This window comes from Paractinoplanes aksuensis, from assembly GCF_024137025.1.
Lineage (GTDB): Bacteria > Actinomycetota > Actinomycetes > Mycobacteriales > Micromonosporaceae > Actinoplanes > Actinoplanes aksuensis.
Genome location: NZ_JAMYJR010000013.1, coordinates 286,375 through 344,045, shown reverse-complemented (window position 1 = coordinate 344,045; position 57,671 = coordinate 286,375). Strand labels below are relative to the sequence as shown.

Sequence of the window (57,671 nt, the reverse complement as noted above, 5' to 3'; positions counted from 1 at the left end):
AGGCCGGGCTGCGGCAGGCATTCCGCGAGATCAGCGGCACCCGGCTCCGCCGCCCGCTGCTCGCCACCGGCCTGCTGGGCATGCTGACCGTCGGCGACGGCTTCCTCTATCTGGCCGTCCAGCAGCGGGACGATCTCACCGCCAGCTTCTTCCCGCTGCTCTACGTGGGCACCAACGTGGCGTATCTGATCTTCGCGCTGCCGCTGGGCCGGCTGGCCGACCGGATCGGCCGGGCCCGGGTCTTCGTGGGCGGGCACGTCGCGCTGCTGGCGGCCTACCTCGCGGCCGGCGGGCAACTCGGCGGCCTCGTGACCACGGTTCTCGTTCTGCTGCTGCTCGGCACCTATTACGCAGCGACCGACGGCGTCCTCCCGGCGCTGGTGAGCCGTTTGGTCAGCGACGAGGTGCGGGGCAGCGGCATCGCGGCCGCGCAGACCGTCGTCGCGCTCTCCCGGTTCGTCTCGGCGCTGGCCTTCGGCAGCCTGTGGGTGCTCTTCGGGCGGGGCCACGCGCTGCTGGTGGTCGGCCTGCTGCTCGCCGTCGCCCTGCCCTTCGCCTGGCGGCTCATGCGCACTTCGGAGGCTCCGGCGTGACCTTGCGGATCCGGCTGGCCGCCCTGGCCGGCGTTGTTGTGCTGGCCCTGGTCGCGGCCGGCTTCTACGTGCTGCGAGTGCAGCGCGACCAGGCCTCGGCAGCCGGCTCGGCGCCGGCCGTGCCGGTGACCGACCTCGCGGCCGCGCTGACCGCACCTCACATCGTCTTCCGCAGCACCGCCCTGGGCAGCGGCTACGGCAAGCTGGCGGTCGCTCCGCTCACTGCGCCGGACGGCCCGCGGGCGTTCACCGAGGCATCCTGCGAGCGGGCGTACGCGGTGGCCGGGCGCTCGGTTTGCCTCTCGGCCCGGCGGGGGCTGACCAACACATACAAGGCGCACGTTCTCGGCCCGGACTGGGCCGCGACCGGCGACCTGCCGCTGACCGGCCTGCCGAGCCGCGTGCGACTGTCGCGCGACGGCGCCCTGGCCGTCACCACCACCTTCGTCTACGGCGACTCCTACGCCTCGCTGGGCCAGTTCTCCACCCGTACGGTGGTGACCCGCATCGGCCACAAGGGCAGCAGCGACCTCGAGACGTTCCGGCTGTTAGTCGACGGCAAGCGGATCACCGCCGCCGACCGCAACTTTTGGGGCGTCACGTTCGCCGACGACGACCGCTTCTACGCCACGGCGGCCTCGGGCGGCAAGACCTGGCTGGTCCGCGGCAGCCTGGCCCAAAAACGGCTCGATTCGATCCGTACAGATGTCGAATGTCCGTCCCTGTCCCCCGACGGCACCCGGATCGCATTCAAGAAGCACGGTGGCATGGCCCCGGGCCACTGGCGACTGGCCGTCTACGACCTACGCACAGGAGTCGAGACCGAGCTGGCCGAGACCCGCAGTGTCGACGACCAGGCCGAGTGGCTGGACGACAAGACCGTGCTGTACGGGCTGCCCCGCGACGGTGCGACCGGCGCGGCGACCAGCGACATCTGGGCCACGCCGGCCGACGGCGCCGGACCCCCTCGCGTGCTCGTGCCGGACGCCTGGTCGCCGGCGGTGGTCAGGACTTCTTCACCGCGATGAGCGACTTGGTGAGTCCGGCCAAGCGCTCACCGAGGACCGCCGAATCCGGGAAGTAGTAGCGCATCTGGCTGCGGTCGAGCAGTTCCGTCCAGAGCACGCCGGTCAGCGCCTCGCGGAGGTCGGCCGAGCGGACGTGGGCCAGCGGCCAGCGGCGGGCGAACACGGCCCGGGCCCGCACCGGCAGGAATTGCATGCCGGGGGCGATCCAGTGCGGCTCGACCGGGAAGTATCGGTAGGGCGTCTGCACCCAGTGCGCGGGGGCCAGCCGGTGCACCGACTCGGCGAACCGCAGCCGGCGCTCGTGACCACCCACGTGCTCGATGACCGAGTTCGAAAAGACCAGGTCGTAGCGGCGGGAGTCGAACTCGGCCGGCAACGCGCAGGCGTCACCGGTGTCGGCCGTGATCCAGTCCGGCACCTCGGCCGGCGGCGTGTCGATATTGACCACGTGCACGTGTTTGGGGTGCAGGGGCGACTGCATCCAGGTGTTGGCGTCGCCGCCGAGGTCGATGACCGACATCTGGTCGATGTCAGGGAATTCGCGGACGAGCCAGTCCCACCGGCGGGCCCGGCGCTTGCCCCCGAAGGACTCGTTGCGGTCGACGACCCGCTCCCTGATGGACTGCGAACGCATCCACGGCTCCTTTCCTCGCCGGGTGCACCGTAACCTTCCGGACCGCGCCCGCCCAAGCGTCCACAATGGCGGTGCATCTCGTACGCCCGGCCGGTTGCGGCTGACCGAAGAGAGCGCGGACCAGCCCGGAAGGGCCTGCAGTGCACCGGTGACCATCGATAGAGTGCCGATGTCCCGGCCCTGAAGGGGGTTCTGTGCGCACGCCATTGCGGTCACCAGCCGTCCTCGTGGCCGTCGCCGGCGTTCTCGTCGTGGCGGTTCTGGTCGTCATCGCCCTCGTCACTCCCGGCGGCGACAGCCCCGGCGTCGCCACCGCGGCCGATCAGCCCTCCTCGACCGGCACTCCGGCCACCGCCGGGCCGCTACCAGCTCCCTCGGGCAGCGGAGTGCCTTCCGCGCCGCCCAGCGCGAGCGTGAGCGACCCGCCCGCGTCCAGCTCGGCCCCGCCTGACGCCTCGCCCAAGCCGGGCAGCACCACCAAGGCGGCGGCGCCCAAGCCCCGCAACGGTTTCCCCAGCGCGAGCAACACCGGCCTCCGGCCCGGCACGAAGCTCAAGGCGGCCAGCAGCAAGGTTCTGCGGATCCAGAAGGCCGGCACGGTCATCGACCGGGTCGACATGCGGGCCGACATCAGCGTCGAGGCCGACAATGTGACCATCAAGAACTCGCGGCTCATCACGGCCGGCGAGTGGGCCATCATCCAGCGCGAGGGCGCCTCGGGCCTGACCGTGCAGGACAGCGAGATCCGAGGCAACGGCAAGGACCGGCTGCAGCACGCCATCTTCAACCAGGGCGGCGACATCCGAATACTGCGCAACGACATGTCGATCATGTCGGACGCGATCTCGACCAACAACGGCCTGATCGAGGGCAACTACCTGCACGACCCGATCTACTTCGACGGCGACCACACCGACATGATCCAGTCGAACTCCGGTCCGCCGTCGGGCAAACGCCTGGTGATCCGGAACAACACCATCATCAACACGCTCGACCAGACCGCGGCCCTGGCCCTATTCCAGGACTTCGGCGTTCAGCACGACGCTCTGATCGAGAACAACCTGATGGCCGGGGGCGGATACGCGCTGTACGCCGGGGCGGGCAAGCTCGGCACCTCGTACAACATCCAGGTGATCAACAACGTGTTCAGCCGCGAGGTCTATCCCAAGAGCGGGCAGTACGGTCCGGTGTCGTACTGGGACGCGCAGGGCAAGGGCAACGTCTGGCGCGGCAACACCTGGGCCGACACCGGCCAGCCGGTCAATCCGTAGGTGAGGAGACACGTGGCGGTCCCCGCTCTTCAGGGCAACCTGGAGGATCTGGTCGTCTGGTTCGCGAACAGCACCTGGTACGGGCCCGCCGGCACCGACCGGCACATGGCCGAGGCGCTCAGCCGGCACACGCCGGTGCTCTACGTAGAGCCGCCGGTCTCGGTGCTGACCGCGCTGCGCAACCCGGCCTTCGCGGCCACCCTGGCCGAACGGCCCCGCCTCGAGGTGCTGGGGCCGCGGCTGGCCCGGGCCGTCACCCGGGTACAGCCCGGCATGCACCGGCCGGTGGTCCAGCGGCTCACCCGGCCGCTCGTCGAGCGGGGCACCCGTGCCGCCGTCCGAAAGCTGTACGGCCGCACGGGGACAGTCGCCGGCATCGTGTCGTGCCGGGTGACGCCGCTGTGGCGGGTCCTGCCGGCCCGGCGGCGTCTGTTCTTCGTGACCGACGACCTGCCGGCCGGGGCCGAGCTGCTGGGCGAGTCGCGCGAGCGGCTGCTGCGGGACGAAGCTCGCACGATGCGGGGCGCCGACGCGGTCGCCGTGGTCTCGCCGGGGCTGCGGGACCGCTACGGGGAGCAGGGCCACCAGGCCGAGTTGGTCCCGAACGGCTGCCTTCCCGAGGCGTACACGGAGGTCGAGCAGGCACCCACCCCGGCCGACGTGGACCTGCCGGGACCGGTAGCCGGTTTTGTCGGCCACCTCAACCACCGCATCGACCTCGAGCTGCTGGAAGCGGTGGCCGCCACCGGGGCGTCGCTGCTGCTGGTCGGCCCGGCCGTGCCGGGCTACCGCACCGAGCGGTTCGAGGCCCTGTGCGCGCGGCCTAACGTGCGCTGGGTCGGGGCCAAGCCGTTCGACGAGCTTCCGGGTTATCTGCGGCTGATGCGAACCGGGCTTCTACCGTACGCGGACACCGCCTTCAACCGGGCCAGTTTCCCGCTGAAAACGCTGGAATACCTGGCCGCCGGACGATCCGTCGTGGCGACTCCCCTGCCGGCCAACGAATGGCTCGGCACCAGCCTGATCACCGAGGCCTCGGGGCCGGCCGCCTTCGCCGCCGCGACGACGGCCGCGCTCGCGACGCCCCCCAGCGACGAGCTGGCGGTCCGGCGACGGAAGTTCGCGGCCGGGCACAGCTGGGAGCGGCGGGCCGCCATGCTGGCCGGCCTGCTCGGCGTCAGTGCCCGGGCGTCGACGTCCTGATGTGCCGGGCCGGGTGGGTGAACCGCCAGACGGCTCCGCACAACCCGATCGTCAGGGCGACCACCGTGGCGTACGTGTCGAACCACAGCGAATCGAACGTGGCCGAGACGAACATGGCGATCAGCTGGGTGCTGATCAGCGCCGCGCACACGTGCTTGTCCTCGGGTGTCGAGGCCCGTCGCAGGGCGATGTAGGCAAGAACCAGCGCGGTCAGGAAGAGCAGGGCGAGCGCGGCCACGCCGACGATGCCGTTGCAGAGCGCGGTGGCCAGCCACTGATTGTCCAGGTACTGGTATTGAGGCGGCACCCAGGTGCCCGTGCCCCGGCCGAACCACGGAGTCTGCGAGAAGTAGTAACCCACCAGCTCGTAGCGCTCGGTGCGGGAGGTGATGCTCGGGTCGTCGCTGTAGTTGGTGAACATGTCGAGCAGCGTGGCCGCGAACGAGGGTTTGACCGCGGCCAGCACCCCCAGCATGGCGAGGCAGGTGATGATGCCGTTGTAGCGCAGCCGCCAGGTCCAGAGCGGCATGAGGCACACGGCCATGATGAGCACGGCCACGATTCCCGTACGGGAAATGGTGGCGGGGATGCCCGCGCCGATGAGCAGCGCGGCGATCGCGAAGCGACGCCGTTGCCCCTTCGAGACCGCGAACCGAGCGAGGTGGATCGCGAACGGCAGGGCCGTGGCCAGGACGGCGCTGAGCTCGATGTAGTGCGTCGTGTTGCTGGCCACCCGCAGTCCGCCTCCGCGTGCCTGCAACTCAGGCGCCGGGCCCTTCTCGGCCAGACCGGGCAGCACCAGGAACTGGGTGACGTCGCGGGCCAGAGCCGTTTCGACCAGGCCGACCAGAGCCAGGAAGGCGGCGCACCAGACGAAGGCGCTCAGCACACTGCGGAACCTGTCCCAGTTGCTGATGCCGTCGGCCGCGGCCAGGATCACCCCGCTGAACGCGGCCACACTGATCAGCCAGCGGTCGGACGAGTTGGCCTCCATGCCGGTCAGACCGCGCAGGAAACCCGTGCCGTACGAAGCCAGGATCGACAGCCAGTAGATGAGCAGAACCCAGCGGATGGGCTGGTTGCCGGTGAGCACCAGGTGCGGGTTGAGCCGGCTCAGCACCCACCATACGAAGAGCCCGAGGCAGATGACGATGGCCGGGCGGCCGACGTCGGTCGTCCCCGGGATGATCAGCCGGGCCGGGATGAAGGTCAGCAGGACGAGCATCAGCCCGATCAGTGTGGCCGCGTCGAGCTTGAGAACCCGCCGCCGGGTGAGGTAGGTGTGGCCGTTGACCAGCGATGGCTCGAGGTCACCAGGGTGGACGGCAGGCGGTGCGGTCAACGCTTGCTGCCCGTCTCCTTGCTCGGCTTCGGGTAGACCGAGGACGGCAGCCGCACCGTGGAGTCACCGGGCAGCTTTCCCTCGGCGCTCCCGTTGGTCTTGGCCCCGTTGCTCACCGGCAGCCGCACGGTCTGCAGACCGGCCTCGGCGTCGGCCTCGCGAGGTTGGGGCGAGGTGGTGGCGGCCGCCGGCTTGGCCGGCGGGGGCGCCGAGGTGGTCTCGGGCGCGACACCCTCCTCGCGCAGTGCCTTGCGACGGGAGCGGCGGCGCATAAGGGCGTCGAACGCGACGGTGATACCGCCGGTGGCCAGGGCCCCGGCGCCGAGCACGGCGACCAGCGCCCGCTTCACCTTGCCGCCGGTCTCTTCTAGGTTGTTACCCGTGTCGAGCCGCCGGGTGAGAATACGTCCCGGTGTCTTCACCGCGTAGTCGTCCTGCAGCGAGCGGACGATGCTGGTGAATTTGGCGACCACCGCGTCGGCCGTGGTGGTGGCCATCTGCTGGCTGGTGCCGATGACCTCGATGGTCGCGATCGGCTCGGGATAGCCGGCCTCGATCACCACGTTGTCGCTCATGCCCTTGGTCTTCAGCTCGTTGAGGAACTTCTTGTCGACCGTGGCGTACGTCGAGGCGGTGGCCAGCGAGCCGAGGCCCAGGTCGAGCCAGGGATTGCGCAGCGCCTTGATGTTCTCGGTGATGGACGCCTCGGGCGGCGGGATGAGCTGCACGTAAGCCGTGGCCTTGTAGTCCGGCTGGACGGTCTTGGCCGTGTCGACCGCGAACAAGCCGGTGGCCACCAGCAGCGGCAACGCCACGTACCACCGTCGGAAAACCAGCTTGGTCAGGTCCCAGAAATCCACCTGCGGTCTCTCCTAGCCAGGTCGCCGTCGCTCCGTGCTTCGCCCCCATGACGAGCCGGCGCAGTCAACCGCGAGCCTATCGACGCTGATCGGCGTCCGGTCATCCGCCGGAAGGTCCGAACTCCACCGTGGATCAGACCGGACCGCCGACCGTTCGATGGTGCCGCAGCATCACGTCCACTTTCTACAATCTGCGCCAATCGATGAACGATAGGTGGATTCGCGATGATCCGCGACCGGTTGAATGTCCTGGTCTATCCGCATGACATGGCCATGGGTGGCAGTCAGCTGAACGCCATCGAGCTCGCCGCGGCCACCCGGGATCTAGGGCATCAGGTCACCGTGGTCGGCGACGACGGCCCGCTCGTGCGATTGGTGCGAGAGCTCGGTCTCCGGCACATCCCGGTATCCTCGGCCCGGCGCCGCCCCTCCCCCGCCGTGGCACGTCAGCTCCGCCGCCTGGTCCACGAGGAGGCGGTCGACGTCGTCCACGGCTACGAGTGGCCGCCGGGACTGGAGGCCGCGGCCGCCGCTTTCCCCCTCGGTCGAGCGGCGGCCGTGTGCACGGTCATGTCGATGTCGGTGGCTCCCTTCCTGCCGCGGTCGATGCCCCTGGTCGTCGGCACCCGGGCCATCCAGGAACGCGCGGCGGCCGGTCGGCCCGGCCCGGTGCATCTGATCGAGCCGCCGGTCGACGTGGTGGCCAACGCTCCCGGCCATCCGGTGACGGCCTTCCGCACCGCCCACGACCTCGCGCCGGGTCCGGTCGAGGTGGTCGTCGTGTGCCGGTTGGTGCCCGAGCTGAAGCTGGAAGGGGTCCTCACCGCCGTCGACGTGATCGGCGAGCTGGCCCGGGACCTGCCGCTGCGGCTGACCGTGGTCGGTGACGGCACGGCCCGGGCGACGGTCGAGGAGCACGCGGCCAAGGCGAACGCTCGGGCCGGCCGCCGGGCCGTGGTGCTGACCGGCGAGATCTTCGACCCCCGGCCCGCCTACGCCATGGCCGACATCATGCTGGGCATGGGTGGTTCGGCGTTGCGCTCGCTGGCCTTCGGTCGCCCCCTGGTCGTCCAGGGCGAGAAGGGCTTCTGGGAGCTGCTCACGACGGACAGCGTCGGCCTCTTCCTGCAGCAGGGCTGGTACGGGGTCGGCGACGGCTCGGGCGGGGCCGAGCAGCTGGCCCCGATCCTGCGCGCGCTGGCGGCCGATCAGACCCGGCGGAACGAACTGGGGGCGTACGGGCGTCGGCTGGCCGACGAGAGGTTCAGCCTGGCCCGGGCCGCCGTCGTGCAGGAAGAGATCTATGCCGAGGCGCTCGCCGCCGCCCGCTCCGGGCCGAGCCGGGCCCGGCAGAGCGCCGAGGCGCTGCGCTCGATGGCCGGGGTGACCGCACACAAGCTGCGCCGGCGTTACCGCGCACTGCGGGGCACCCGCGCCTCGGAGGACTTCAATCAGGTCACCCTGGCCCGTCAGGCAGCGACCGGCTCCCCCACCGAGCGCAACGACCGCACCGAGTCGCGCAGGCGATAGAGCAGCAAGGCGAGGGCGGCGCCCGCGGCGACACCGGCGATAAGCAACTTGAGCAGGTTGGAGCCGAGCATCGTCACGGCCGGCACCGTCACGGCCGCGATGCCTGCCGCGGCCAGCCCGGCGGGGAGGAGCCGGGCGCCCAATGCGGCCACGCTCACCCCCGTACGGTGCAGTTCGTAGAGGTAGATGGGGGCGACCACCACGGCCGCGACAGCGAAGGCGGCCGCACCGGCTCCGGCCGCGCCGCCCGCCTGTGCACCGAAATACAGCGCGGGCGCCAGGGCGGCGAACCAGACGACCTGCACGGTCAGCACGACCCGGGTGTGGGCCAGGACCACGAAGTAGTCGTAGACCAGCTCGAACAGGATGCGGAGCGCGGCCAGCAGTCCGAGCCAGGTCAGCACGGTTGCCGCCGGGGCCCAGACCGCGCCGTAGACCAGGGTGACCAGCGGCCCGGCGGCCGCGGCCAGCACCACGCAGGCCGGGAGGGTCAGCGCGGCCAGGAGCCCTCCGGTCGACAGGAAGGTGGCGCGCATGGCCGGCGGATCCGACTGCAGGCGGGCCAGCAGAGCGGGCGCCACGGCCCGCACGGGCTGGGAGAACATGGTCGCGGGCCAGTTCGCGAGGTTGGCCGCCAGCACATAGAAGCCGAGCGGCACCGGGCCCAGCACCGCCCCGACGACCACCTTGTCGACGTTGGTGGCCGCGAAGACCACGATGCTCGATCCGGCCAGTGGCAGCCCGAACTTCAGCAGCGCGCGGGCCCGGCCGGGGTCGAACCCGAAGCGCAGCGAACGTGGCGCGAACGCGATGTAGAGCACCGCGCCCACGATCGAGCCCGCCAGCTGGCCGACGGCCAGGCTCATCGCGCCCACCCCGCCGACGGCCAGGGCCACCGAGATGCCGGCCGTGGTCCACGTCGCCACCTGATCGGCGATCATCTTGCGGTCCTGGCGGAACGTGCGCTGGAGCATGGCCACGGGCGCCGCCACCAGGCCGCTGACCAGCACGCTGAGCCCGAGCACGCGAACGACCGGGGTGGCGTCGGGCGCCCCCATCAACGCCGAGAAGGCGGGCGCGAACAGATAGCAGAGCAGGCAGATCAGCGCGCTGGAGGCGACCGAGATGGTGGTGACGGTCGGGGCGATCTCGCGAGGGTCGCCCGGCCATCGCACGATGGCCAGGCTGACACCCAGTTCGTTGAAGCTCAGCACCGCGAGCAGGACCACGGTGGCGACCGCGAAGGTGCCGAACTCCTCGGGTCCGAGGAGCCGGGCCAGCACGATGCCGATCGCCAGGGTGCTCAGCTTGGCCAGCGCCGTGCTGGCGAAGCTCCACCCCAGCGCCCGGCCGGCGCGGGAGAAGAGCGAGCCTTCCTCCCCGACCGCGAGCTTCACTCGTTCCCCTCTCAGCTGACCGGCGTGAAGATCACGTCGACCCAGTAGTTGTGGTTGACGGCGCTGCCCGGGAAGCCACCGCCGTACTTGTAGGAACCGCCACCGGCCACCGTGCGCAGGGGCGCGTTGACCACCGGCGCCGACAGGCCGTTCACGTCGACCGCGTACCGCCCGTTGGGCGCCAGATAGGAGACGACGTACTGGGTATTCGGGGTGATCGTCACCGGCGAGGTGAACAACATCGTCTGCCAGCCGCTAGCGGTCTCGCCGACGAACGGGCCGGACGCCAGCAACGCGCCCGAGGCCGTCCACAGCGTGCCGCTGTGCGCCCCGCTGTTACCCGCGCCCTTGTAGAAGCGGACACCGTTCACCTGACCGGCCACATCCGAGGTGAACTTCAGGCCGACCTCGAGGTTCCCCGGGTCGTTCCAGCTGGCGTTGACCGGGGTCGCGGTGGCCGGGAACACCGTCGTCGCGCCGGCCGGGACCTCCGGCTGGGGCGGCGGGGGCGAGGCCACGAAGAGCGGGTCGACCCAGTAGTTCGTGCTCGACCACGAGGTCACCGGGAATGCGTCCGAGCCGTACACGTAGACGCCGTTCTGGCCGGCCGGCGCGCTCAGCGGCCCGTTGGTCCGGGCGGTCGAGAAGTAGCCACTGGTCGCGGCGTAGTTCCCGCGCGGGGCGTAGTACGACGCGACGTACTGGACGCCCCCGTTCACCTCGACCGGCTCGGCGAAGTAGACCGTCTGCCAGCCGCCGGCCGACTCGCTGACGAACGTCGCCGTGGCCAGCCGCGCACCGGCCGCCGTCCACAGGCTGCCTTTGTGCGTGCCACCGTTGCCCGCGCCCTTGTAGAAGCGGACACCGATCACCACGCCGTCCGCGCTCGGGGTGAACTTCATGCCGACGCTGATCGCCGCCGACTCCTTGACCGCGGTCGTGGCCGGATTGTCGGCCGCCGTGAACAGCGTATTCACCGTCGTGGCACCCGGGTCGGTGGTGAACGACCAGGTCTGCGGGGCGGGCAAGGGGTTGCCGTTGGTGTCGGACGCCGTGACCGTGGCTGTGTACTGCTGGCCGGCGGCCAGCGCGGACGGCGCGAAGGTGGCCGTCCTGGACGCGGCGTCGTAGTCCAGCGCTCCAGACACCGCGGCACCACCCGGGCCGGTGAGCGTGAACTGGATGGTGGCCGGGTTGATCGGCTTGCTGAACGTCGCGGTCGGATGGGCCGACACCGGCACGTAGATCGCGTTCGGCGTGGGCGTCACGGTGCTGACCGTGGGCGGGGTCAGGGCCGACGAGTCGAACAGCACGTCCACGTAGTAGTTGGCCGAGTTGTACGAGCGCACCGGGAACGAGCCCGGGTTGCCGTACACCCCGTTGCCGTACGTCTGGGTGCTGCGGGGCGAGCTCAGCGGGGGCGAATGGTGGGCCTGGTAGGCGAAGGTCCATGGATCGGCCGCGTAACGCCCGTTGGGCGCCGTGTACGAGGCGACGTATATGGTCCCGGCGACGACCGGCACCGCGGGCGAGAAGGTCAGGGTCTGCCAGCCGCTCGCCGTCTCGTTGACGAACGTGCCGCCCGCGAGCTGGTCGCCGTCGGCCGACCACAGGGTGCCGTTGTGCGTGCCCGTGTTGCCGGTGCCCTTGTAGAACCGGATGCCCTTGATGAAGCCGTCGGTCTGCGGAGTCACCCGGACGCCCAGTTCGGCGGCGTCGGCGTCGCTGGTGGCCGGGGTGTCGGGCACCCGGCTGCCGAACAGCGAGGCCGAGCCGGTCACGGTGACCGACCGGGTGGCGACCGGTCCGATGTTGGCGCTGTCGTCCGTGGCCCGCACCCGGATCGACGCCGTGCCGTCGCCGCCGACATGGCCGCTGTACGTCCAACTGGTGGTGCCGGTGGCCGGGTGCCACGTGTTGCCGTTGTCCAGGGAGACTTCGATGCCGGCCACCACGCCGCCGCTGTCGGCGGCCGAGCCGGTGATGGTCACGTTGGCCCCGTTGGCCACGGAGGCGCCCGAGGCCGGGGAGGTGATGGTGGTCGTCGGTCCGGTCGAGTCGGTGGAGGCACTGGCCGCGGCCAGTCCGCTCATTCTCGTGGCCGGCTGCACGTGCATGTCGGCGAAGAGGTTGACGATCGCCTGCTGCATCCGGGAGTCGGCCGGCGCGATCGGGTCGAACGCGCTGTCGTGGTTGGCGTCCAGGCCCCAGGCGTACTGGACGGTGCCTGCCCCGAAGACCAGGGCGCCGCTGGGCGCGCGGTAGAGCGTCATGTGGTGCGTCGTCTCGCCCGCCGAGACCGTGTTGCCGAAGTCGCGAAGGTACTCGGGCGTCTCGCCGACAGTGGTCGACAGCCGGATCAGGCCAGCCGGGCGGAACCCGTTGTCGAGGTCCTCGTCCGACTCGTAGCCGATCGTGTGCGGGGCCAGCAACATGGTGGAACCGGCGGACTGGGTGGCCACGGTGGTGCCGCGCCAGAACCTGTTCTTACCCTGGGCGGCCGGGACCGAGAGGTCGAGGTCATCGCTGTTGGCCATGAAAGCGGTGCCGGTCAGCGCGTTCTCGGGCCGGCCGGCGCCCTGGGCCGGCTCGGCGTAGCGCGGGTCACGCCACGTGCCGGTCCACTCGTTGGTGGGGTCGCTCTTCTGGTTGGCCCACGTCTCCTTGTAACAGACGATGGTGCGGTGGGCCGTGTTGTTGCCGTCCTTGCTCGGCTCCCACCGGGTGCGCCAGTAAACTTCGTTACCACTCAGAAAGGCGAGGTTGGTGCCGGTGTCCCGGGCCGCCTCGACGGCCGCGCGTTGCGGGCCCGACCAGTACTCGTCGTGCCCGACCGACAGGAAGATCTCGTGGTTGGAGACCAGGGCGGCGTTGCGATCGCCGTCGACGTCGGTGGTGTACGTGACGTCGTACCCGTTGCGCTCCAGGAAGCGAATGGCCGGGTACTCGTTGCTGAACAGGAAGTCGCGCCCGGCGAGCACGCCCCGGGTGGCGAAGGGCCGGTTGTAGCTCAGCTTCGTGGCCCGGCCATTCGGGCCGCCGTAGAAGTCCGCACCGCCGTACTTGTTGTAGGCCTGCCAGGTCGCGTCGGACGTCTTGAAGAAGACCTCGGAGTTGCGGGCGTCCTCGCGCACCACGAACGTGATGTGGCTGGTGCCGCCGTCATCAGGGCGGGTCAGCAAGGCGAAGTAGACGCCGGAGACGGCCGTGGCCGGTGCGGTCCAGGTGGCCGCCGTGTTCCACGTGCCGCAGTCGTAGATCTGAGTGTTGGGGTCGGTTACGCACTCGGTCGTCTGGTTCTGCGCCGGGTAGGTGCCGGGCAGTGACGTGATCTTGCGAGCACCGTTGCCGCCGTAGTAGCCGAGGCGGTAAATATCGATCTTGAAGGCGGCTTCGGCCCGCACCTTGAAACCGACCGTCTGGCCGGCGTTCACGCTCATGTCGGTGGCGAAGCCCTGGATTGTCTCGTCACCGACGCCGTCGATCTGCCACACCGACGGCGAGGTGCCGGCCAACTGGTTCTCGCACACCACCGGGTTGGGGGAACAGGTCGCGGCGACGGCCGCGGCCTGAGGAAAAGCCACGGTGACCACTGCGGTGATCAGCACACCGACGGCGCCCACCGCCAGGGTCGCGCGGATTCTGTTCATATGTACGGCCGCCTCTACGCCGAGGGAGCAAGGAAAAGGGAGTTCAGCGTGACCGTAGTGATCGGCGCGGAGCACTCACCATCAGCTGTCGAAATGGATTCCACGACCGAGCGGGGGTCGCGGTCCGGCCGTTCAGGCGATCCGCGATCTACAACAGACATAGCGTTCTCACCTTTGTAGAGCGGCGGCAAGCGCTTCGGTCACCCGGGCCTGCTGGTCCGGCGTGATCTGCGGGTAGATGGGGAGCGAGAGGATCTCGGGGGCGGCCGCCTCGGCGTTCGGGAAGGAGCCGCCGAGGTGGGCGAAGGCGCCCGTCTTGTGGACCGGGAACGGGTAGTGGATGCCGGCGCCGATGCCCTGGGCGTTGAGTTCGGCCAGCACGGCGTCGCGGTGGCCGTCGGGGATGCGTACGCAATAGATGTGCCAGACGTGTTCGTTGCCGTCGTCGGTGGCCGGGCGCACCACGTCGACGTCCGTCAGGAGCTCGTGGTAGCGGGCGGCGGCGGCCCGGCGGCGGGCGTTGCCGTCGGCCAGGCGGGCCAGCTTGGCCCGCAGCACCACCGCCTGCAGGCCGTCGAGGCGGCTGTTGACGCCGATCAGGTCGTGCTGGTACTTCTTCCGGCCGCCGTGGCTGCCGAGCGTGCGGACGGTATCGGCCCATTCCTCGGAGGAAGTGACGACCGCGCCGGCGTCGCCGTAGGCGCCCAGGTTCTTGCCGGGGTAGAAGCTGGTCGCCGCGATGCCCCCGGCGCCCGCCGTCCGTCCGTTGCGGGTGGCGCCCTGGCTCTGGGCGGCGTCCTCGACGATCGGGACGCCGCTCGCGCGCAGCCGCTCCACGTCGGCCATCTGGCCGTACAGGTGGACGGGCGCGATCGCCTGGGTGGCCGGGGTGACCGCGGCCAGCGCGGCCTCGGTGTCGATGAGGTACGTACGAGGGTCGCAGTCGACCAGCACCGGCCGGGCGCCCGTGCGGGCGACCGCCTCGGCCGTGGCGATGAACGTGTTGGCGGGCAGGATCACCTCGCCCCCCGGGCCGACCCCGACAGCACGGAAGGCCAGTTCGAGGGCGTCGGTGCCGTTGGCCACGCCGACGCAGTGCCGCACGCCGCTGAACGCCGCGTACTCCTGCTCGAACGCCGCCACCTCGGCCCCGCCGACGAAGGCGGTGGCCGCGATGACGCGTTTGAATCCGACCTCGACCTCCTCGGCCACCTCCGCGTGGGCGGCAGCCAGGTCGACGAGCGGGATCCGGGACATGTTCTAGCTCCTTGTAAGTTGCCGGGCCGGGTTGCCGGCCCAGACCTCGCTCGCGGGCACGTCGTGCAGCACGACCGCGCCCATGCCGATCAGTGACCAGGCCCCGACCTTCACGCCCTCGCGGACGAGCGCGCCGGCGCCGACGTACGCGCCCTCGTCGAGAAGCACGCCGCCGCCGAGGCGCACCCCGGAGGCGATGGTGCAGTAGTCGGCCACCCGGTCGTCGTGGGTGAGCACGGCCTGCGGCATGACGGCCACGTGCGCCCCGACGCTCACATCGGCCGTGAGGACCGTGCCGGCCAGCAGGACGCTGCCGGGGCCGACCTCGCTGCCCGCGCCGACCGACGCGAGCGGGTGCACCACGGTGGCGTACCGCTCGGTGGGCAGGCCGAGCCGTTCGACGATGCTGCGCCGGGCCGTGAAATTGCGGGGATTGCCCACGCACACCACGACCGCGGCGGCCATGTCCGCGGCCGTAGCGACGCGGCCGAGAATCGGAAGCCCCGAGCGGGTGGTGCCGTGCAGCGACTCGTCGTCGTCGAGGAAGCCGAGCACGTTCCAGTCGGGCCGAGCGGCGGCCGCGGTCTCCCGCGCGAAGCCGCCCGCTCCGACGATGACGAGGTCGTTCACCGGGACAGCCCGCGCAGGACGGAGACGATGTGCTCCTGGTCGTCGGCGGTGAGCTTGTGGTGCAGGGGCAGGATCAGCGAGTTGCGGGTCAGCCGCTCGGTGACCGGCAGCGGGGGCGGGGTGATATCGGCGTACGCGGGCTCGAGGTGCGCGGCCATGATGCCGCGCCGGGCCGAGACGCCCCGGGTGGCCAGTTCGGCCAGCACCTCGTCGCGGGTGGTCTTGAAGCCGTCGAGCAGCACCCAGAACGACTGGTAGTTGGTCTGGCCGTACGCGGGGTCGCGCACCGGCACCAGACCTTCGATGTCGGCCAGTAGTTCGTGATACCGGGTGGCGAGCGAACGGCGCTGCGCGACCAGGCCGGGCAGGCGGCCGAGCTGCACCAAGCCGATCGCGGCCTGGATGTCGGTCATCCGGTAGTTGAACGCCGTCTCCAGGTAGGCCTCGAGCACCGGCTGGGAGCTGGCGTGGCGGTCGGCAGCGGAGACGTTCATCCCGTGTTCGCGCAGCCGCCGCAGACGCCCGGCGAAAAGAGCGTCGTCGACCGTGACCATGCCGCCCTCGCCCGTGGTGAGCAGCTTGCGCGGGTGGAACGACCAGGCGGCGACGGCCGCTCCGGTCCCCGCGGGCTGCCCGTACGCCGTGGACCCGGCCGCGCACGCCGCGTCCTCGACCAGGTGGACACCCCAGCCGTCGGCCGCTTTACGCAGCGCGGCCGTATCGAACGGGACGCCGCCCTGGTGCACGGCGATGACCGCGCGAGTTCTCGGCGTACGTACGGAATCAATGGTTTCGACCGTGATGTTGCCCGTGGCCAGGTCGACATCGGCGAAGACCGGAGTCGCGCCGACATAGCGGACCGCGTTGGCGGTGGCGATGAACGAGAACGACGGGACGACGACCTCGTCGCCCGGCTTGATGCCGAGCAGCACGAGCGCCAGGTGCAGCGCGGTGGTGCAGGAACTGGTGGCCACGCCGTGGGACGCGCCCACGAGCGCCGCGAACTCCTGCTCGAACTGCTTGACCCGCGGGCCCTGCGCCACCCAGCCGGAGCGGACGGCGTCCGCGGCGGCCTGGGCCTCCTCCTCGCCGAGGTGCGGAATCATCACGGGGATCATTTCGAGGACCGCCACCAGTCGACGAGGCCCTCGAGGCCCTCGTGCAGGGTCAGCGAAGCGCGGAAGCCGAGCTGGTCGGCGGCGGCGCTGGTGTCGGCCAGGCGGCGGGTGACGCCGTTGACCGCGCGGGCCGGGCCGAACTCGGGCTCGAGGTCGCTCTTCATCACGTCGCTCAGCGCCTGGGCCAGCTCGCGCAGGCTGGTCTCGGTGCCGCTGGCGATGTTGAACACCTCGTCGGTGACGTCGGCCCGGGCGGCCAGGATGTTGGCCCTTGCGATGTCGGCCACGTGCACGAAGTCCATCGTGGCCAGGCCGTCGCCCAGGATCAGCGGTGGCGTGCCCGACTCGATGCGCTCCATCCAGCGGATCAGCACCTCGGTGTAAAGGCCGTAGATGTCCATCCGAGGCCCGTACACGTTGAAGTAGCGCAGGGCGACGTAGTCGAGGCCCTTCATGGCGTGGAAGCTGCGCAGCGTGGCCTCGTTGAACGCCTTGGCCGCGCCGTAGAACGTGTCGTTGTTGTACGGGTGGTGGCGCTCGGTCGTCGGGAACTGCTCGGCCAGGCCGTAGACCGAGGCCGACGAGGACGCGATCAGCTTCTTGACGCCCGCCTCGGCCGCCGCCTCGACCACGTTGAACGTGCCGTCGACCAGCACCTCGTTGGCCAGCCGGGGCTCCTCGGCGCACTGCGTGATCCGGATGGCGGCCAGGTGGAAGACCAGGTCTTGACCGTCGGTGCTTTCTTTCACCAGGTCGCGGTCACGGATGTCGCCCTCGATCAGCGTCACGTTCCCGTTGTCCAGGGCCCAGGTCAAGTTCGCCCGGCGCCCGCGTACGAAGTTGTCGAGCACGACGATCTCGGCCGCGCCCCCGCGCACCAGCTCGTCGACGACGTGCGAGCCGATCGTGCCCGCCCCGCCCGTGACGAGGGCCCGTGCGCCCTCGATCTGCACGCCCGTCACGCCATACGCCCTTCGTCGAGTTTGATCATCGTGCCGCCCTCGGTCAGGCTGACCGAGGCTGCCCGCAGAATTTCCAGTACGCGCAGACCCGCCCGCCCGTCGGTCAGGGCCGGAGTTCCCGTCGTGATGGCCCGGGCGTACTCGTCCACCATGGTCCGCAGGGCTTCTCGCTCGACCAGGGCGGGCGCCACCATGTCGCCCGAGCGGTACGACACCAGCATGTCGCGGCGCTCGTCGGCGCCCAGCTCGTCGGGCGAGGCCACATCGACCCCACGGTCGTAGACGGCGATGCGCTGGCTCGGGTTCAGGTCGTCCCAGACCAGGGTGCGCTTCGAGCCGCCGACGATCGTCGTGCGGATCTTGACCGGGGACAGCCAGTTGACGTGGATGTGGGCGATGGCGCCGTTGTTCAGTTCCAGCGTCAGATAGGCCACGCAGGCCCGGCCGGCGCCGATGCCGTCGGCCCCGTGCGCGGCCACGGCCACCGGTCGTACGCCCGGGGGAAGAACGAAGTCGAGGATGGACAGGTCGTGCGGCGCGAGGTCCCAGACGACGTCGATGTCCCGTTGCACCAGGCCCAGATTGATCCGCACCGAGTCCAGGAAGTGCAGTTCGCCCAGCTCGCCCGAGTGCAGCAGCTCGCGGATGCGCAGCACGGCCGGGGTGTAGCAGTAGGTGTGGTCGCACATGAGCGTCAGTCCCCGGTTCGTGGCCTCTTCGACCAGTTCGAGACCCTCGGCGTACGTGGCCGCGAGCGGCTTCTCGACCAGGACGTGCTTGCCGGCGCGCAGGGCGGCCAGCGCGACCGGCAGATGCGTGCCGGCCGGGGTGGCGATGGCGACGGCGTGCACCTCGGGGTCGGCCAGCACCTCGTCGAGGTGCGCGGTGACCTGCACGGTCGAGTAGCCGCCGAGGACCCGGCGGGCCCGGTCGACGTCCAGATCGCACAGCCACCGCAGCCGGAACGCCGGCGCGGCCTGGAAGTTGCGGACGAGGTTGGGGCCCCAGTACCCGGCTCCGACGACGGCGACGCCGATCGGGGCGGTTGGTGAAACAGTCACGGATATCCCGTTTCGTTGGGCGTTTCGTGCACGGTGGACGGTGCTTCGACGGAAAGCTATCGATGCGTTGCCGTCCGCCGGAAGAGAAGTGCCGGAAAACCGTCGGAAGCCGGGAGGGCGCGCGGTACCTTCGGCCGACCCGATCGGCCTGACGGCCGGACCGGACGCCGACCATCGGACGGAAGTGAGCCGAACTGTCGATGTTCCGGTGTCGCCGAGACCGGTGCAGTCACTAAGCTGGCCCGTCAATTCCAGTCCGGAAAGGACCGCCGATGAGCAACCGCGAGGGCGTGACCGTGGCCCCGACGGCCGACGTGGACGAACGCGCCGAAATCGGGGCGGGCACCCGGATCTGGCACCTGGCCCAGATCCGCGAGGACGCCACCCTGGGCGAGAACTGCAACGTGGGCCGGGGCGCCTACGTCGGCCCCGGCGTCACCCTCGGCCACAACGTGAAACTGCAGAACCACGCCCTCGTGTACGAACCGGCCCGCCTCGCCGACGGCGTCTTCATCGGCCCGGCCGCAGTCCTGACCAACGACGAGTACCCCCGCGCGGTGACCCCCGACGGCCGCCTGAAGTCCGGCGACGACTGGACCGCCGTCGGCGTCACCATCGGCGAGGGCGCCGCCATCGGCGCCCGAGCCGTCTGCGTCGCCCCGGTCACGGTGGGCCGCTGGGCCCTGGTCGCCGCCGGCGCCGTAGTAACAAAAGACGTCCCCGACTTCGCCCTCGTGGTCGGCGTCCCCGCCCGCCGCATCGGCTGGGTCGGCCGCGCCGGCCGCCCGTTGACCCCCACGGGCGACAACACCTGGCTCTGCCCCGAAACCGGCACCGAATACGTGGAAACCGGCGGCGTTCTGACCGAGCGCTAGGCGGCTTTGCGCTGGGCCTTGCGGACTGCTTTCTCGAGGTCGGGGCGGGCCAGTTTCGAGCGGCCGGGCACGTCGAGGTCGCGGGCCAGCTTGACCAGGTCGGTTTTCGACAGGTCCTTGAGGTCGGCTTTCGCGGTGGCGGGCTTCGCCTTGCGGGCGGGTGCGGGCTTCGCTTTGCCGGCGGCGGCGGCGGCGGTGGTGGTGCGGCGCTTCGAGGCGGCTTCGACGCTGCGGCGCAGGACCTCGAAGAGGTCGGAGGCGGCTGTCGGGTCGGGGGCGGGGTCGGCCGTCTTGATTTCTTTGCCCTTGTGCTTGGCCTTGATCAGTTTGTTGACGCGGTCGGTGTAGGTGTCGCGGAAGTCGGCCGGCTTCCATGGGCCCGACATCGAGTCGATCAGCTGCTGGGCCATGTGCATCTCGGCTGGTTTGGCCGTGTTGCGGCGAGGCAGCTCGTCCAGCTGGTCCTTGGGGTCGCGCACCTCGTCGGCGAAGAACATCGTCTGCAACACCAGCAGCGTGCCGTCGGCGCGGATCGTCGTCAGGTATTCCTTGCCCCGCATGACCAGCGTGCCGATGGCGGCCCGGCCGGTGTCGGCCATCGCGTCGCGCAGCAGGCCGTACACCTTGGCGGTTTCTTCACTTCCAGGGCCGAGCCAGTACGTCTTCTGGTAGTACAACGGGTCGATCTCGGCCAGCTCGACGAACCGGTGGATGTCGAGGCTGCGCGAGCGGCCGGGCGCGACCGAGTCCAGCTCGTCCTGGTCGAGCATCACGTAGTCGCCGCCGCCGACGTCGGCGCCCTTGACGATGTCGTCGAAGTCGACTTCCTTGCCCGTACGCTCATTGACCCGCCGATACCGGATGCGGTCCGCCGTGCCCTTCTCGAACTGGTGGAAGCCCACGTCGTGCTCGTGCGTGGCCGAGTACATCGCCACGGGCACGGACACCAGGCCGAAAGTGATCGCGCCGGTCCAGATGGGTCGAGCCATGGCGGCCTGAATACCCGGCAAAAGCCTGACTGAACCCGGCATGCGGTCCGCATATCCGGCGTAACGTCGGAAAATGTGATCCGGAGTGCCGCCGCCCACAGCCCGTGGTGGACCGGGGTGAACCGTTCTGTGGTGGTGCTGGTGCTGGTGGCGGCGGTCGGGCTGGTCGGCACCGGCCTGGCCGCGCTGGCCCTGAGCCGGATCGAGCAGGACCGGCTCGACCGCGCCCTGACCCAGCGGACGTCGATCATCGCCCAGGCCATCGCGGCCGAGGTCAACCGGTACGTCACCTCGCTGACCGACCTGGCCGCCGCCGTGGGAGCCCAGTCCCAGCTCGAGACGGCCGAATTCACCGCGATCACCGCCGCCGTCGACCGGCAGCGGCTGCCCGGCGCCACCGGGCTGGCCTTCGTCGTGCCGGCCCGGGACTCGGACGTGACGGCCCTGCAGGACCGGTGGCACAAGCTCGGCTCGCCCGATCTCAAGCTGCGTCCGACCGGTTCGGGCATGCACCGGTTCGCCGTGCTCGACAAGTCGCTGGACAACACGGGCAACTCGGCCGGGCTCGACCTCTCACGCTCGGTCGAGGCGGTGGAGGCCATGGACATCGCCGAGCAGGACCGCCGGGTGACCGTCAGCCGCACCTACCGGTTGCTCAAGGACGCCGGCCTGCCGCCGGAACGCCGGCAGTTGTCGTTCGTGTTCGTGGCTCCGGTGTACTCCACCTCCCCCACCGCGCCCGATCTCGGGCGGTTCCGGGGGTGGTTGGTGCTCGGCACCCGGGGTGGCGACTTCCTGCAGGAGGCGGTGGCCGGCGCGGCCGGGGACCTGGTGGCGGTCACACTGCTCGACGGGGCCGCGGGCGACCCCATCCCGATGGCCAGCGCCCGCCCCAACACACGGCTCGACACCTCGGTGGGCGCGCTCGACACCACCGTGCCGGTCGCCCAGCGCAGCTGGAACCTGCGCGTCGAGGCCACCGAACGGCTGCTGGCCGGCACCGACCGCGGCCTCGACCGGATCGCCTGGCTGATCGGGCTCGTGCTCACCGCCCTGCTGGTCGCGCTGACCGGCAGCATCGTCGGCTCGCGGAACCGGGCGTTGCGCCGGGTCGAAGAGGCCACCACGGCCCTGCGCGACGACATCGCCCAGCGCGAGGTGGTCGAGCACCGGCTGCGGCAGCGCGAGACCGAGCTGGTCGGCTTCGCCGGGGTCGTGGCCCATGATCTGCGCAGCCCGCTGGCCCGCATCATGGGGTACGCCGACTTCCTGCACGAGGAGGCGTTCGACCGCCTCGACAGCACCCAGCGCGACTTCCTGGCCCGGCTGCGCAAGGGCGCCGACAACATGCGGGTGCTGATCGACGACCTGCTCGACTACGCCACGGCCGAGAACCGGCCCATGTCCACCGTTCCCGTCGACCTGCACCGCCTGGCCGAGGAGGTGGCCCGCGACCGGGCGGCCGACCGCCCGGCCGCGGTCGAGGTCGGCGAGCTGCCGACGGTCTACGGCGACCCCACGCTGCTGCGGCAGGTGCTGGACAACCTGATCGGCAACGCCATCAAGTACACGCCGGCCGATCGGGAGCCGCGGGTGCGGGTCGGCTCGTTCCCGATCCCGGGTGGCCGCTGGCGCTGCGAGGTCAGCGACAACGGCATCGGCATCCCGGACCGCGACCGCGCGGCCGTGTTCGACGCCTTCACCCGGGTCGGCGGCAGCGAGAACTATCCGGGTACGGGCCTGGGGCTCGCGATCGTGCACCGCATCGTGGAGCGCCACCACGGTGACGTCGGCGTGGACGCCAACCCCACCGGTGGCAGCATCTTCTGGTTCACGGTCCCCGAGCACTCGCGGGTCCCCACGCCCCACTAACTCGAGGTGCAGGTCACCGCCGGGGTGGCGGCCGGGCCCGAGCCGACCAGGCCGAACGCCGTGCTCGCGCCGGCGGCCAGGGCGCCGTTGTGGTCGGCGTTGCGCACGGTCACGGCCGGGGTGGTCAGCACGCCGTTCCACAGGGAGGCGACGGTCGTGCCGCTCGGATACGTCCACGAGACGGTCCACCGGCTGCTGCTGGTGGTGCCCGTGTTCCGTACGGTGACCTCGGCTTGGAAGCCCCCGGTCCACGAGCTGGTCGTCTTGTACGTGGCCGAGCAGCCCTGATCACCACCCGTGTCGCCGTCGGCCGTGGTGGTCACGGTGCGTGCGACCGAGGCGGCCGAGAGGTTACCGGCCGCGTCGCGGGCCCGGACACTGAACGTGTACGCGGTCGACGCGGTCAGACCCGTGACGTTGTACGTCGTTCCCGAGACGGTCGCGACGACCGAGCCGCCCCGCAGCACGTCGTACGCGGTGACCCCGACGTTGTCGGTCGAGGCGGCCCAGGTCAGGGTGGCGCCGGTGGCCGTCACGTTCGTCGCCGCGGGCTGACCGGGCACGCTCGGCGCCGTGGTGTCACCCTCGCCGCCGCCGTCGCTGTAGCGCTGGCCGAGGCTGATGCCGGTCGTGCTGCCCGTACCGCCCAGCGGGATCTGGTGGTCGAGGCTCACGAACTTGCCGCCGTGCTGCCACAGGGCCGGTTTGAGCAGCGCGTACTTCTGCTCGTCCCAGGTCTTCCAGTCGTCCAGCAGCAGGCCGCCGGTGTCGCCCGAGTTGGGGTTGAGCACCCAGAACGTCTGGTGCAGCTTGTTCTCGACGATCAGGTCGCGCAGCGCGGTCATCCACTTGTCCTGCCGCGCGTCCTGGCCCAGGCGGCCGCCCCACTCGCCGATCAGCAGCGGCGCGGTGCCGTTCTCGTGCAGGTAGAACCAGTTGGGCCGCCACACGTCGTTGGTCAGCGAGGCCTTGTCGAACGGCTTGTCGAACCACGGCTGGTTGAACACGAGCGGACCGTAGTCGTGCGGGGAATACACGAGCTGGTCCTGGTTGGCCCCCAGGTTGATCGGATAGTCCCGTACGCCGCGGAGGTTGCCACCCCACCAGTTGTAGTAATAGTTCGGCGAGAGGTCGGGGTTCGTGTTGGGCGAGTTCCAGGTCTTGCCCTCGCGCGGGTAGACCTCGTTGCCCTCGACCAGGATCAGCACGTCCGGGTTGATGGCCAGGATGCGGCGGGCCGCGGTCTCGGCCGTGTTCTTCCAGTTGTCGATGTCGGTCGAGTTGTCCCACTTGGCGCGGGTGGTGTCATTGGGCGTACCGTGCGGTTCGTTCTTGAGGTCGAAGGCGACGACCGTGTCGTTGGTCTTCCAGCGGGTCGCGGCCCATTCCCACGCCTGGTAGTAAAGCTCCGGCGTGACCGTGCCCTTGTACCAGACCGGGTGGATGTGCCCCGAGTTGTCAGCCTCGGCCGAGTGCACGTCGAGAAGAACCTTGATCCCGTACGTCTCACAGAGGTCCAGCCAGAACTCGAAGATCTCGAGGCTGTCGAGACCGGCCAGCTCCGGATTGGCGTACGTGTTGACGTTGGGCGCGGCGGCCTGACCGTTCTTCCACTCCAGCAGCAGCTGGGTCGAGATCGGCACCCGCACGATGTTGATGCCGCGCTGGCTCATCGACCGGGTGATCTCGGTGATGTTGGCTGACCAGAGGCCGTGGAAGACGCGCTCGGACGCGTTGAAGCCGAACCAGTTGACGCCGGTGAGCCAGACCGGGTTGCCGGCGGCGTCGACGATCTGGTTGCCGTTGACGTGCAGCCAGTCGGAGCCGGGGGCGGCTGCGGCTTCTGCCGGCGGATCAGCTGCGGTTGCGGCCGTTGGTGGCAGCGCCAGGATCAGGCCCAGCACCGCGGCCAGGCCTGCTGTTACTCGGGTACGGAACACATGTACTCCCGGGGATCGGAGCGGAGGGACGGTGGGAGCGCTCCCATTTGCAGTATTCAATGCATGGGCCGCCCGGGGCAAGACCAGGGTGCCTCCCTGGGGCGAGGCCAGGGGTTCGCGGGCCAGCCTGGGGACATGACAATCAACTACCGCTTCGAGGTCACCGTCCTGCCCGTGTCGGACGTCGAGCGGGCCAAGGCCTTCTACGAGACGCTGGGCTGGCGCCTGGACGCCGACTTCCCGATCAACGACAACCTGCGGATCGTGCAGCTCACCCCACCCGGCTCGAAGGCGTCGATCCAGTTCGGCGTCGGTTTGACCGCCGCCCCCGCCGGCTCCTCGCAGGACCTGCTGCTGGTCGTCGACGACGTCGAGGAGGCCCGCCAGGACCTGCTGGCCCGCGGTGTCAAGGTCAGCGAGACGTGGCACGGCCTGCGCGGCCTCGACACGAGCACCCGGCAGCCCGGACCCGACCCGCAGGGCCGCTCGTACGGCAGCTACGCCTCGTTCACCGACCCGGACGGCAACGGCTGGCTGCTGCAACAGGTCACCGAACGCCTGCCCAATCGAGACTGATCGACAAGTCTCGCTGGAAGAGTTAGGGTGCAGGGTCGGTGGGAGCGCTCCCATCGACCCGACGTCCCCCGTCGTCCCGACCTCGTCGCCCGTCGTTCCGACCTCGTCCCCGGAGGCACCCGCCATGCGCTACTCCCCCGCCGCCCCGCTGCGCCGCACGCTCCGCACCGCCGCCGTCCTCGGGCTGGTGTCGGCCGCCGCGGCCTGCGGAACCGCCATGTCCCCCGGTGGCGCCCCCGTGGCCTCGGGCGCCCCGGCCCCGGTCGCGACCGCGCCGGCCGCGCTCCGCACCACCTGCGAGGCGGTCGGGCAGGCGTACCAGAAGAACATGGCGCCGTTCGCCGAGGCCCTGACCAAGTACGTGGCCGACCGCAAGACGATCGCCACCGCTCAGCAGTCCTTGGCGTCGTTCGCCACCGCGGTCCAGGAAGCCACCGCCGCGAGCGAAGACGCCGACCTGAAGTCGGCGGGCAAGAAGGCGGCCACCCAGATGCACGCCAAGTCGACCGACGCCAAGTTCTTCGAAGCCATCAAGACCCCGAAGGACGTCGAGAAGACCCTCGGCACCACGCTGACCGGCTGGCTCTCCCCCGTCTCGAGCCGCTGCTCATAGCGCCGGTACCGCCCATCCACAGCCCCCTCCCGCCTCGGGGCTTGGTGGGTGACCTTACGACTGTGTCAACGAACGGGTGCCGAGTTATCCACAAGAGCGAGCATGCCAATTCGCGCTCGAGCACGCCCGCGCCGGTTGACGGGTCTGGCGGCATCCAAATCCGAGAACTTCAGGCCGGCGGATGTGGTGACTTTCGCGTCGGGCGTGGTGATCGACATCGGCTACTCCGTCGGCAGCGCCCACGTCCCACCGGCTCGGTGCCGCTAGGACGGCCCGACGCCGGCCACCCACGTCAGGCCGCGCCCACATCCCACCGCCTCGCCGCCGCTAGGACGGCCTGGCTCCGGCCGCCCGTCGCGCGTCAAGGGCCCGGAGGGTCTCCGACCGGCGATCATTCCTCCGACAAACGCGTGGGGAGCGGTACACCGGCCGGCCGGCGCGGGAATCCTGGAATACAGCAACGGCTGTCCTTCGACGGGCAGGACCGGGACAACCGCGATGCACGGTCGTCCCGGCGGCCGCCCGCGAGGTGCCCTACCGAGGCGGAGCGGCGGTGTCGGCCTCCGCGGCCGTCGAGCCCAGGGCGGCTTCCTCTTCCACGGCCTCCAGGCCCGCTTTGGTGCGCAGGGGCAGCTCCGGGAGGAAGAGGAAGATCAGGAGGCCCAGGGCCATCACGGCGGCGGCGATCAGGAAGATCATGTCCATGGAGTCGGAGAAGCCGGCCTTGAAGGGGTAGGCCAGCACCGGGTTGACGTGGTTCAGGAACGACGTGTCGTTCAGGGCGCCCGAGTTCATCTCGCCCCCGCCCCGCAGAGCGTCGATCACCGGCTGGTTGGCGGGATCAGCCGCCACCGCTGGGTTCGACACGGCCTGTTCGAAGGCCGGCCCCGCCGTACGGAAGCGGTCGGTGATGTTGGTGCCGACCGTGGAGAAGAGCAGGGAGAGAAAGACCGCCGTGCCCGCCGTGGCGCCCATCTGGCGGAAGAACGTGGCCGACGACGTGGCCACACCGATCTCGCGCGGGGACATCGCGTTCTGCACGGCCAGCGTGATCGGCTGCAGGATCAGGCCGAGGCCCAGTCCTAGTACGGCCATGTAGATGCCCGTCTGCCAGAACGGGGTGCTCACGCCGATCAGGTGGATCAGATAGAGCCCGACCGCCGCCAGCGCCGCGCCCAGCACGGGGAAGATCTTGTAGCGGCCGGTTCGGCTGATGAGCTGGCCGGCGACGATCGAGCCGATCATCAGGCCCGCCGTCAGCGGCAGCAGTTGCAGGCCGGATTCGGTGGGGGTCGCGCCCCGGACGATCTGGAGGTAGAGCGGCAGCAGGGCCAGCCCGCCGAACATGCCGAGGCCGACGATGAAGCCGCCCACCGCGGTCAGGCTGAACGTGCGGTTGTGGAAGAACCTCAGCGGGATCAGCGCGTCCTCGCCCATGCGCTTCTCGGCCCACACGAAGAGCCCGATTCCCAGTACGCCGATCCCGAACGCGACGAGTGCGCGCGGTGAGCCCCAGCCCCAGGCGCGTCCCTGCTCGGCCACCGTGAGCAGCGGGACCAGGCCGACGCAGAGCCAGATCGCGCCCCACCAGTCGATGCGGTGGTCGCGGCGCACCTGGTCGATGCGCAGGACCTTCGCCACCACGACCAGGGCGAGGATGCCGATGGGCACGTTGACCAGGAACACCCAGCGCCAGCCGGTGATGCCGAGGATGTTCTCGGCGCCGGCGAAGAAGCCGCCGATGACCGGGCCGATCACGCTCGAGGTGCCGAACACGGCCAGGAAGTAACCCTGGTAGCGGGCCCGTTCGCGGGGCGGCACGATGTCGCCGATGATGGCCAGGGCCAGCGAGAACAGGCCGCCCGCGCCGAGGCCCTGGAAGGCGCGGAAGCCGGCCAGCTGGTACATCGACGTCGCGAACGAGCTGGCCGCCGAGCCGGCCACGAAGATGGCGATCGCGGCCAGGAAGAACCTCTTGCGGCCGTAGATGTCGGAGAGCTTGCCGTACAGCGGGGTCGAGATCGTGGCCGTGATCAGGTAGGCCGTGGTGACCCAGGCCTGCGCGCTGAGGCCGTGCAGGTCGTCGCCGATGGTGCGGATGGCCGAGGCGACGATGGTCTGGTCGAGGGAGGCCAGGAACAGGCCGAGCAGCAGGCCACCGAGGACCTGCAGCACCTGGCGGTGGGTGAGCCCGGGCGGGGCGGTGGGTGCGGTGGCTGCGCTCATGTCCCGCCAACTACCCACCGCGTCGGCCCGGCGACGGAAGAGGGACGACCGTCACGTGCGACGGCCGTCACGAGCTCACGCCGGGACGGGTTCGGCCGGCAGGACGCGCACCAGCCCGGAGCGGTAGGCCACCACGACGGCCCGCGTGCGGTCGCGGCACTCCAGCTTCATGAGGATCCGGCCGATGTGGGTGCGGACGGTGCCGTCGCTGAGCCAGAGCCGTTCGGCGATCTCGGCGTTGCCCAGTCCGTGGGCCAGCAGCACGAGCACCTCCCGCTCGCGCACGGTCAGGCGGCGGATCAGGGAGGTGTCGGCCGTCCGGCTCACCGGTTCGAGCAACAGATCCCGTACGACGACGTCGTCGAGCCACACCCCGGCCGTGGCCACGGCCCGGACCGCCCCGAGCAGCACCTCGGGCGGGCGCGACAGCAGCAGGAAACCGGCGGCTCCGGCCCGCACGGCGGCCCACGCGAGCTGCGGGGTGTAGCCGGCGGCGAGCGCGAGCACCCGGACCGGCCAGCCGCCCGTCCCGAGCCGGCCGATGAGCTCGATCGCGGTGCCGTCGGCGCCCGGGACCTCCAGCAGCACCACGTCCAGGACGAGCGCTTCGGCGGCCGCCCGGACCACTTCCGGGCCGCTGCCGGTCGCGGCCAGCACGTCGATGTCGGGGCAGGACGCCAGGAACGCGACGAGACCGGTCCGGGTCAGGGGGTGGTCGCAGGCGACGACCACGCGCAGGATCGTGGGCCCACGGGGTGCCAGCAGGGCCGTCGATAAGTTGTCGGAGTTGGTCATGGGAGCCTCCGAGGGTGCGATTCCCCGTTGTGGCTGTGCCAGAAATGCTATGTGGAACGACCGCGGCCCCGCACGCTCTTTTAACGGAGCCCGCTCGGTGTATTGACATTCACGTTTTCCGGATTGCGCCGATCTGCACCGCCACCCGCGTTGATCTTGATACGGTCCCTCCTCATGGGAGCGGTGGAGGAGGTGGCCGCCGAGCTGCGCGGGCGCATCATGGCGGGCGAGCTGCGGCCCGGCACCCGCGTCCGCCTGGAGGAGGTGGCCGGCCGGCTCGGGATCAGCGTGACCCCCGTACGGGAAGCGCTCTTGATCCTTCGCGGCGAGGACATGGTGGAGCTGGAACCGAACCGGGGCTACGTCGTGGCGCCGTTGTCGCGTCAGGACGTGTGTGACCTGTTCCAGATCCAGGCCGGCATCGCCGGGGAGCTGGCGGCCCGGGTCGCCGCCCGGATCACGCCGGCCGCCCTGGACGAGCTCGTGAGCGCCGACCGCGCCCTGGGCCGGGCCCGCCGCCCGGCCGAGATCGAACAGCGCGAGCACGAGTTCCACCGCCTGGTCAACGGGCAGGCCGACTCACGCAAGCTGACCTGGTTCCTGCACCCGGCGACCCGCAGCGCCCCGGCGCCGGCCGACCCGCCCGACCGCGACGGCCTGCGCCGGGCCCACAAGGAGCTGCTGGCCGCCTTCGCCGCCCGCGACACCGAGGCCGCTCGCGCCCTGACCATCCGGCACCTCACCGCGGACGCCGACCGCCAGGTCCGCAACCTCGACGAACGTGGCGTGTGGACCGGCGAACGGCGACGGCGGCCCGGTTAGGGGGCGAACAGGCCGGGCAGGCCGTCGCGGGTCGAGCGCTTCGCCTCGAGCAGCTCGTTCGCGGCCACCCGCTCCTCCTCGGTCAGCACCTCGGCCGCCACCCCGGCCACGTACGCCTGCTGGCGGACCCGCACGGCCTCGGCCGCCGCGTGCTCGTAGCGCTGCCGGGCCGTTCGCACCACCTCTTCCGGGGCGCCGGTGCGGGTCTCGCCCGGGACGTGCCGCCAGATCGCGTCGAGCTGGGCCGCGGAGAGATCGCCCCGGCCGTACGCGTCGAGAGCGGCCCGCTCGACCAGGTGGCGGGGCTCGTCCGGGCCGGGACCGAACTGCGCCTCGCGGTAGCGGTACTCGGCCCGGTCGCGGGTCTGCTCGGCCGAGTCGACCAGCAGCTGAGCCTCGTCCGCCTCGTGCCGGGCCCGCTCGGCCGCCGCGCCGACCGCCTCGGCCTGTTCGGTGAGGTCCTCGATCGGTTCGATCACCACCGGCGGCAGGTCGTCGGCCCGCTCGTGCTGGCGATGGGCGTACACCCCCAAGGCCGCCAGGCCGCCGAGCGAGAACAGGACGAGTACTGCCACCACCATGCGGGCGCCTTCCGTAGATCAACGTCGCTGTCCGGTTTAACCCACGCGCGAATCCGTAAACGAAGTCCTACGATCGTCGGCATGAGCAGTCTGACCCAGGTCGAGGCCGAGCAAAGAGCCGCGCTGATCGATGTGCAGCGCTACGACATCTCGATCGACTTCACCGACCTGCCGACCGGCTCCAGCGTGGTCTGCGTGTCGACCATGACGTTCACCTGTCGCGAGCCCGGGGCGTCCACGTTCGCCGACTGCATGGCCGCGGTCGTGTCGGCCACGCTCAACGGTGAGCCGCTGGCGCCCCCGGTCGACGGCCGCATCGAGCTCCCGTCCCTGGCCGCCGAGAACGTGCTGCGGGTCGAGTCCGTGCAGGCCGACTCCACCGAGGGCCCCGGCGTGCACAAGTCGGTCGACCCGTCCGACGGCGAGGTCTACGTCTGGACGACGTTCGCGCCCGACGAGGGCCGCTATCTGTTCGCCTGCTTCGACCAGCCCGACTTCAAGGTGCCGCACGCGTTCACGGTCACCGCGCCCGCCGCCTGGACCGTGACCAGCAACTCCGGCGATCCGGTGGTCGAGACCCTCGATGGCGTACGCCGGTGGGTCTTCCCCGACACGCCGGCCCTCGCGACGTACAACACCGTGGTCAACGCGGGCCCGCTGCATGAGGTGCGGCGCGAGGCCGGCGGCTACGACCTCGGGCTGTTCTGCCGCCGGTCGCTGGCCCCGATGCTCGACCGCGACGCCGACGAGCTGTTCACGGTCACCGAGCAGGGGCTGGCCTTCTTCGGCGAGGTCTTCGGGCTGCCGTTCCCGCAGCGCAAGTACGACCAGGTGTTCATGCCCGACTTCGGCGGCGCGATGGAGAACTGGGGCTGCGTCACCTGGGAAGACTCGTTCCTCCAGCGATCCACGCCGACCCCGGCCGAGCAAGAGATGTTCGCCGTCGTCCTGCTGCACGAGATGTCGCACATGTGGTTCGGCAACCTCGTGACGATGCGCTGGTGGGACGACCTGTGGCTCAACGAGGCGTTCGCCGAGTTCGCCTGCTACTGGGCGGCCGTGCGGGCCACCCGCTACACCGACGCCTGGGTCGGGCTGCTGGCCGCCGACAAGCTCACGGCCTACCTGGCCGACCAGGGGCCGGTGTCGCACCCGATCCGCCAGCCCGTGCCCGACGTCGCCGAGGCCGCGTCCATCTTCGACGCGATCACGTATCCCAAGGGCGCCGCGGTTCTGCACCAATTGATGACGTACGTCGGTGAAGAGAACTTCGTGGCCGGCATGAAGCGGTATTTCGCCCGCCACGCCTGGGGCAGCACCACCCTGCAGGACCTGATCGACGCGCTGGCCGAGACGTCCGGGCGCGACCTCGACGCCTGGCGGGCCGGTTGGCTCGAGACGGCCGGGGTCGACCGTCTGGTGCTGGCCGACGGGGTGCTGCGCGGCACCGGGCCGGCCGGGCCGCCGCGGCCGCAGGTGCTAGGGATCGGGGCGTACGCGAAGGGGTCTCAGGGTCTGACTCGCGAGGCGCTCGAGCTGGTCGAGGTGCAGGGGCCCGAGACGCCGGTGACGCTGCCCGCCGGGGCCGACCTCTACCTGGTCAACGACGACGACCTGACTTTCGCCACCACCCGCCCGTCGGCCGCCCACCGCGAGACGCTGATCAACGACGCCGGGCTGCTGCCGTCGCCGGTGTCGCGCGGCGTCGCGGTGGCCACGGTGTGGGACATGCTGACCAACGGCGAGGCGAGCCCGGCCGAGGCGGTGCGCTGCCTGACCTCCGTCCTGGCCGTCGAGACCTCGGACACGGTGATCGAGCCCTATCTGCGCCGGGCCGGCGACGCGGCCGAGTTGTGGGCCGGTGACGCCGACCGGGCCGAGCTGATGGCGCTGGTCTTCGCGACGTGTGCCCGGCTCGCCGAGCAGCCCGGGCGGCGGCAGGTGGCGTTGCGGGGCATGGCCCGTACGGCGGCCGACCTGGACGCGCTGGCCGCGCTGCGCTCGGCCGCGGGCGACGACCACGATCTCGCCTGGCGGTGCCTCGTGCGCGCGGCCGAACTGGGTGGCGACACCGACGACGAGGTGCGTGAGCTGCTGGAACACGATCCCGACCCGGATGCCGAGTTCCGCGCGCTCGAGGTGCGGGCGGCCAAGCCGGACGCCGGCGAGAAGGCCGCGGTCTGGCAGACGCTGGCCGTCGAGCGGGCCGTGGGCGTGGGGTCGATGGGCGCGGTGGCCCGGGCGTTCTGGCGGCCGGGGCAGGATCAGATCCTGGCCCCGTACGGCGAGAAGTATCTGAGCCTGCTGCCGAGCTTCGACAAGGGCGGCATGATCCCGGCCATGGTGTTCTCGAGCCGGCTGCTGCCCCGCTTCGGCACCGGCGAGGACTTCCCGTCGCGGGCCGAGAAGGCCGCGGCCGAGGCCGTGCCGGTGGTGCGGCAGACCGTGCTCGAGTACACCGACGAGCTGCGCCGCATGCTACGAGCTCGCGCCTGACTCCGGGGCCTGGGCGGCCTCGATACACAGGAGACTCCCAGGCCCCGATCTCACCAACTTGATCGAATTTGTTGTAAAGTCCGGGCACACGTAAGCGCGCAAGATCATAATCTTGCGCGCTTATTTTGATAGGCGTCGCCTTTACGTACGCAAAGGACCCAGGCTCGGACGATGTTCAACAGCGCTGTCATGTACGCCAAGCAGAACGCACCCGAACCGGTGCGGGTGCTGGCGCGACGCACGATGCTCGAGGCGTACAACGCCCGGCTGCGGCTCACCGTGCCCGTCGCCACGCGCACTGAGGTGCAAAATGTCTACCATTGCGCCATCCGCAAGACGGCGAGCCAGTGGATCAAGGCGGTCTTCAGCGACCCGGTCGTCTACCGGCACAGCGGCCTGCTGACGTACGACCCCCGCTTCTACGGCTGGAAGCACCCCCAGGTCGTGCCGCGCGGACGGATCGGCCTGTCGATGTTCATCCCGCGGGCCCGGTTCGACAAAATGGCGAAACCCGAGAAATACCGCGCCTTCTTCGTGATGCGCGACCCCCGCGACATGGTGGTGTCCAGCTACTTCTCCACCCGCAACTCCCACGGCCCCATGGGTGACGTGCTCGAACAGCGCAAGGTCCTGATGGACAAGCCCCGCAAAGAGGGCATGCTGTGGCTGATCGACGACCTGGCCAAGAAGGGCCGCTTCAACGTGCTGCGCTCGTGGATCGACGCGCCGCCGACGCCCGAGGTGCGGCTGGTCCGCTACGAAGACCTGACCGGCGAGAACCAGGCGGCCGAGATGGAACAGCTGCTGGAACACTGCGGCATCCACCTGCCCCCGGCCGAACTGGCGCAGACGCTGGAAAAATACAGCTTCGCCAAGATGAACGACCGCCAGGGCACAGCCAAGGTCTCCCACTACCGCAAGGGCCAGGCCGGCGACTGGCAGAACCACTTCGACGACGACATCTACGAAGCCTTCACCAAGGCCACCGGCAACCTGGTCGAACGGTCGGGCTACCCCACCTACCAAGACAAGTAGCCCACCCGGCCCATCCGCCGCGTTCATCACGAACCGCGCCCACAACCGCTCGTTCTCGTGCGCGGTCCGTGGTCCGGGCGGCCATCGCGACGCTGCGCTGTTGCCGGTCCGGCGCCTCAGGCCACGCCGGCCAGCGCGCGGCCGGCCAGCCCCACGCCGACGACGATGATCAGGGCTGCCGTGGCCGGGGGCGAGACGGCTCGCCAGCGGGCGGCGAAACGCCATCGGCCCTCGATGCGGTGGCGCAGCCGCACGAGCAGCAGGCCTGCCGCCGTGAGCGTCGCGGCCATACCCAAGCCGTAGGCCAGGACGAGCAGCACCCCGAACACCGTGCGACCGAGCGCCGCCGCCCCCAGCAGCACGATCAGCGCCGACGGACTGGGGACGAGCCCACCGGCAACACCCAGCCCCGCGAGCCCCCACCGACCGGGCCCGTGATGGTGCCCATGCGCAAGATCGTGCGCATGGCCGTGGGCGTGATCATGACCGTCGGAGTGATCGTGCGGCGTGTGGTCGTGGGCGGAGGTGTGATCGTGGGCGTGGGTGGGCTCCTCGCCGGTCGGCTTCTCGTGGGTGCGGGGGCGGCGGCGCAGGGCTGAGATGAGGGCGCCGGTGCCGACGGCGGCGACCAGAAGGCCGCTGGTCAGGTCCAGCCAGCTCAGCACGGACTCGCCGGCGACTCCGGTCACCGCGGTCAGGAACAGGCCCAGGGCGATCACTCCGGCGGTGTGGGTGAAGGTCACCGTGGCGCCGACCAGGACTGCGTCCCGGGGGCGGCCGTGGCTTCCGGCCAGGTAGGCGGCCATCACTGTCTTGCCGTGGCCGGGGAGGGCGGCGTGGGCGGCGCCCAGCAGCAGGGACAGCAGCACCGCCAGCACACCGACCAGCGGGGTCAAACGGGCGCCGCCGACCAGGTTGTCGAGCCTCTGTTCGAAGCCCGCCAGCACGCCGGACGGACGATCGATCGCCGGCCCGGCCCCTGCGGCCGAACCCGGGCCGGGTGCGGGGGCGGGGTCCGTGGTGGGGGCGGCGGTGAAGGTTGCGGAGCGCATGTCGGCGGGGGACGTCAGCGGGTCCGAGGGGTAGGAGCGCAAGGCGTTCGTCGGGCTCGCGGACGGGAGCGGGGAACCCTCCAGGCGTACGCCGGAAGCGGTGGCCACCAGCTCGCGCCAGCCGATGCGGTCGTCGCGGAAGCGGTAGGTCACGTCGACGCGTGTCGGCTCGTTCACCGTCGCCGGGGCGGAGAGGCGGCATTCGAGGCGGCTGGTCTTCAGGCCGCCCGCCCCGGCCGCGTACGTCAGGGCGGCGTCGCGGATCGACCAGCGCAGGCTCTGGCCGCCGGCCGTCACGGTCAGGGCCGCCGCGGCCTCGTCGCAGGAGGCCGGGGCGTCCTGCAGCGTAGGTAGTTCGGCCAGGTCGACCACGGCCAGGGCGTCGATGCGGTCGGGGTGGACGGTCAGGGTGGCCGAGCGGTTGACCGAGAAGTTGCCCAGGGGGTGGGCTGCGGCCGGGCCCGCGGGTAGGGCGGCGAAACCGGCGGCGGCGAGCGCGGTCACGACGAGCAGGCGTCTCACGGCTGGGCCTCCAGTTCGGTCAGGGCTCCGGCCGCGGTCGGGCCGTCGGTCGGTGAGAAGTACGGGTTGAGGTCGCGGGTTCGGGTCAGCAGGGTGCGCGCCGCGGGCCGGTCGCCCAGGGCCAGCGCGATCTGGGCCTGGTGGAACGTGTAGGCGGCGTTGTTGGGGCTCAAGGCCACCGCTTTCCGGGCGTACGGCAGGGCTTCGTCGTCGCGGCCGGCCCGGTGCAGGGATCGGGCCAGGACGTCGGCCACCTCGGCGAACGGGCGGCGCTTCCACTCGGACTGGGCGGCGATCACGGCTTTCGACGTGTCGCCGCGGGCCAGGGCGAGCTGGGCGGCGGTCAGGTCGTCGCGGCCGCCGTTGGCTTCGAAGATTTTGTGGGCGGCCTCGGCCAGGGTGAGTTGGGGGTCGGCGCTGCGGCCCGCGAGGCGCAGGTACTCGGCGTACTCGAGAAGGGTGTCGGGGGTGGGGGTGCGCGCGGCGACCGTGGCGGCGTCGGCGATCGCGGCCTCGAGGTGGCCGGTGGTGGCCGCGATCCGGGCCCGGCCGCGCAGCAGTGGCTGGTAGGACGGGTCAGCGGCCAGGCCGGCGGTGTATTCGGCGGTCGCCGCGGTGAGGTCGCCGCGGAACCAGGCCAGGTCACCCAGCTGGTGGTGGCAGAACGCGCGGTCGGCCGGGTCGGTCGCGGCGGCCACGGCGCGGCGCATCAGGTCGTCGGCCTCGGTGAGGCGGCCGCGCTGTTCCAGGTCGTACGAACCCCGGGCGTACGCGGCCAGGCCGGGCCTCAGGTCGAACATGTGCTGCACGGCGTCGGTCGCCGCCTGCGGGTGGCCGAGCTGGGTCTCGGCGTCGGCGAGCACACCGTAGGCGTACGCGTCGAAGGGGTTGGTCTTGAGCGCCCGCTGCGCGGAGGTCCTGGCCGCGCCGAAGTCGTGGCGGGCGTTGGCCAGGGCGCCGAGGCCGGTGTGGGCGTCGGGATTGTCGCGGACGGCGAGCGAGCGGCGCAGCGCCGTCTCGGCCAGCGGGTAGCGGCTGGGGTCGGCGGTGACGCGGGCCTGCTCGACGTAGGCCAGGCCGAGCTCGGCCCAGGTGCGGTAGTCGCCGGGCAGCGTACGCAGGCGTTGCTGGGCCCGTTCGATGGTCTGGGCCCGCTGGTCGACGCGGGTCACCATCGTGGCCCGTGGTCCGGGCTGCGCCTGCTCGCGCAGCCCGAACACAGCGCCGACAGTGAACAGGGCGAGCGCGGCGACCGAGACGGTCAGGGCGGCCCTTGCCGGACGGTTCATGTCAGAACCGGATCGTCGGATCGTTGCTGGACGTGATCGGGGCCGTTCGGCGGCGACGTTTCATCAACCACCAGACGGTGAGCATGACGAGCAACGCGCCCACGCCGCCGACTCCGAAGATGAGCGCGGAGCCGTTGGGCAGCATGCTGTTCGCGGAAGCCGGCTGCAGATCCGGTGTCTCCGTGCGGTCGGCTACCGCGGGTGCAGTGGCGGAAGCCTTGTCGCGGCCCGAGTTCACGGCCCCCTGGTTGGGCAGGGCAACGTACGGGAAGGTTTCGCTGAAGGCGTTGTCGTTGGCATCCACGTTGTCGCCCGCGGCGAGCGCGTCGACCAGCTTGCCGCTCTGGGCCGCGCCCTCGACGGCCTGCACGGCGATGTCCAGCGCGTCGTCGGTCAGCCGGCGGCCGTTCGGGAAGCCCTGCAGGTCACCGGCAAGCACGCCGAGCCGCTGGGGATCCGCGGTCACCGGCACGGTCAGGTTCAGCCGCAGCATCTCCGACGGGCGGAACCGGTTCGGGTCGACGTCCTTGTTGTTGAGCTGCGAGTTCAGGTCGGCCTTGATCGGCCCGCCGGCCTTGGTCGTGATGCCGGTCAGGAAGATCTCGACCAGGTCGTTGCGGGGCGGGGCCGGCGCTTTGACGTTGTAGATCTTCTCGATCAGCTTCGGCAGCTCCGGATCGGTGACCCTCTTGACCACGGCCGGGATCCCGGCGTCCTGGTCGGGCGAGATCGAGTTGAACGCGTCCTTCAGCCCGGCCGGCACCACGACCTCGTTGACCAGCGGGTTGCCGAGCCGAGAGACCTGCACCCGGTCGCCCCGGCCGGGTCCGTCGGAGACCCGAGAGCGGCTGCGCTCGGTCGTGCTCCAGATGCCGATGTTCGGGTTGCGTCCGGCGTCGCCCCCGAGGGCCACGTCCTTGAACGGGACCTGGATGGCGATGCTGTTCACGTTGTAGCCGGCCAGGGTGTCCTGGCCCGTCTCGCTCAGATCCCCGCCGTACAGCAGGTCGAAGACCCGCAGATCGAGGAAGAACGGGTCGTCGGCCTGACCGGCGAACAGCTTCCAGCCGCCGTCGAGCTGGATCGTGGACTGGTCGCGCAGCTTCTGGTAGTCCGGCATCGAGGCCGCGCCGATCCGGGACGGCGCCACCGGGGCGTCCTGGACCCGGGTCTTGAACGGCTGGCCGTCGAACGACGACTCGAGCGTGTAGGTCTGCTTGAACAGCAGGTTCTCGTCGTCGAGCGAGGTGACCGGGCCGTTGTTGTAGAGGAACGTGTTGTTGCCGCGCTGGTCGACGTTCTTGAACGTCCAGCGGAACACGGCGTCGGGCTTGGCGTCGCCGTCGCTGTCCACATTGATGCGGTACGCGGCGTCGGTGGCGAACGGGTAGAAGTTCGGCCCGCCGTCCGGCTCCTCGAACGGGATCCAGTTGGCGATCATCGTGACGTAGCCGGGCCGTTCGGGACTGACGAACGCGTACACGTCGGTGTTGTCCGCGGCCGGATCACTGGCGATGAGCGGCGCCTCCCGGTGGCTCGAGGCCACCGACGACGCGGGCCCGAGCCCGGCGAGCGCCACCGCGATCACCGCGGCACCGGCCGCCGCCACTACAGGTTTGCGGAACATTTGGGTCCTCCCCCTTTGTCGGGAGGACTTCGCGCTCGCTCAGCCCGCGGTTGGGTCCACGCTCAGGGTTGGCATATTCAGCCCCTACGCGTGGCCGACAGGGCCCAGGCGACCAGAACCGGCTGGCCGAGCAGGCGTACTGCGCGTTTGGTGTCCGTGTCGAGGCCGAAGCCGTCCTTGCGCTCGACGAATTGGGCGATGTTGCCCGGAAAGACGCCCACGAAGAAAGCAGCAGCAGCCTTGCCCAGCAGAGAACGGGCCGGCTGCCGCCAGGTGGCCAGCAGGGCCGCGCCCAGCGCCAGTTCGGCGAAACCGGAGACGACCACGACCTTGTCGGGGTCGGCCGGGAACCAGGACGGGACCTGGGCCTGGAATTCCTGGCGCTGGGTGGTCAGGTGGCCGGCCCCCGCGGTGAGAAGCACACCGCCGAGGGCCGCCTGCCCGAGTGCTCTGAACAATCGGCTCATGCCGGGCACGTTCCCCGGATGGACCCGGTCAACACCAAGTCAGGGTCGAATTGGTGCGGGTCACGTTGCTGATGGTGTTGTTGCTGCCCTGGCACGGACTCCACGTGATGTTGGTGTTGGAGACCGACAGGTTCTGGAAACGGATGCCCGACGAGGGCGGGAACTCGCTGCGGGCGGCGATGCGGACCTCTCCCCCGCCGCTGATCGTGCCCGAGACGCCGGCGATCACGACGTTGTAGCAGTTCTCGACGAGGACGGAATTGTTGCCAGTGTTGGCGATGTCGACGCGGTCGATGGTGGCGCCGCCGCTCTCCGAGACGCAGAAGATGCCGCGGCCGCCGCCCCGGGCCTTCACCGTTCCGACGCGGATGTTGTTCGAGTACGAGTCGCCGATCCGGCCGTTGCGGTTGGCCATCCTGAAGGCCGCGTAGCCCGTACCGGAACCGGCATTTTCCGCGTCGACGGTGCCGACTGTGGCGTTGATGGTCTGGTTGAGCAGCAGACCCGATTCGCCGACGTTGCGGGCGGTCACCGTGCCGATGGTGATGCCGTCCACCCCGTACGTCTCGACCGCGTGGGACGACGCCCCGGAGACGTACACGTTGTCGATTTTGACGTTCCGGGTCCATTCCGCGGTGTTGCCGCGGTTGTCGATGCGCACACCGAGGCCGCCGCTGAGCCGCATGTCGATCTGACCGAGCCACACGTTGCTGACATTGCGCATGAAGATGCCGTAGATCGGCCCGCCGGTGACGTTCAGATAGGGCACCTCGATGTTGCTGACGCCGCGCGCGTAAATGGGCGCGTAGTCTCCGCTGCCCGATCCGGTCACGTTGATGGTTCCGCACACCGACAACGAGGTGTACGACGCGAGGGAGATCCGGGCGCCGGCGCCGATGGATCCGTTGCCCCGCACGACGACTCGCTGAATTGACGTACGACCGGAAGTGAGGCTGCCGATGCCGGCCTGCACGGCCGCGCGGAAGTCCGTCCCGCTGTAAACGCTGGCGCCGGAGGCATTGCGAGCCGTCCACGTGCTGCCGCTGACGGTCACCTCCGACTGGAACGTGCCCGAACCGCAGCCGCTGCCGGTTCCGCCCCCGCTGCCGACCTGCACCATCTGCCATTGCTGATTGGCGCCGTCGGCATCCGCGAACTGCGACACGATTCCGCCGTCGGCCGTGGACCACTCCCAGACGTCCAAGGCCTTGCCGCTGTGCCGGTTGAGCAGGCGGACGTATCCGCCGGCCGAATCCTTGAGCGTGAACTGCTGGCGAGTGCTGCCGTTGTCGGTGTTCTGGATCAACTGGGTGCCGTCGTTGGCATTGGGCAGCTCGAGCACCAGTCCGCTGTGCCGGCTCTTGATTTTGTAGTAGCCGCTGCCCGCGTCGGCGAACTGCCACTGCTGCCAGTTGCCGTCGTTGCGGGTGAACTGGGCGATGCCCGCGCCCGCGTTGGTGGCGAGGTTGTAGACGTCCATCGCCTTGCCGCTGTTGCGGTTGACCAGCACGTACCAGGCGGAGGTGTTGACCGTCGCCGCCTCGGCCCGGGTGAATCCGACGAGCGCACCGGTCGTGGCCAGCACGGAGACGGCCAGGGCGGCGATCCATCGTGGTCGGGACATGAGCGATCCTCTGTTAGCGTTCACATAGAGATTGGTCTATGCAGTTTGGGACCGCTCCCATCCACTGTCAACCGGCCGCCGTGAAAATTGTCGTAGGGCTCCGCTACCTTCTGCGCCATCAACTCGCCCCGAAGCGAAAGGTGGCCCGGGATGCCGGCCGACACGACGTACCTCGAGCTCTCCGAAGACTCCGGCAGCGCCCACAAGTTCTACGAGGTGACGGTCGACGGCACCGACCTGACGATCCGTTATGGACGCATCGGCGACCGCGGCCAGGTCAAGCAGTCCTCGTTCACCACGACCGACAAGGCCGCGGCCGAGGCGGCCAAGAAGATCGGCGAAAAGGTCCGCAAGGGCTACGCGCCCGCCGTCCAGGGCGTGCGCGAGCGGCGGTCCGTCTCGCGCCGCCAGATCGTCAGCACCCGCTCCACGGCCACCACCCGCGCGCCCATGCTGTGGCGCTACAAGTCGGGCAGCCCCGCCTTCGGCATCTTCGTCGACGACGACGTGTGCATGGTCGGCAACGAGAGCGGCCTGATCACCACGCTGAGCCACGGGGCCGAGGTGCTCCAGCAGTTCCGCCTGCCCGACGGCGTCAAGTGCCTGGTCGCCGATGACGACTGGATCTACGCGGGCTGCGACGACGGCAACGTCTACGACCTCTCGGGCAAGGTGCCGCGCCTGGCCTACCGCATCGCCCCCGACATCGACATCTACTGGGTCGACATCCACGACGGCGTGCTCGGCGTCTCCGACTCCGGCGGCGGCATCGCGGCCATCGACCACGAGGACGAGTTCCTCTGGCGCCGCCCGGGCCACGGCTCCAGCGCGTGGATGGTCCGCTGCGACACCCGGGCCGTGCACCACGGGCACTCCAACGGCGTCACCAGCTACGACTGGCGCACCGGGCAAGAGCTGTGGAACACCAGGACCAGCAACGTGCTCTTCGGCTGGCAAGAGGGCGATTCCCTGTACGCGGGCACCGGGCGGCGCCAGGTGGTCCAGCTCGGCAAGAACGGCGTCCACCGGCGGACGTACGAGTGCGACGCCCCGGTCTTCTCGTGCGCCACGGCCGAGGGCGGCCGCTACGTCTTCGCCGGTGACAGCAGCTCGTCGATCTATTGCTTCGACAGTTCGGGCACCCGGTTGTGGAAGTTGTCCACCGGGTGCGGCTCGGCCTACTCGATGCAGTACCACGACGAGCGCCTCTACATCGTCACCACCGACGGCTCGCTGTCCTGCATCGACGCCAGCGAGTCGGCCGTCCAGGCCGCCGTGGCGGGCACGATCCCCCAGCCGGTCGACGTGAAGGCCCCGCCCCGCATGGCCGCCGTGATCCCGTCCACGACGGTCGAGGTCGTGCACGACGTGGCCGACGGCGTGGTCGTCGAGTGCGTCGAAGAGGGCGGCCGCCTACGCATCCGCGTGGTCTCGTCCGGCTACCACCAGGACTGGCAGGTCCAGTTCCCCAAAGGCATCCGCGAGCGCGGCAGCCGCTACGTGGTGACCGGCATCCGCGAGGCCACGCGCGGCGGCTTCTACCGCACGTACGGCGACATCCGCCGCCTCCTCTGAGACGGTTACCCGACAACACAATTTGCTTCATGCCCAGTTGTCACTAGACTATCCCCTGCGACGGCGGCCATACGGCTTGAACCTTTGCGTCGGGGCCGCCGCCCGCTGCCGCCCGAACCGGTCATGCCCGGGCTCGCAACGGCGTCGTCACGACAGGCGGCGCCCAAAAAGGGCCGCGATCGGAAAAATTGAATACCGTCCGAAGGATTGTGCGGCGTCACGCATCCGATAATCTGCCCGTTTTACGAGGGGGCGCAGCGGCGTGTTCCCAGCATGTCCGCAACCTGAATCCGGTACGGTTGGAGGCTCACTATGTCGTGTTTTAACGGGATTCGGTAGGAAACCTTGAACAAGCCTCCAGCGGCAATGGAGACGGATCTCGCTGATCTCCGCGGCACCACCATGGACCAGCTGTGTCAGCGGGCGCTCCAGGATGCCCTGGAGCCGTTTCGTCGCGTCCTGATCAGCCAGGTCGAGCGCCCCAGGGTCAACATCGGGTCGGGGCCGCCAGGGCGCGCCGACTGACACCCCGTCCCCCGCACTCCCCGCCCTCGGAGGAAACGCCAGACAATGAGCACCGTCGCCCGCCACCGGCTCTCCGCCGGGTCCTTCGCCGTGCTGGCCCGAGGGGACGGCTCAGCAGAGATCACGCAGGACTTCCGCGTGACTGAGGAGAGCCGCCGCCTCCTGCTGGTGAGCACGCTGCTCAACGAACTCGCCGACCGGCCCCACGACCTGGAACCGCTGGCGCCCGTCGCGACCGTCCTCGAGATCATCACCGCAGCCCAGCAGGAAGCCCCCGACGCCCTCCGGGATCTTTTGATGGATCCCGGCGTCGGCAGCGGCTGCGCTTACGCGTTACGGCGGTTGCACGGTGGCGCCCGGAGCAACCAGCCGCTCTTCGTCGACCTCGGCGTGGTGCACGCGCTCGCGCTGGCCGGCGCGGCCCGAGCCGGCCTCACGTGGTCGACCCGGCTGCCGCTGCGCGACGGCCACGTCATGATCCCCACGTTCGGTCTGGCCCGGTTCCCCGGTGCCGGTTCGGCGACCGTCATGGCCTCGACCGAGGACGGCCGGATCACGCTCCACGACGGTCACCGCGAGATCGTCGTGCCACCGGCCGGCGACGGCGACAACTGGTGGGCCCTGCGCCGGGTCGATGTCGGCGACGGCCTGCGACTGTCCGTGTGGCTCGACGACGTCGATCCACTGCGCGACCTGGGCGACCCGGTGGCGCCGGCCCGGCTCGACGAGACGGCTTTCGCCCGCTGGCAGCAACTGCTCGACGATGCCTGGCGGCTGCTCTGCCGTGACTACCCGGACGATGCCGCGGCGATGGCCGACGGCGTGACCTCCATCGTCCCGCTGAAGCACCTGCCCGGCTGGGACACCCGCAGCGCCTCCAACGGCGAGGCCTTCGGCGCGGTCATGGTCTCCGAGCCGCCCGACGCGGTAACGATGGCCGTGTCCCTCATCCACGAATACCAGCACATCAAGCTGGGCGCGCTGCTCCACCTGATCCGCCTCACCGATCAGGACGACGGCTCCGTCTACTACGCCCCCTGGCGCGACGACCCGCGACCGCTGGCCGGTCTGCTGCAAGGGATCTACGCCTTCTTCGGCATCGCCCGGTTCTGGCGCACCCGCCTGCGCACGGTGGACGGGGACGAGCGCCGCATCGCCGCCTTCGAGTACGCGTACGCCCTTCGCCAGACCGCCGAGTCCGTCCACATCGGATTGTCGGCGACCGGGCTCACCCCGGCCGGCCGGGAACTCGTCGAGGGTCTGCGCGACCAGGTCACGCAGTGGCAGTCCGAACCGGCGGAGGCCGTCGGCTCCCACGTCGACCGCCTGGCCCAGCTCACGGCCGACAGTCACCGGATCGGCTGGCGCCTGCGGCACTTCCGCCCGAGCGAGAACGAGATCACCGCGTACGCCGGCCGGGCCGAACAGCCGGCCCCGGGCCCGCCGGTGCTCGCGCCGCACCCGGAACTGCGCTGGCGGCAACGGATTCCGGCGGTGGCCCGCCGCCAACTGCTAGCGCCGGCGACGCCCGCCACGCCGGCCGATCCGGTCGCCGCCGGCGAGAACGCCCTGCTGGCCGAGGACAGCCGAGCGGCCCTGGCTGCCTTCGCGGGCGCCCTGGACGGTCTTGATCCCGGTGATTCGGCGCCCATCTCGGACGACGAGGCCCGCGCCTGGGTCGGCCTCACCATGAGCCTCGAGGCCGAGGGCGACCGGCTCGCCGCGGCGGCCCTGCACCGGCGTCCCGATCTGGTGCGTGCCGTTTATGCCGCGACGGCGGCCCGTACGGCGGTCACCCCGGTCGAGGTGGCCCGCCGCCTCGGCACGGTTCTGCCTTAGAACTGCATCGGGTCGACGTCGCAGTTGGCCCGTTCCCCGGCGTGGGCGGCCACGATCGCCGGGTGCTCCGCGCCCAGCACCTGGATGTAGTCTCCGATCGTCCGGTCGAACAGGGCCGTGCCTTCCTGGTCACGGCCGAGCGCAGTCAGGTCGAACGCGAGGTTCAGCGAGCAGGCCAGCGTCGACGGATGCATCCGGCCGATGAGGTCCTGGCACAGGGCCAGGATCTCCGCGTCCAGGTCGTACGCCTCCTGGTGCCGGTCCTGCGCGGCCAGGTCGCTGGCGAGGTTGATGCCGCACGTGAGGGTCAGGATGTGCCGGTCGCCCAACTTGAGCCGTAGCGCCTCCCACGCCGCCCGGTCGTGCACCTCGGCCTCCTGGGCCCGGCCGAGCAGTCGCAGGACGATGGCCAGGTTGGTCCGGGCGTACAGCGTGTACGGGTGCTCCGCGCCGAGTGTCTCGCGGTAGTCGGCCGCGGTCTGCTCGGCCAGTTCCCGCGCCCGCGGCAGGTCGTCCGACTCGCGCAGGTCGACGGCGAAGTTCAGGGCGGCCGCGATGGTGTCGGGCTGGGTCGGGCCGAACCGGTCGCGGAACCGGTTCATGGTGTCCTCGGCCAGTTTGAACGCGCCCTCGTGGTCACCGGCCCGGCGGCGGGCCACGGCGAGGTTGCGGGCGATCCGGATGGTCTCCTGGTGTCCGACGCCGAACTTCCGGGCGTACCGGTTGTAGTTCTCTTCCACCATGCGCCGGGATCGCACGTACTCGCCGCACTCGCGCTCGTCGATCGTCAGGTTGTTGAGTGTCCGCAACGTCTCCGGGTGGTCGTGGCCGAGCACGGCGATCCGCCGGCGGTAGGTGTCCGCGTCGAGCTGCCGCGCCACCCGGAACTCGCCGGTCAGCCGCAGACTGACCCCGAGGTTGTGCGCCGCCCCCAGGGTGTAGGGATCGTCGTCGCCGAGATAGCGCCGCCCCGCCCGGAACGCCTCGAAGTCGAGGTCCCGGGCCTCGGTGAACTGGCCGGAGACCCGCAACGTCATGGCGAACATAACCATGGCGTCGATGGTGCCCTCGTCCTCGCGCCCGACCGTGCGCTCGTAGATCTCCAGGCTTTCCCGGTGGATGGCCGCGGCGTCCTCGAAGTCGCCCAGCACCCACCAGTAGTAGCCGAGCCACTTGGACGTGCGCAGGGTCTGTCGGTGGTCGGGGCCGAGCCTGGTGCGCCAGTCCTCAACGATCTGATCGGCCAGGTCGCGGCCGCTGCGGTAGTCGCCCCAGTAGTAGTAGAACGCGACCAGGTTGATCATCACGTCGCGGGCCCAGTCGTCCTCGCAGGCCCAGGCACGGGAAGCGATGAGGTGCGAAGCGAGCGCCTGATACTGCAGCCAGTTCTCGGCGTCGGCCGGGTCGCCCGGTTTGACGCCGGTCAGCAGAATGTGCGCGCCGTGCTCCATCAGGGCCCGGCGATCGGCCGGGATGCTGTCCTGCAGCACCTTCTGCACCAGCCGGTGCAGTTGCAGGCTGTTGCTGCGATGGTCGATCCGGGCCAGCACGTACTTCTGGATGTCGCGGATGGCCCGGTTCAGCCGGCTCGGGTTCTTCAGTGTCTCGTCCAGTTCCGGCGCCCCCATGGCCCCGCGGACGCCTTCGAACAGGTCCCGGCTGATCGGCTCGGGCGCGAAGAACGAGCAGACCTGCAGCAGCTGCAGCGCCGCCGGGTTCTCGACGGTCAGCCGGTCCAGGGCGACGTTGGCCGCCGCGGCCACCGGTATCTCGTAGCCGGGGGCCAGGTCGAGCTCGGCCATCTGGTCCTGCTTCTCGCGGATCAACTGCAGATAGGCGCCGACAGCCATGCCGGTGGTGTGCAGCCAGGCCGAGGCGTGCTCGATGGCCAGCGGCAGGTCGCCCAAGGCCGAGGCCAGCCGGTCCGCGTCGTCCTCGGGCAGGTTCGGGTTGCGCCGCTGGAGCAGCCGGACGCTCTCGGGCCGGGTGAAGACGTCCACCTCGAGCGATTCGGCGATCTCGTTCCACTCCTGGTTGCGCGAGGTGATCAGGACCTTCCCGGTGCCCTCCTCGGGGAAGTAGCCCCGCACGGTCTCCGGGGTCTCCGCGTTGTCGAAGACCAGAAGCCAATTTCCGTACGGAGAACCGGCTCGCAATGCATCCCGGATCTTCGGCACGGCCGAGATGACCTCGTTGCCCACGTCCAGGTCGAGCCGGTTGCCCAGTTCGATCAGTGAGGCCAGGATCTGGGCCGGGCGTTCCGAGGGCACCCACCAGATGACGTCGTACTCGTTGCGGTGGCGGTAGGCGTACTCGATGGCGATCTGGGACTTGCCGACGCCACCCTCGCCGTGCAGGGCCTGGGGCAGCACGGCGGCCACGTTCTGGGTCCGCAAGCGGGTCTCGAGCTGTTCGAGCAGCGCGCGCCGGCCGGTGAACACCGGGTTGCGGGGTGGCACGTTCCCCCACACCTCCGGGGCCTGGTCGGGGCTCTGCCCCTCGACGATCTCCTGCAGCGAGAGCGGCCGCTCGTCCGGCAGCAGGCTGCTCATCAGTCCGAAATCGTCGTGCATCGGGAACGGGGGTTCGTCCGCCAGAGCACGAGGGCGCTCCGGTTCCGGTGTTGCGGGCACGGGATCACCGCCTTCCGCCACGTCCGTGCTGGGAAAGGCACGGTCCTCGGTTGTCAGATCTTCGGCAGGCGTTCCGGTCCGCCTGTCATAAGCGTTGATCGCCTCGCGCAGCCGCCGGGCCCGTGCGGCGTACGGGCCGGACAGCGCGTCGAGCACCACGAGTTCGATGCGGTACAGGGCGACGGTGTCGTCGGTGACGCTCGGCGCGGGCGCTTTGTCCGGCGCCTCGATCACCTGGGCCAGCCGCGTCCCGGTCCGGTCCGGGCCCGGCCGGTGGACCGCGAGTGTGCGCAGGACCCGGGCCGAGTCGTCCCGGTTGGCGCAGGCGAGCAGCGCCGGTCGCACCCCGTCGGCGAACTCGAAGGTGGCGCCGTCGCCGGCCGGCCGGACGAGCGGGCTGTTCAGCATCTCGGCCAGGTGATGGGTCTCGGATCCGGGCAGCAGGACGCGCTGGAGCCGGTGCAGCAGCGGCAGTTCGAGCGGCGCCGCGGCCAGCAGGGTGGCCAGCCGGAAGGCCCCGGGTGAGGTCCGCCGGAAGCCGAGCACCGCGGCCTCGGGCTCGGGCTCGTCACCGGGGTCGGGCGGGTCGGGCGGCGTGCCCGGGTCAACCACGTGCACGGTGGCGTCGACCCAGGCCGGCGTCCCGGTCAGCAGCCGGGTCCACCAGCGCAGCCAGCGCGGGCTGAGTTCGAGCAGCGGCACCGCGAGCGATCCCGGAGGCACCGGCGGGTCGAACAGGTTGGTCAGTTCGCCCGGATAGCGGACCAGCAGTTCGGCCGTCGGGGCGGCCGGGCGCGGGGACCGCAACCGGCACAGCCGCGGAACGAGGTTGCCGGCCCGCCAGTGGCGCTGCGGGAACGGGTTGACCACGGCGAGCGGTCCGCCGCTGCTCCAGCGTCGCACCAGGGCCTCGAGCGCGGGGTGCCGCCACACGGCGCCGAGGCCGTCGGTGATCACGAGGTAGATCTGCCGCCCGGACGGGTCGAGCAGCTCGGCCGGGCTGTGCGCGCCACCGCTCGGCGTGTGCAGGCGGGGGGCTCCGCTGTCATCGGCCGACAGCAGGAACGTCCGTACGGCTCGGAAGGCACTGTGCCGTTCGAACGTGAACCGCAACGCCGTCAGGGTGGGCCGCCAGACGGTCATCGACGGGCCGGCGTCGATGATCAGCGTGAGCCCGAGCCATCTTTCCTGGGCCGACCGGTAGCGCGGCAACCACACGCCGGTGTCGGCCGCCCATTCGGCGGTGACGTCCTCGTCGAGTTCCGTCTCGGTGTGCGAGCGCACCCGCCGCTTGAGCGGATTGAGGGCACGCGCGATGCGGCGCCCCGCGGGCAGCGCGCCGCGCAGGACGCTTTCGGCCGAGCCGGGAATCTCGGCCGGGTGGCGGCTCAGCCCCTCGGCCGAGCCGGCTCCGGGATCGTGCGGGCTCGGCGCGGGCGGGAGCGGCGGCGCCGTGGCCGCGGCGCCGGCCGGGCGACCGGACGCCGGGCCGGCGTCGCCGGACGCCGGGCGCTTGTCCGGCCACCGCGTCTCGTCCGGTGGGCCGCTCTCACCATTGATCATCGCGGTCAGCCAGATCGCGTCGACGACCTGGTACGCGTCCGGGCGCGACTGCTCCGCGTGGAGGGCTGCGCGTTCCCGGCCGGCGCCGCTCATCGTCCTATCTCTCCAGCGACAGCGAGTGCCAGATGTCGGTGACGAGCCGTTGCCAGGCCTCGCGGTCGTGGTCGTAGACCCCCGAAGCGGTCAGGTAGACCGCGTTCAGCAACTGGTCGCGGGCCAGGAAGTCGTCGGCCGGGCGGGCCAGGAAGTCGTCGATCAACTGCCGCTGGCCGTTCTCGAGGGCCGGCAGCTGGGCCTTGACCATGGCCGCCAGGTCTTCCGGGCCCGGGGCGGGCAGGTTCAGCAGCAGGCACCGGCGCAGGAACGCGGGCGGGAAGTCCCGCTCGCCGTTGCTGGTGATCAGCACGATCGGGAAGGCCCGGCAAAGCACCCGTCCCTCGTGGATCGCGGCCATCCGGTCCGAGTCGTCGGTGTAGACCGAGCTCTGGGGCTGGCGGCTGCTCACCCGCACGAGCTCGGGCACCGTGTAGTGGCCGTTCTCCAGGATGTGGAGCAGGTCGTTGGGCAGGTCGATGTCGCTCTTGTCGAGTTCGTCGATGAGCAGGACGCGGGGTCGTTCGTAGGCCAGCAGGGCCGTGCCGAGCGGGCCCAGCCGGATGAAGTCACCGATGCCGGCCGGACCGCCCGGGCCGGACCGGGAGTCCTGGGCCCGGCCGATCGCGTCGTACTCGTAGAGGCCGGAGCGCAGGGTGGTGCGGCTGGTGATCGACCATTCCAGCACCCGGCCCAGACGCAGTTCCCGGGCGATCCGGAACGCGATGGCCGACTTGCCGGTACCGGGGCTGCCGGTCACCAGCAGCGGCCGGCGCAGCCACAGGGCCGCGTTCACCATGTCGCACTCGGCCCGGGAGGCCCGGCGCACCGGCAGCGTGTCGAACCGGCCGAGCTTGCGGCTGATGTCGGCGTCGTCCTCGGGCGGCGGGGCCTGAACCGGTCCCCCGTCGAACGTCCGCCAGGCCGGCGGGTCGGGCAGGCGCAGCCGCTCGTCGCCGGGCGCCGGGATGCCGTCGCCGCGATAGAACCACCAGCCCGGTGGCTGCTCGGGAATCGTCATGGCTGAGCCCCCGTGTCGTAGACGTTGCGGTCCGGGTCGTCCCAGAGCACGGCCAGATGGCGGCCGGGATGCCGGTGCTGCGCGGCCGAGGCGAGCAGACCGGCGTTGTGGCGCAGGGCGTGCACCCGGTCGATCAGCTCGCCCGGCGGCACGGCGGTCACCCGGCCGAGCAGCTGCGCCATCTCGGACGCGAGGGCGCCCGGCCGGTGGTCCCACAGGATGACCGGGATGCCCGCGCGCAGCGCCGACTGGAGTTCCTGGCCGCCCGCCTCCTCCTCCGGCGAGGCGCCCAGCACGACCGCGGTCACGTCGAGGTTCTCGCGCAGCCGGGCGGTCCACGGGCCGAGCCCTTCCTTGTCCGCGTCCGACCGGCCCTGCTGCACCCGGGGCGGCCGCGGGTTCTGCCAGAGCGAGCGCCAGCGCTGGTTCCAGACGCGGTGCCGGTGCGGCGCGCGCATGCGGTCGAGGCTGCGCACCACCACGCGGTAGTCGAGACAGAGCGGCACCGGCGCGGCCGAGCCGAGCTCGGTGTGCCACCACTCGACGGCCGTGTTGAGCAGATCGACGGGGAGCAGCAGCTCGATCCCGACCGGCTCGTCGAGGTCGTGCCAGCTCGACTCGGCATGCCGGATCGCCTGCTGCAGCACGCGTTCGAGCTCGCGGAACGTGGTCTGCTGGGGATCGCTGGGCTCGGGGTCCCAGTGCCGCAGGCGCCGCTGGATCCAGTACCGGACCTCGCAGCGACCACTCTCGATGCCGTCGCGCTCGATCTGGATCAGCAGGCAGGGCCGGATCGGCGGCCGGCCGGCGCCCCGTTCCCGGGCCACGGTCTCGTCGACGGACTGCCGGTAGGCGGGGATGAGCTCGCCGATCTGCAGGATCTGCCGGGCCACCCGGTCGGTCCAGGCCCGCATCTGGCCGCCGAGCCGGTGCGCGGCCCGGGCGGCGACGTGTTCGGCGAAGCGGATCAGCGGCGGGATGCGGTCGGGGCCGGCGTTGCGGGCGGCCAGCCGGGCCGCCATCTCGACCAGGGACTCGTGGTCGGCCGGCGGCGGCGCCAGGCCGCCGACGGCGGCCTGCCAGGCGGCCACGCCGTCGACCCCCGCGGCCTGGCCGAGATACTCCCGGAGCCGGTCCATCTCGGGATCCGGGAGCAGCCGGCGGGCGCCGTCGCGTTCGAGCCGCCACACCGGGAAAGGTGGGCACTGGGCCAGGAGGGCCCGCACTCCCCCGGCGGCGACCAGCGAGCCGTACTGGTGCCACAGGTCGTTCTTGAACTCGTCGCAATAGTCGACGATGCCCCGGACGACGAACCAGTTGACCCCGCGGTTGGCCACGCCCGCGGCGACGCCGGCCGTCTCCATCTCGAAGGCCAGCACCCGGTGACGTTCCGCCAACTGGTCGCGCAGCGCGCCGTTCTTCAGCAGCACGTCGGCCGAGCCGATGGCTCCGAAGTGGACCTTGGGCTCGCCGTCGGGGTGGCCGGACTCGTTCCTCTGCGGGTGCGGGATCACCCGGCGGCCGCGATGCAACTGGTCCGTGGTCTCGGCGGGCCGGGCGAAGACGGCCATCGGGTAGTCGTCGGGCGGCAGGAGCAGCCGGGCCCAGTCCAGCGAGGCGCCGAGGATCTGGTCCTCCTCGATCCGGTGGGCGATGCGCTTGAGGTCCATCGCTATCCCGCCGACCGGGCGGCGTTCCTCGGCCCCGTCCGCGCCCTGGCGTACGTGGCCGTAGTCCACGATGCCGTCCAGCGCGATCACGACGTCGCCCAGGCGGACGTGCTGCCGCGGCCGGCGCGGGGACGGCACACCACCGGCGATACCCACCATGATCACGCAGCGGATGTGCGGGAAGCTGCGCAGCATGTCGGTGCACGTCGCGGCCGCGTTGCGGGTGTTGTCCTCGGCCAGCGTCACCAGCACCACACGGTGGGGACGGCCGGGTTCCGCGCTGTCGAGGTGGCCCATGCGGTATTGATTGGGGTCGTCGATCATGCGAACGGTGCGCGGGCCGGCCATTAACGTGCGCATTGCCGCTCCCTCGATCGCCAAGGCGGCGATGATCCCGATAGTCACATCGGGCCAGGTGTCACTTTCCGCCGGAGCGGGGCCGGTGGCCCTGTCGGGGGCTGTCATCTCACGTGGCCGGTGGCCGGTGAGAAGGCCTCCCATCAGGCAATACGATGGCCGAGCTCGATCTTTTCCGCGCCAACTCACGACCCCCGTCTAAAAAGGATCACAATTATCGAGTGCCACGCCCGGCTACCACAGTGTTACAGAATCGAGCACCTTGCACAACGATCACATAAATGACCGAGATCAACGACGATATTCATTCAAGATCTGAATTCGAATGACCGGCGACAATTCATGATCCCGGCCCGGTCCACAATCGGGCCGGGCCGGGATCACGTGAATCAGAGCGCCAGGCGCTGACCGGGGAAGATCTGGTTCGGGCTGTCCAGGATCGACTTGTTGAGCTGGTAGAGGGTTTTCCAGCCGCCCTTGACGTGGTTCTTGGCGGCAATCTTGGCCAGGGTGTCGCCGGAGCGGACGACGTAGTGCTTGCCCGTGGCCTTGGCCGTCGACTTCTTGGCGGCCGTTGCCTTCTTGGCCGCCGTCGACTTCTTGGCGGTGGTCTTGACTCCGGCCTTCTTGCCGCAGGTCGGCCAGGCGCCGATGCCCTGACCCTTGAGCACCTTCTCGGCGATCTTGATCTGTTCGGCCTTGGTCGCCTTGTTGGCGGTCGAGGCGTACTTCGTGCCGCCGTAGGCCTTCCACGTGCTGCGGCTGAACTGCAGGCCGCCGTAGTAGCCGTTGCCGGTGTTGATGCTCCAGTTGCCACCGGACTCGCACTTGGCGATGGCGTCCCAGTTCACCGCGGCCTGAGCCGGGGCGGCCGGGCCCATCAGGCTGACCGCGCCGGCCACACCAGCGGCGGCCAGTCCGAGCGCGACCCGGGTCTTCTGTGCAATTGCCATGAGAAAGCTACCTCCACGCCTGCGAGGTGAGCTGTCGGGTTCGGGCCGAGGCGCCCGGCCGCACGTGGCGGCTTCACCCCGAGGCACGCGTCGGCGTGCCGAGGAACGTGTGGTTCCCCCGCTCCATGCCTGGGTTCGTTTCCCGCGGGGCGGCGGCAAGGACTCGGCGTTCCGCCCGGGGCGTCCACGTTCGTGGACCGGGCCGACGGTAGCCACCCCGGGCCCCGTACGGCCAAGCCCGAAGGGCCAAAGGTGAAAAGCCTCTCAAGTGCCCGGGAACCCTTGGCGCCCGCTCGCCGTCGAAGAGATGTGATCCGTCTCCTGACCGCCGCGGCCCTGATCAGCGGCCTGCTCCTGGCCTCCGCCTGCGGTGGGAGGACCCCGCCCGGCGACGCCGCCCGCATCGATGCCGACCTCGTCGACGAGCTCACCCCGGCCGACGCCGGCGAGGTGGGCCGGGCCGTCGACAAGTTCGCGTTCGACCTGCTCGACGCCGTGGCCGTCGACGGGTCGAACACCGTCACGTCGCCCCTGTCGGCCGCCCTGCTGCTGGCCATGATCTCGGCCGGCGCCGACGGCGACACCGCCACCGAGATGGCCCATGTGCTCGGCCTGCGGCCGGGCCGCGATCCCCGGGTCGGCGCCCTGTTGCGCGAGCTGGCCGACACCGAGGAGGTGACCCTGTCGGTGGCGAACGCGCTCTACAGCGACGGCCCGCTCGAGGACGACTATGTGAAATTCGTCCGCCGTACGTTCGGGGCCACCCTCGAACAGGCCGACCTCGCCTCGCCGCAGACGGCCGAGGCCATGGACGAGTGGGTGCGCGAGAACACCAACGGGCGCATCGAGGGGATCGCCCGGGATCTGGGGCTGCCCGACCCGCAGGCGGTGCTCGTGCTGCTCAACACGGTGTACTTCCTGGGCCGGTGGACGACCAGCTTCGACGAGGCCGACACCCGCCCGGTGTCGTTCGCCACCCCCGGTGGCCCGGTCGACGTCCCGACAATGCACCTGCGGGATCGGACCTTCCCGTACACGCAACGGGCCGGCTATCGCATGATCCGGCTGCCCTACGGCGAGGACGAGCGGTTCGGCATGGAGATCGTGCTACCTGACAAGGGGGAACCCGAGCTCGACGCGGCCGAGTGGCGGGCCGCCGTCGACAGCCTGGCCCCGGTCACGATCGACGAGCTGGCTCTGCCGCGCTTCGAGTTGCGCTGGTCGGCCGGTCTGAGGAAGCCGCTCGAGCAGCTCGGCATGCGCACCGCCTTCATGCCGGGCCGCGCCGATTTCCGCCCGATGTCGCCGGCCGCCCCGGCCGTCGGCAGCGTGGTCCAGAAGACGTACATAAGGGTTGACGAGGCCGGAACCGAGGCCGCGGCCGTCACCGGCGGGGTCATGGTGACCTCGGCCCGGATGGACACGATCGAGTTCCGGGTCGACCGGCCGTTCCTGTTCACGATCTCCGACCGCGAGACCGGCACGATCCTGTTCCTGGGCCGGGTCACCGACCCTCGGTGAGCGCCTGTCTCCCGGGCGGCCGGCCCGGGAGACAGGCGATCGGTCACAGGGAGAGGGTCCAGCTGGTCAGGCTGCCGGTGTCGAGGTTGGCGGCGTCCTGAACCCGCAAGGTCCAGGTGCCGTCGGCCGTCTCGCCGGCCAGGTTGACCGAGTACGTCTTGTCGATGTTGTCGGTGCTGCCCTCGGCCCGGTTGTGCAGCACGTAGGCCGAACCGTCGGGCGCGACCAGGCTGACCACCAGGTCACCGATGTACGTGTGCCGGATGTGCACCTCGACGCCGCTGGTCGTGGACGGGGCGGCGGTGCACCCGTCGACGGTGATGGAGCTGGTTACCGTCGAGTTGTCGGGGATCGGCACCACCGTGGCGTTGGTGCCCGCGCACTTGGCGCCGCTGTTGACGGTGACGGCCAGGTCCCGGGTGCGGGTGACCGACGGGGCCGTGGCGGTGATCCGGACCGGTCCGCTCGACCGGGCGGCCGTGGCGTCGGCACTCACCGTGATCGTGGTCGACTCACCCGCGGTGACGGTGGCCGGCTCGAACGTGACGGTCACGCCGGCCGGGGTGGCACCGGCAGTGAAGGTGACCGGTTCGGCCTCGCCGTTGACGAGCGCGGTGGTCGCCGTGACGGTGGCCGACTCGCCCGGGCCGAGGGCCACAGCAGCCGGCGCGAGGGTGACCGAGAAGTCGTTGCCGGTCGAGCACTGCTCGTCCGTACCGGCCACGTTCACCGAGGTCCACGCCGTCTGCACGGCCTTGTACTCGGCGCTGCAGAAGCCGTACAGGTCGCCGGCGGCCGACAGCGAGTAGGCCCGCGCGGTGTTGCCCGGGTTCGCGGTGTTGACGTAGCCGGTGTTCGACACGAAGTACGAGTCGAGCGCCCGGAACCAGATCTTGGCCGCCTTCTCCTGGCCGATGCCGGTCACGGGGTCGGCCGCACCGCACAAGGGCGAGGTTCCGTACGGGGTGGCCCCGCTGCCCTCGGCCAGGTTGAAGAAGAAGTGGTTGGCCACGCCGGACGAGTAGTGCACGTCCACGCTGCGCGTGCTGGTCGACCAGCAGCCGTGCGAACGCCCGTCGAGCGTCGGGTTGTACATGTAGCGCAGCGGCGAGCCGTTGCCGTTGATGTCGATCTTCTCGCCGATGTCGTAGTCGCCGGCGTCGGCCGTGGTGTCGGCGTGGAACTCGACCATGCTGCCGAAGATGTCGCTGGTGGCCTCGTTCAGGCCGCCCGACTCGCCGGAGTAGGTCAGCCCGCCCGGCACCACGTTCTCGGTGACGCCGTGCGACATCTCGTGCCCGGCCACGTCCAGCGCGACCAGCGGCTTGGCGTTGCCCGTGCCGTCGCCGTAGGTCATCTGGGCGCCGTCCCAGAACGCGTTCACGTAGTTGCTGCCGTAGTGCACCCGCGACGGCACGCCCCGCCCGTCGCCGAAGATGCCGTTGCGGCCGTGCACGCCCTTGAAGTAGTCGAAGGTCACCGCGGCCCCGAAGTGCGCGTCGACCGCGGCCGACTGCCGGTCGGCCGGCGCGCCCGTGCCCCAGGTGTTGTCGGCGTCGGTGAACGTCGCGCAGGCGCCCGAGGTGCGGTTGTTCATGTCGCAGGTGAGCCCGCCGCCCCGGGTCGGGTCGACCAGGTTGAACGAGGCGCCGGCCGCGGTGGACTCCACGGCGACCTCGCCCGAGTAGATACTGTTGCCGGTGCCGGCCACGTGCTCGATCTCGTCGTACGAGCCGATGACCGCGCCGCTCAGGGCGTCGGAGATGACGTGGAAGCGCGACGGCGTCTGCCGGTCGGGCTGCCAGCCGGTGATCACGGTCTCCCAGGCCAGCTTGCCGAGGCCGCTGGTCGCGTCCACGAACAGTTCCGGCTTCCCGGTGCTGGTGATCGACCCCTCGAACTCGCCCTTGGCCGTCGCGGCCGCCTTGTCGGCGGTCACCGACGGCTTGGTGGCCAGGGTCAGCGGCCTGGTCAGACCGACCGAGGACCCGGCGTACGTGCCGTCGCTCCTGGTCCGGATGACCAGATCACCGCCGGCGACGCGCAGTCCGTCGTAGGTGCGGGTGTAACGGACAGTTCCCTTCTTGCTGCTGTGGACCGCGTAACGGTCGAGACCGGACTTCTTGATCGCCGAACCGGCCTGGTCGAGCAGGGACGAGCCGGGTGTGACCGGCGCGGCCTGCACATTTGTGGCGGTGACCACCAGGCTCCCACTGACCAGGGCGATGGCGCCGGCCAGCGCGACAGCAACTCTCACGTGTTTCCTCCCCACGATGACAAGCATTCACACTTGTCGATACGTGAGATCATGTCGCATTTGACCCCGACACGGGAGATTGACACACGTAAATATTAAGTTTCCTGGCCGTTCACCGGACGACGGTCACCGCTCTTCCTTGATCACCTGGATCAGCTCGTCGGTGGTGGCCTGGCTGGGCTCGGGGGCCATGCGCTCGGACACGCTGACGCTGCCCGCCGGCGGCAGCAGGGTGTGCTCCCAGACGTTGAGCACCAGCAGGTCGGCACCGTGATCCGCGGCTTCGGCGGCCGCCCAGGTCAAGGCCTTGCGACTGCCGGGCGACCCGTCGACGTCACCACGATCGTCGTCCATCCGCCCATCGCGGTCATCCTGTTCCTGTTCCCGTTCGTCGGGGTGCTCTGGCTCGGCGTCGTCGGCAACAAACCGGCCAACCTGATCGTGGTCGGCAACCGTGGTCTCGGCGCCGGCCAGGGTCAGCTGCTCGGGTCGGCGCCGGCCGGTGTCGTCCGCAACGCGGTCTGCGACGTGCTGGTGGTGCAGACCTCGGCGCTCGATGAGGAACGCCTGTTCAAGGCTTAGGGTCTGTTTCGCGGCGGGGGTGGGAGCGAGGCGCGGTCCAGATTTCGTCTGGTGGTGGCCCGTGGAAGTCCGGCTCCCGGTGTTGGAACCGGGCTTTCACGGGACGCCGCCAGGCGGGATCTGGGCCTCGCCGCAGCCCCGCCCCCGCCGCGAAACAGACCCTAATACTGGCAGCGCAGGACGAGCATGGCGCGGGCCGGCACCCGTACGCCCTCCTGGGCCTTGAGGGTGCCGGCGTTGGCCAGCAGCGGGTCGGCCGTGTCGATCACGACCTCCCAGGTCTGGCCGTAGGCCGGGTCGGGCAGGCTGAACTCGACCTCGTCGGGCGACGGGTTGAACAGGGTCAGGAACGAGTCGTCGACGATGGCCTCGCCCAGCGCGTCCGCCTCCGGGATGCCGTGGCCGTTGAGGAACACCGCCACCGTCCGCGAGGCCTCGGGTGACCAGTCCTCGTCCCGCATCGGCGTGCCGTCGAGCCGCAGCCAGGCGATGTCGGGCAGGTTCGAGTCGCCGGCCGGGGCGCCGGTGAAGAAGCGGCGCCGCCGGAAGATCGGGTGCTCGGCCCGCAGCCGGGTCAGCTGCCGGGTGAAGACGGTCTGCACGTCGTGGTGGCGGGCGTCCTCCCAGTCGATCCAGCTGATCTCGTTGTCCTGGGCGTAGACGTTGTTGTTGCCGCCCTGGGTGCGCCCGAGCTCGTCGCCGTGCGCGATCATCGGCACGCCCTGCGACAACAGCAGCGTGGCCAGGAAATTACGCTTCTGCCTTTCCCGCAGCCCGACGATGTCCGAGTCGTCGGTCGGGCCTTCGGCCCCGCAGTTCCACGACCGGTTGTGGCTCTCACCGTCGCGATTGTCCTCGCCGTTGGCGTCGTTGTGCTTCTCGTTGTACGACACCAGATCGTTCAGGGTGAAGCCGTCGTGCGCGGTCACGAAGTTGATGGACGCGATCGGCCGCCGGCCGTCGATCTCGTACAGGTCGGAACTGCCCGCGAAGCGGGACGCGAACTCACCGAGCGACGCCGGTTCGCCGCGCCAGAAATCCCGTACGCTGTCGCGGTATTTGCCGTTCCATTCGGTCCACAGAGGCGGGAAACCGCCGACCTGATAACCGCCGTCCCCCACGTCCCACGGCTCGGCGATGAGCTT

At 70.5% G+C, this 57,671-nt stretch carries 44 protein-coding genes and 1 riboswitch (2 of these 45 only partly in view); of the genes, 16 read left to right on the top strand and 28 right to left on the bottom strand.

Going from position 1 to position 57,671, the window contains the following annotated elements:
- Together M1L60_RS14290 and M1L60_RS14285 are read left to right on the top strand one after the other, a co-directional pair.
- On the top strand, nt 1-593 hold the 3' portion of the coding sequence (locus M1L60_RS14290; protein WP_253237883.1) for an MFS transporter. It extends 631 nt beyond the left edge of the window; the window shows 593 of its 1,224 coding nt (coding positions 632-1,224); the start codon falls outside the window, past its left edge; the stop codon is at nt 591-593.
- Entirely contained in the window at nt 590-1,621 is a 1,032-nt protein-coding gene (locus M1L60_RS14285; RefSeq protein ID WP_253237882.1) for a TolB family protein, read from the top strand. The genes M1L60_RS14290 and M1L60_RS14285 overlap by 4 nt, the downstream gene beginning before the upstream one ends.
- Here M1L60_RS14285 and M1L60_RS14280 read toward each other — a convergent pair.
- On the bottom strand, nt 1,599-2,255 hold the full coding sequence (locus M1L60_RS14280; protein ID WP_253237881.1) for a class I SAM-dependent methyltransferase: 657 nt from the start codon (nt 2,253-2,255) through the stop codon (nt 1,599-1,601). The genes M1L60_RS14285 and M1L60_RS14280 overlap by 23 nt on opposite strands.
- A gap of 194 nt (nt 2,256-2,449) precedes the next feature.
- Between M1L60_RS14280 and M1L60_RS14275 the strand changes: the two genes are divergently transcribed.
- Together M1L60_RS14275 and M1L60_RS47820 are read left to right on the top strand one after the other, a co-directional pair.
- Nucleotides 2,450-3,526, top strand: a complete 1,077-nt coding sequence (locus M1L60_RS14275; protein ID WP_253237880.1) for a right-handed parallel beta-helix repeat-containing protein — start codon at nt 2,450-2,452, stop codon at nt 3,524-3,526.
- Nucleotides 3,527-4,729: a glycosyltransferase gene (locus M1L60_RS47820; protein ID WP_253237879.1), complete on the top strand. Its 1,203-nt coding sequence runs from the start codon at nt 3,527-3,529 to the stop codon at nt 4,727-4,729. It begins immediately after the preceding gene.
- Here the strand turns inward: M1L60_RS47820 and M1L60_RS14265 are convergent.
- Nucleotides 4,704-6,071, bottom strand: a complete 1,368-nt coding sequence (locus tag M1L60_RS14265; RefSeq protein ID WP_253237878.1) for an O-antigen ligase family protein — start codon at nt 6,069-6,071, stop codon at nt 4,704-4,706. The two genes, M1L60_RS47820 and M1L60_RS14265, sit on opposite strands and share 26 nt — an antisense overlap.
- Entirely contained in the window at nt 6,068-6,931 is an 864-nt protein-coding gene (locus M1L60_RS14260; RefSeq protein WP_253237877.1) for a YveK family protein, read from the bottom strand. The genes M1L60_RS14265 and M1L60_RS14260 overlap by 4 nt, the downstream gene beginning before the upstream one ends.
- 225 nt (nt 6,932-7,156) lie before the next feature.
- Here M1L60_RS14260 and M1L60_RS14255 point away from each other — a divergent pair, with 225 nt between their 5' ends.
- The gene (locus M1L60_RS14255) at nt 7,157-8,461 is read left to right on the top strand and encodes a glycosyltransferase family 4 protein (protein WP_253237876.1); all 1,305 of its coding nucleotides are present in this window, start codon (nt 7,157-7,159) and stop codon (nt 8,459-8,461) included.
- Here the strand turns inward: M1L60_RS14255 and M1L60_RS14250 are convergent.
- From M1L60_RS14250 to M1L60_RS47815, 7 genes are all read right to left on the bottom strand, one after another.
- Complete coding sequence (locus tag M1L60_RS14250; RefSeq protein WP_253237875.1) at nt 8,401-9,858, bottom strand: lipopolysaccharide biosynthesis protein; 1,458 nt, start codon at nt 9,856-9,858, stop codon at nt 8,401-8,403. The genes M1L60_RS14255 and M1L60_RS14250 overlap by 61 nt on opposite strands.
- Nucleotides 9,859-9,869: 11 nt before the next feature.
- Entirely contained in the window at nt 9,870-13,508 is a 3,639-nt protein-coding gene (locus M1L60_RS14245; RefSeq protein ID WP_253237874.1) for a DUF4082 domain-containing protein, read from the bottom strand.
- A 168-nt stretch (nt 13,509-13,676) separates the two neighbouring features.
- Nucleotides 13,677-14,765, bottom strand: a complete 1,089-nt coding sequence (locus M1L60_RS14240) for a DegT/DnrJ/EryC1/StrS family aminotransferase (protein WP_253237873.1) — start codon at nt 14,763-14,765, stop codon at nt 13,677-13,679.
- A gap of 3 nt (nt 14,766-14,768) precedes the next feature.
- A complete protein-coding gene (locus M1L60_RS14235; protein ID WP_253237872.1) occupies nt 14,769-15,395 on the bottom strand; it encodes an acetyltransferase in 627 nt (208 codons plus the stop codon).
- The gene (locus M1L60_RS14230) at nt 15,392-16,501 is read right to left on the bottom strand and encodes a DegT/DnrJ/EryC1/StrS family aminotransferase (RefSeq protein WP_253237871.1); all 1,110 of its coding nucleotides are present in this window, start codon (nt 16,499-16,501) and stop codon (nt 15,392-15,394) included. The genes M1L60_RS14235 and M1L60_RS14230 overlap by 4 nt, the downstream gene beginning before the upstream one ends.
- An 8-nt stretch (nt 16,502-16,509) precedes the next feature.
- Entirely contained in the window at nt 16,510-17,475 is a 966-nt protein-coding gene (locus M1L60_RS14225; RefSeq protein WP_253237870.1) for an NAD-dependent epimerase/dehydratase family protein, read from the bottom strand.
- Nucleotides 17,472-18,536, bottom strand: a complete 1,065-nt coding sequence (locus tag M1L60_RS47815; RefSeq protein ID WP_253237869.1) for a Gfo/Idh/MocA family protein — start codon at nt 18,534-18,536, stop codon at nt 17,472-17,474. The genes M1L60_RS14225 and M1L60_RS47815 overlap by 4 nt, the downstream gene beginning before the upstream one ends.
- Nucleotides 18,537-18,808: 272 nt before the next feature.
- Between M1L60_RS47815 and M1L60_RS14215 the strand changes: the two genes are divergently transcribed.
- Entirely contained in the window at nt 18,809-19,411 is a 603-nt protein-coding gene (locus M1L60_RS14215; RefSeq protein WP_253237868.1) for an acyltransferase, read from the top strand.
- Here M1L60_RS14215 and ku read toward each other — a convergent pair.
- Nucleotides 19,408-20,400 (bottom strand): non-homologous end joining protein Ku, encoded by a 993-nt coding sequence (ku, locus tag M1L60_RS14210; RefSeq protein ID WP_253237867.1) that lies wholly within the window; start codon nt 20,398-20,400, stop codon nt 19,408-19,410. The genes M1L60_RS14215 and ku overlap by 4 nt on opposite strands.
- Before the next feature lie 75 nt (nt 20,401-20,475).
- On the opposite strand from ku, the gene M1L60_RS14205 reads away from it, so the two are divergent.
- Nucleotides 20,476-22,272 (top strand): sensor histidine kinase, encoded by a 1,797-nt coding sequence (locus M1L60_RS14205; RefSeq protein WP_253237866.1) that lies wholly within the window; start codon nt 20,476-20,478, stop codon nt 22,270-22,272.
- On the opposite strand, the gene M1L60_RS14200 is transcribed toward M1L60_RS14205, so the two are convergent.
- Nucleotides 22,269-24,212, bottom strand: coding sequence for a cellulase family glycosylhydrolase (locus M1L60_RS14200; RefSeq protein ID WP_438862104.1), 1,944 nt, complete (start codon nt 24,210-24,212; stop codon nt 22,269-22,271). The two genes, M1L60_RS14205 and M1L60_RS14200, sit on opposite strands and share 4 nt — an antisense overlap.
- Before the next feature lie 135 nt (nt 24,213-24,347).
- Between M1L60_RS14200 and M1L60_RS14195 the strand changes: the two genes are divergently transcribed.
- Together M1L60_RS14195 and M1L60_RS14190 are read left to right on the top strand one after the other, a co-directional pair.
- The gene (locus M1L60_RS14195; protein WP_253237865.1) at nt 24,348-24,788 is read left to right on the top strand and encodes a VOC family protein; all 441 of its coding nucleotides are present in this window, start codon (nt 24,348-24,350) and stop codon (nt 24,786-24,788) included.
- A 124-nt stretch (nt 24,789-24,912) separates the two neighbouring features.
- Nucleotides 24,913-25,401 (top strand): hypothetical protein, encoded by a 489-nt coding sequence (locus M1L60_RS14190; protein ID WP_253237864.1) that lies wholly within the window; start codon nt 24,913-24,915, stop codon nt 25,399-25,401.
- Between the two features lie 65 nt (nt 25,402-25,466).
- On the opposite strand, the gene M1L60_RS14185 is transcribed toward M1L60_RS14190, so the two are convergent.
- The 3 genes from M1L60_RS14185 to M1L60_RS14175 form a co-directional block, all read right to left on the bottom strand.
- Entirely contained in the window at nt 25,467-25,619 is a 153-nt protein-coding gene (locus tag M1L60_RS14185) for a hypothetical protein (RefSeq protein ID WP_253237863.1), read from the bottom strand.
- A 316-nt stretch (nt 25,620-25,935) separates the two neighbouring features.
- On the bottom strand, nt 25,936-27,627 hold the full coding sequence (locus M1L60_RS14180; RefSeq protein WP_253237862.1) for an MDR family MFS transporter: 1,692 nt from the start codon (nt 27,625-27,627) through the stop codon (nt 25,936-25,938).
- A gap of 75 nt (nt 27,628-27,702) precedes the next feature.
- A complete protein-coding gene (locus M1L60_RS14175) occupies nt 27,703-28,422 on the bottom strand; it encodes a response regulator transcription factor (protein WP_253237861.1) in 720 nt (239 codons plus the stop codon).
- A 174-nt stretch (nt 28,423-28,596) separates the two neighbouring features.
- Between M1L60_RS14175 and M1L60_RS14170 the strand changes: the two genes are divergently transcribed.
- Complete coding sequence (locus M1L60_RS14170; RefSeq protein ID WP_253237860.1) at nt 28,597-29,244, top strand: GntR family transcriptional regulator; 648 nt, start codon at nt 28,597-28,599, stop codon at nt 29,242-29,244.
- Here M1L60_RS14170 and M1L60_RS14165 read toward each other — a convergent pair.
- Nucleotides 29,241-29,825 (bottom strand): hypothetical protein, encoded by a 585-nt coding sequence (locus M1L60_RS14165; RefSeq protein ID WP_253237859.1) that lies wholly within the window; start codon nt 29,823-29,825, stop codon nt 29,241-29,243. The two genes, M1L60_RS14170 and M1L60_RS14165, sit on opposite strands and share 4 nt — an antisense overlap.
- Before the next feature lie 81 nt (nt 29,826-29,906).
- Between M1L60_RS14165 and pepN the strand changes: the two genes are divergently transcribed.
- Complete coding sequence (gene pepN / locus M1L60_RS14160) at nt 29,907-32,321, top strand: aminopeptidase N (RefSeq protein ID WP_253237858.1); 2,415 nt, start codon at nt 29,907-29,909, stop codon at nt 32,319-32,321.
- A gap of 171 nt (nt 32,322-32,492) precedes the next feature.
- Nucleotides 32,493-33,356, top strand: a complete 864-nt coding sequence (locus M1L60_RS14155) for a sulfotransferase domain-containing protein (RefSeq protein ID WP_253237857.1) — start codon at nt 32,493-32,495, stop codon at nt 33,354-33,356.
- Nucleotides 33,357-33,472: 116 nt separating this feature from the next.
- Here M1L60_RS14155 and M1L60_RS14150 read toward each other — a convergent pair whose 3' ends face one another.
- The 5 genes from M1L60_RS14150 to M1L60_RS14130 all read right to left on the bottom strand — a co-directional run bounded on the left by M1L60_RS14150 (nt 33,473) and on the right by M1L60_RS14130 (nt 39,937).
- Nucleotides 33,473-34,930: a nickel/cobalt transporter gene (locus M1L60_RS14150; protein WP_253237856.1), complete on the bottom strand. Its 1,458-nt coding sequence runs from the start codon at nt 34,928-34,930 to the stop codon at nt 33,473-33,475.
- The gene (locus tag M1L60_RS14145; protein ID WP_253237855.1) at nt 34,927-36,219 is read right to left on the bottom strand and encodes a tetratricopeptide repeat protein; all 1,293 of its coding nucleotides are present in this window, start codon (nt 36,217-36,219) and stop codon (nt 34,927-34,929) included. The genes M1L60_RS14150 and M1L60_RS14145 overlap by 4 nt, the downstream gene beginning before the upstream one ends.
- 1 nt (nt 36,220) lies before the next feature.
- A complete protein-coding gene (locus M1L60_RS14140) occupies nt 36,221-37,846 on the bottom strand; it encodes a DUF4331 domain-containing protein (protein WP_253237854.1) in 1,626 nt (541 codons plus the stop codon).
- A 77-nt stretch (nt 37,847-37,923) separates the two neighbouring features.
- Nucleotides 37,924-38,313, bottom strand: coding sequence for a DoxX family protein (locus M1L60_RS14135; protein WP_253237853.1), 390 nt, complete (start codon nt 38,311-38,313; stop codon nt 37,924-37,926).
- A 28-nt stretch (nt 38,314-38,341) separates the two neighbouring features.
- Nucleotides 38,342-39,937 carry an RICIN domain-containing protein gene (locus M1L60_RS14130; protein WP_253237852.1) on the bottom strand — a complete coding sequence of 532 codons (1,596 nt, stop codon included), beginning with the start codon at nt 39,935-39,937 and terminating at the stop codon, nt 38,342-38,344.
- 150 nt (nt 39,938-40,087) lie between these two features.
- Between M1L60_RS14130 and M1L60_RS14125 the strand changes: the two genes are divergently transcribed.
- A complete protein-coding gene (locus tag M1L60_RS14125) occupies nt 40,088-41,512 on the top strand; it encodes a WGR domain-containing protein (RefSeq protein WP_253237851.1) in 1,425 nt (474 codons plus the stop codon).
- A gap of 570 nt (nt 41,513-42,082) precedes the next feature.
- Entirely contained in the window at nt 42,083-43,876 is a 1,794-nt protein-coding gene (locus M1L60_RS14120; protein ID WP_253237850.1) for an HEXXH motif domain-containing protein, read from the top strand.
- Here the strand turns inward: M1L60_RS14120 and fxsT are convergent.
- The 4 genes from fxsT to M1L60_RS14100 all read right to left on the bottom strand — a co-directional run bounded on the left by fxsT (nt 43,873) and on the right by M1L60_RS14100 (nt 52,166).
- Entirely contained in the window at nt 43,873-48,165 is a 4,293-nt protein-coding gene (fxsT, locus tag M1L60_RS14115) for an FxSxx-COOH system tetratricopeptide repeat protein (protein WP_253237849.1), read from the bottom strand. The two genes, M1L60_RS14120 and fxsT, sit on opposite strands and share 4 nt — an antisense overlap.
- 4 nt (nt 48,166-48,169) lie before the next feature.
- Nucleotides 48,170-49,186, bottom strand: coding sequence for an AAA family ATPase (locus tag M1L60_RS14110; protein ID WP_253237848.1), 1,017 nt, complete (start codon nt 49,184-49,186; stop codon nt 48,170-48,172).
- Nucleotides 49,183-51,216 (bottom strand): VMAP-C domain-containing protein, encoded by a 2,034-nt coding sequence (locus M1L60_RS14105; protein ID WP_253237847.1) that lies wholly within the window; start codon nt 51,214-51,216, stop codon nt 49,183-49,185. Before M1L60_RS14105 ends, M1L60_RS14110 begins: the two co-directional genes overlap by 4 nt.
- Nucleotides 51,217-51,602: 386 nt before the next feature.
- Nucleotides 51,603-52,166, bottom strand: a complete 564-nt coding sequence (locus M1L60_RS14100) for a LysM peptidoglycan-binding domain-containing protein (protein ID WP_253237846.1) — start codon at nt 52,164-52,166, stop codon at nt 51,603-51,605.
- A 2-nt stretch (nt 52,167-52,168) separates the two neighbouring features.
- Nucleotides 52,169-52,314, bottom strand: a riboswitch (cyclic di-AMP (ydaO/yuaA leader).
- A 161-nt stretch (nt 52,315-52,475) separates the two neighbouring features.
- Here M1L60_RS14100 and M1L60_RS14095 point away from each other — a divergent pair.
- Nucleotides 52,476-53,687, top strand: a complete 1,212-nt coding sequence (locus M1L60_RS14095) for a serpin family protein (RefSeq protein WP_253237845.1) — start codon at nt 52,476-52,478, stop codon at nt 53,685-53,687.
- Nucleotides 53,688-53,730: 43 nt separating this feature from the next.
- On the opposite strand, the gene M1L60_RS14090 is transcribed toward M1L60_RS14095, so the two are convergent.
- Together M1L60_RS14090 and M1L60_RS14085 are read right to left on the bottom strand one after the other, a co-directional pair.
- Nucleotides 53,731-55,944, bottom strand: a complete 2,214-nt coding sequence (locus tag M1L60_RS14090) for a M4 family metallopeptidase (protein WP_253237844.1) — start codon at nt 55,942-55,944, stop codon at nt 53,731-53,733.
- Nucleotides 55,945-56,070: 126 nt separating this feature from the next.
- On the bottom strand, nt 56,071-56,298 hold the full coding sequence (locus M1L60_RS14085) for a universal stress protein (protein WP_253237843.1): 228 nt from the start codon (nt 56,296-56,298) through the stop codon (nt 56,071-56,073).
- 42 nt (nt 56,299-56,340) lie between these two features.
- Here M1L60_RS14085 and M1L60_RS14080 point away from each other — a divergent pair, with 42 nt between their 5' ends.
- Nucleotides 56,341-56,526, top strand: a complete 186-nt coding sequence (locus tag M1L60_RS14080; protein ID WP_253237842.1) for a universal stress protein — start codon at nt 56,341-56,343, stop codon at nt 56,524-56,526.
- A 161-nt stretch (nt 56,527-56,687) separates the two neighbouring features.
- Here M1L60_RS14080 and glgX read toward each other — a convergent pair whose 3' ends face one another.
- Nucleotides 56,688-57,671, bottom strand: the 3' portion of a protein-coding gene (gene glgX / locus M1L60_RS14075; RefSeq protein ID WP_253237841.1) for a glycogen debranching protein GlgX. 1,122 nt of this gene lie beyond the right edge of the window; the window shows 984 of its 2,106 coding nt (coding positions 1,123-2,106); its start codon lies beyond the right edge, outside the window; the stop codon is at nt 56,688-56,690.

What these genes read in the sequence shown, in the direction of transcription:
- M1L60_RS14105 (WP_253237847.1), bottom strand. Translation starts at nt 51,216, where the DNA reads ATGCGCACGTTAATGGCCGGCCCGCGCACCGTTCGCATGATCGACGAC.
- M1L60_RS14245 (WP_253237874.1), bottom strand. Translation starts at nt 13,508, where the DNA reads ATGAACAGAATCCGCGCGACCCTGGCGGTGGGCGCCGTCGGTGTGCTG.
- M1L60_RS14180 (WP_253237862.1), bottom strand. Translation starts at nt 27,627, where the DNA reads ATGAGCGCAGCCACCGCACCCACCGCCCCGCCCGGGCTCACCCACCGC.
- M1L60_RS14190 (WP_253237864.1), top strand. Translation starts at nt 24,913, where the DNA reads ATGCGCTACTCCCCCGCCGCCCCGCTGCGCCGCACGCTCCGCACCGCC.
- M1L60_RS14085 (WP_253237843.1), bottom strand. Translation starts at nt 56,298, where the DNA reads ATGGACGACGATCGTGGTGACGTCGACGGGTCGCCCGGCAGTCGCAAG.
- M1L60_RS14145 (WP_253237855.1), bottom strand. Translation starts at nt 36,219, where the DNA reads ATGAACCGTCCGGCAAGGGCCGCCCTGACCGTCTCGGTCGCCGCGCTC.
- M1L60_RS14130 (WP_253237852.1), bottom strand. Translation starts at nt 39,937, where the DNA reads ATGTCCCGACCACGATGGATCGCCGCCCTGGCCGTCTCCGTGCTGGCC.
- M1L60_RS14215 (WP_253237868.1), top strand. Translation starts at nt 18,809, where the DNA reads ATGAGCAACCGCGAGGGCGTGACCGTGGCCCCGACGGCCGACGTGGAC.
- M1L60_RS14120 (WP_253237850.1), top strand. Translation starts at nt 42,083, where the DNA reads ATGAGCACCGTCGCCCGCCACCGGCTCTCCGCCGGGTCCTTCGCCGTG.
- M1L60_RS14165 (WP_253237859.1), bottom strand. Translation starts at nt 29,825, where the DNA reads ATGGTGGTGGCAGTACTCGTCCTGTTCTCGCTCGGCGGCCTGGCGGCC.
- M1L60_RS14185 (WP_253237863.1), bottom strand. Translation starts at nt 25,619, where the DNA reads ATGTCGATCACCACGCCCGACGCGAAAGTCACCACATCCGCCGGCCTG.
- M1L60_RS14195 (WP_253237865.1), top strand. Translation starts at nt 24,348, where the DNA reads ATGACAATCAACTACCGCTTCGAGGTCACCGTCCTGCCCGTGTCGGAC.
- M1L60_RS14100 (WP_253237846.1), bottom strand. Translation starts at nt 52,166, where the DNA reads ATGGCAATTGCACAGAAGACCCGGGTCGCGCTCGGACTGGCCGCCGCT.
- M1L60_RS14170 (WP_253237860.1), top strand. Translation starts at nt 28,597, where the DNA reads ATGGGAGCGGTGGAGGAGGTGGCCGCCGAGCTGCGCGGGCGCATCATG.
- M1L60_RS14110 (WP_253237848.1), bottom strand. Translation starts at nt 49,186, where the DNA reads ATGACGATTCCCGAGCAGCCACCGGGCTGGTGGTTCTATCGCGGCGAC.
- ku (WP_253237867.1), bottom strand. Translation starts at nt 20,400, where the DNA reads ATGGCTCGACCCATCTGGACCGGCGCGATCACTTTCGGCCTGGTGTCC.
- pepN (WP_253237858.1), top strand. Translation starts at nt 29,907, where the DNA reads ATGAGCAGTCTGACCCAGGTCGAGGCCGAGCAAAGAGCCGCGCTGATC.
- M1L60_RS14175 (WP_253237861.1), bottom strand. Translation starts at nt 28,422, where the DNA reads ATGACCAACTCCGACAACTTATCGACGGCCCTGCTGGCACCCCGTGGG.
- M1L60_RS14255 (WP_253237876.1), top strand. Translation starts at nt 7,157, where the DNA reads ATGATCCGCGACCGGTTGAATGTCCTGGTCTATCCGCATGACATGGCC.
- M1L60_RS14125 (WP_253237851.1), top strand. Translation starts at nt 40,088, where the DNA reads ATGCCGGCCGACACGACGTACCTCGAGCTCTCCGAAGACTCCGGCAGC.
- fxsT (WP_253237849.1), bottom strand. Translation starts at nt 48,165, where the DNA reads ATGAGCGGCGCCGGCCGGGAACGCGCAGCCCTCCACGCGGAGCAGTCG.
- M1L60_RS14135 (WP_253237853.1), bottom strand. Translation starts at nt 38,313, where the DNA reads ATGAGCCGATTGTTCAGAGCACTCGGGCAGGCGGCCCTCGGCGGTGTG.
- M1L60_RS14155 (WP_253237857.1), top strand. Translation starts at nt 32,493, where the DNA reads ATGTTCAACAGCGCTGTCATGTACGCCAAGCAGAACGCACCCGAACCG.
- M1L60_RS14230 (WP_253237871.1), bottom strand. Translation starts at nt 16,501, where the DNA reads ATGATTCCGCACCTCGGCGAGGAGGAGGCCCAGGCCGCCGCGGACGCC.
- M1L60_RS14140 (WP_253237854.1), bottom strand. Translation starts at nt 37,846, where the DNA reads ATGTTCCGCAAACCTGTAGTGGCGGCGGCCGGTGCCGCGGTGATCGCG.
- M1L60_RS14280 (WP_253237881.1), bottom strand. Translation starts at nt 2,255, where the DNA reads ATGCGTTCGCAGTCCATCAGGGAGCGGGTCGTCGACCGCAACGAGTCC.
- M1L60_RS14240 (WP_253237873.1), bottom strand. Translation starts at nt 14,765, where the DNA reads ATGTCCCGGATCCCGCTCGTCGACCTGGCTGCCGCCCACGCGGAGGTG.